We start from the raw sequence: 57,017 nt of genomic DNA on the forward strand, positions 1-57,017 counted from the left end.
GTGGTCATGCGTCCTCTTCGTCTGGCTCATCATGTTGGTAGTGGGTCACCTGCGGGTCGAGGCAGGTGAACATCGTGTACCGGGCATAGTGGTGCTTCCTGCCCGCGCCCTGAACGCCGGCATGGTCCGGGTGGCAGCGCCACGCCTTGGCCGCCTCGCGCGTCGCCCATTCGGAGATCGTCACCGTCTCGCCATCATCGGCGGCATAGGTCTTCACGGCGAGGAAGCCGCGCTGCTCGCGTGCGAGCGCCTCCATCGCATCGGCGTGTTCGGCATAGGCCGCCGCGTCGTAGCCGGCGCGTTTGCGGCTGCGGAAGACGACCAGATACATCAGTCGATTCGCCCGCCAGCCGCCGCGCGGCTGACACACCTGACACACTGTCCAGAGACACAAAACGCCCCGCCGGGCAGGTGCCGTGGCGGAGCGTCTGGCAAGCGGTGGGCGTGGCTCGACATGAGCGCGGACTTAGCGCGCCACGCATGATTAGGACAGCGCCATGCACCGCGCCGCCCGATGATTTCCCCTAGCCGAAGCGGAAATCGAGAATCCGGCCCGAGGAGCTGAAGGCGCAGGTGAACTGGTCGCGCGACCGGTCGCGCACGTCGATCCGGCCCTGCACGGTAAAGACGCCGCGCTCGCGTTCCTCGGCATAGGTGATCTGGACCCGGCCATAGCGGCTTGCCTCGCGCCCGCAGGCGTTCACCGCCGCGCGCTCGAACTCGCTGTTCTGGCGGTAGGAATAGCCGTAGCCGTCACCATACCCGTCGCCATAGCCGCCACCAAAACCATCATTATAGCCGCCGCCCGGACCGTAGCCGTCATCGTAGCCATAGCCGGTGCCATAGGCGCAACCGCCCAGCAGCAGCGTGCCGGCGAGCAGAGCGGGAATCATCAGTTTACGCATGGAATCTCTCCCCATTGAATCGCGAGGCCACCAATCCCGCACCTGGAATGGAGTCTCTACGATCGGAGAAATCCTGTGTTCCCGCCGTGGCTTAGCAGCGCGAGGCTGAGCGGCGGGGTATGGGGCCTAGGGCGCGTGGGCATCGGCGATCGCGACCGCCAGCGCATCCGCCGCGTCCGCCCCGGCGATGGTCACCCCCGGCAGCAGCACCTTGAGCATCGCCTGCACCTGCCTCTTCTCCGCCGCGCCGGTGCCGACGACCGATTTCTTGACGTAGCGCGCGGCATGTTCGCGCACGTCGAGCCCGTGCGCGCCGCACGCGGCCAGCACGCTGCCGCGCGCCTGCGCCAGCTTGAGCGTGGATTTGGGATTCTTGTTGAGGAAGATTTCCTCGCACGCCCCTCGCACGGGCCGATACTGCTCAATCACCACCGCCAGCTCGCGCTGCAGCTGCGCCAGCCGCTCGGTCATCGGCGCTTTCGCATCGGTCGCGATCTGCCCGTTAGCGATGTGGGAGAGGCGCGATCCCTCGCTGCGGATCACGCCCCAGCCGGTGCAGGTGAGCGAGGGATCGAGGCCGAGGATGATGGTCATAATCTAAACCCTCCCGCTCGCGGGAGGGTCGCGAGACTTGGCGAGCCCACGGCGAGACCTAGTCGCAGCGGGGTGGGCTCTCGCGAGCCCATGCCCACCCCCGGCCCCTCCCGCAAGCGGGAGGGGAGCGGTCTGGCCTAGTCCAGCTTCTCCATCACCTCGTCGGAGATGTCGTAGTTGCCCCAGACGGTCTGCACGTCGTCGTCATCGTCGAGCGCGTCGATCAGCTTCAGGAGCGTGCCCGCGTTCTTCTCGTCCATGTCGACGGTCAGGTTGGGCTTCCACGCCAGCTTCACGGTCTCGGCCGAACCGAGCGATTTTTCGAGCGCTTCGGCGACCGCGTGCAGGTCGTCGGGCGCGGTCCAGATTTCGTGGCCGTCATCGGTGCTGGCGATATCTTCCGCGCCCGCTTCCAGCGCGGCTTCCAGCACCTTTTCCTCGTCGCCCGCATCGGCGGGATAGACGATCAGGCCGAGCCGTTCGAACCCGTGCGCAACCGAACCTTCGGTGCCCAGGTTGCCGCCGTTCTTGGAGAACGCGGTGCGGATATTGGTCGCGGTGCGGTTGCGGTTGTCGGTCAGCGCCTCGACGATGATCGCGCTGCCGCCCGGGCCGTAGCCTTCGTAACGCACTTCCTCGTAGTTATCGCCGTCATTGGCGGAGGCCTTGTCGATCGCGCGCTGGATATTGTCCTTGGGCATCGACTGCGCCTTGGCCGCGTTGACCGCGAGCCGCAGGCGCGGGTTCATGTCCGGATCGGGCATGCCCATCTTCGCCGCGACGGTGATCTCGCGGGAAAGCTTGGAAAACAGGTTGGACCGTTTCTTGTCCTGCGCACCCTTGCGGTGCATGATGTTCTTGAATTTGGAATGGCCTGCCATGGGAACCTGCAAAAAGTGATGCTTTTCAGGGACCCCGGACTGGAGCCCCGTCAGACAGTCGGCACTAGCGAAGGTCGGCGCGAACGACAACGCCGTGTCGCCTGCGCGTTTCGATTGGACAGTGCGAACTAGATCCGCACCGCGGTACCGCTGGCGCTCACCATCAGCATCGAACCGGTATCGCCGATCACCTCGTAATCGAGATCGACCCCGACCACCGCATTGGCGCCCAGCTTCTGCGCCTCGGCCTGCATTTCCTGAATCGCGTCGTGGCGCGCTTCTTTCAGCACCTTTTCATAGGAGCCTGCGCGCCCGCCCACGATGTCGCGGATGCCCGCGAACAGGTCGCGGAACATGTTCGCGCCGATGATCGCCTCGCCGGTCACGATGCCGAGGTAATCCTGCACCGGGCGCCCTTCGACGGTGGGCGTGGTGGTGACGATGATGCCGCTCTCGGCGGTCTTCCACGGGCTAGCCATTGACGATGATTCCTCCGTTGGGGTGCAGTACCTGGCCCGACATATAGGACGAATCCTCGCAGGCAAGGAAGAGGAAGGCGGGCGCGACCTCGTTGGGCTGGCCGGGGCGGCCCATCGGCGTATCCTCGCCGAAATCGTCCATGTTCTCCGGCGGCTGACCGCCCATGGGGTTGAGCGGGGTCCAGATCGGGCCCGGCGCGACGGCGTTCACGCGGATGCCATCCTCGATCAGGTTCTCGGACAGCGAGCGGGTGAAGGCTGTGATCGCGCCTTTGGTGGCGCTGTAATCGAGCAGGATCGGCGCCCCCTTGTACATCGTCACGCTGGTGCAGTTGACGATCGCCGCGCCCTTCTTCAGGTGCGGGCGCGCGGCCTGCACGAGGTAGAACTGGCTGAAGATGTTGGTCTGGAAGGTGCGCTGGAGCTGCTGCGCGGTGATGTCGGTCACATCCTCGTCGGGATGTTGTTCACCCGCATTGTTGACCAGCACATCCAGCGCGCCGAAGCGGTCGATCACAGCGTCGATCAGCCCCTGGCAGTGGTCCGGATCGCCCAGGTCGCCGGCGGAGAGCATGACCTCAGCCCCCTCGGCCTCGCACGCCTCGCGGGTGATGTTCGCATCGTCATGCTCTTCGAGATAGGCGATCGCGACATTCGCGCCCTCGCGCGCGAACAGCACCGCGACCGCGCGGCCGATGCCGCTGTCGGCACCCGTCACCAGCGCGGTCTTGCCTTTCAGCCGCCCCGATCCGGGATAGCGCGGCTGCCACTGCGGCTTCTTGTCGAGGTCGGTCTCGTGCCCCGGCATCCGCGGTTCTTCGGATGTCTCGGGGACGAAGGCGGTGTCGGTTTCGGTCGGCTGGGTCATCGGCGGGCATCCTTGAAAAGAGGGGCTTTTCCTCTCTCAAGCAGCGCCCCGCCCGATGGGTTCCGGCACCCGCTTTTGTTAAGCGGGCAAGCCGGCTCAACCCATGCCGAGCGCGGCCTTGTAGGTGTCGAGGATCATTTCCTGTTCGCTGCGGTCGTCGGGCTTCATCTTCCGCAGGCGCACGATCTGGCGCATGATCTTGGGGTCGTAACCGACCGCCTTGGCCTCGGCATAGACGTCGCGGATATCGTCGGCGATGCCCTTCTTCTCTTCTTCGAGGCGTTCGATGCGCTCGATCAGCAGGCGCAGGCGGTCGTCGGTGGTCTCGGCCATTTGGGGGTAATCTCCGGTAAGGGGTAGAATCGGTCGGCCGCTGGGTAGCCAGCAGGCACCGGATCGTGAACCCGGCGCGTGCCTAATCCACGCGATTCTTCTTGAGGCTCGCTTCCATCCGGTCGAGCTGTTCCTGCGTGGCCGGTGTCTGCCGGGTCGCCTTCCACTCGTCCTGCGGCATTCCGTGGATCAGTTCGCGCGCCTGCGCCTTGTCGCCGTCATAGCCTGCATCGCGGATCCAGTCCGCCAGGCAATTGCGGCAGAAGCCGGAAAGCCCCATCAGATCGATGTTCTGTGCATCGTGGCGATGGCGCAGGTGGCGCACCAGCCGCCGGAACGCGGCGGCGGCGACCGCATCGTCCAGCTGGTCGAGGGGATCGGGTGATTGCGCCATGGCGGGGCTCCTTTGGCTCTTGTCTTGCAACATTCCCCTGCCATAGCCTCCGGTCATGCCCAAGCCCGATCCCCAGCTCAGCCCCAGAAGCCGCAAGGTCAAGATCCTCGCCACCGTCGGCCCCGCCAGCAGCGACCCGGAGATGCTGCGCCGCCTGTTCCGTGCCGGGGTCGATGCGTTCCGCGTCAACATGAGCCATGGCGAGCAGGCGACCCACGCGAAGACCATCGCCGCGATCCGCGCGCTGGAGAAGGAATTCGACCGCCCGATCGCGATCCTCGCCGATCTACAGGGGCCCAAACTGCGCGTCGGCACTTTCAGGGACGGGAAGGCAGTGATCCGCCATTCGGGGCACTTCACGCTCGATCGCGACCCGACGCCGGGCGACGAAACCCGCGTCCACCTGCCCCACCCCGAGCTGTTCGGCATTCTCGAAAAGGGCCAGCGGCTGCTGATCAACGATGGCAAGATCCGCCTCAAGGTGATCCGCGCGGACGAGGACGCGATTTTGTGTTCGGCCGAAGTCGGCGGGGTCATCTCCGACCGCAAGGGCGTCAACGTGCCAGATGCCGAAATCCCGATCCCCGCACTGACCGACAAGGACCGCAAGGATCTGGCCTTCGCGTGCGAACAGGGCGCGGACTGGATCGCATTGAGCTTCGTCCAGCGGCCCGAGGATGTGGCCGAAGCGCGCAAGCTGATGACCGCGACCGACGGGATGATGCCCGCGCTGTGCGCCAAGATCGAAAAGCCCAGCGCGGTGCGCCGTCTGAAAGAGATCGTCGAACTGTCCGACGGGATCATGGTCGCGCGCGGCGATCTGGGCGTGGAGCTCGATCCCGAAGACGTGCCCCCGCTGCAGAAGCGGATCGTCGACATGACCCGGCAGGCGGGCAAGCCGGTGATCGTGGCGACGCAGATGCTCGAATCGATGATCGAGAGCCCTGCGCCGACGCGCGCCGAAGTCTCCGATGTCGCCAACGCGGTGTACGACGGCGCAGATGCGGTGATGCTCAGCGCCGAGACTGCGGCGGGCGAATGGCCCGAGGAAACCGTCGCCATCATGGACCGGATCGTGACCAAGGTGGAGCAGGACGAGGGCTATCGCGCGCGGATGAAGTTCCTCGAGACGAAGGCCGATCCGACCACCGCCGACGCGCTCAGCCATGCCTGTTCGACCATTGCCGAGACGGTCAGCGTGGCGGCGATCACCGTGTTCACCTTCTCCGGATCGACCGCGCGGCGCGTCGCGCGCGAGCGGCCTTCGGTGCCGATGCTGGTGCTGACCCCGCAGAAACGGGTCGCCCGGCGGGTTGCGCTGCTGTGGGGCGCGCACGCGGTGGTGACGCGCGACATTCACAGCTTCGAAGAGATGATCGGCAAGGGCAAGCGGATGGCGCTGCGCCACGGCTTCGGCAAGGCGGGCAACAAGCTGATCGTGCTCGCGGGGGTGCCCTTCGGCACCCCGGGCAGCACCAACCTGCTGCATGTCGTCTCGCTCAGCGGCGACGAGCTGGAAAAACACCAAGGTTGATGTCAATGCTATGCCATGTCGATCGAAGATAGTGAATTCGATGAGCTAGAGAAGAAGCTCAGGCCAAACCGAAAGAGCGCACTGGTTAAGGTCGATGAACGCATAAGACAGCTCGAACGGTTCCGGTTTTGGTTTGTCGTGATCGCGATTGGCGGGACGATCCTTCTCGCCGTTTCACGCAGCTTCCAAGTTGAAGGCTTGCTTTGGCTCGGGGTCGGCATGTCAGCTGTAGGTTTGGTTTTGACTGCCGCTATCGATTATCGAAAAATCGATTTGACCAAATATTTTACGTTGGCTGAAGATACCGCATTAACGGCGATCGAAGCCGGTAGAAAGCTTGAAGCGGTAATTGCTGAACGGTCTGTATTGGATCGTAAGAGGCTAGCTTATCGCGAAGCAGCCAATGCAATGCGCGAAGGCTTGGAGCAGTCCTTATTATCCCCAACTTCCACCCTCGTGACAGCTCTTGAGTTCATGCTGCAGAGCGCCGAACCAAAATTGATTGAAGCAATTGGATTAGAAGGTAGCGAAGGCTGGGCGATTTCGATTTTCATGCGAACAGGGAATGGCGGATCGGCGAGAATGTCGCCGGTTTGCGGTATCCGCTCAAAACTCCTTCCGCCTCCGACACGACCACGCGCATGGCCAAAGAACAAGGGATTGGTCGGCGTCGTTTGGCATACCGGCCGAGATGCGATCATCGCGGATTACACCGACCCCCAAGTCCTTCAAGATTACCCGGTGCCAACCGACCTGAAGCGTACCACTGACGCGGAAAGGTATGCTTCGATGGCCGGCATCCCTGTCATCGTCGGACCTGACCAGAAAATCAGGGGCGTGGTCGCTGCATCGACCGATGCCAAGGGTCGGTTCAAACGCGACCCTCAGAACAATCTGGCACAGTCCGTTGATACGGTAAGGATGGTGGCGAAATTTGTTGCATTGGCAATCGCAAGCTTCGACGCGCGGGATAATTAGATTGAAGATTCCGGAGCAATTGTTATAAATTCAGCATGCGCAGCGATAGCAAGATCATCGGAATTGACACCGATCCCTTCGAGGACATCGATCGCAAGCTCCAAGTTGCGATCGCCGAGGCAGCACAAGCGAAGTTCGAGCACCGCGGCAATACCGGGGAAGCTCTGGCAAAGGTCCATCGCTTAATGGACCAGCGTGCAAACCTCGGATCAAGGGGTATGCGGGCCCTAGGCTAGGGCCGAATTCCGGACTGAGAATCAAACCCTTCCAGAAACGCCGCGACGTTCGCGCCCAGCGCATCGACCGCGTAGCCGCCTTCCATCACCACCAGCGCCGGCAGGTCGAGCGTGGCGATCATCCCGCCCATCGTGGCGTAATCCTCTCGCTTTAGCTTGAAATGCGAGATCGGGTCTTCGGCGAAGGTATCCGCGCCGTAGGAGACGATCAGCAGGTCCGGCCCATGCGCGCGCACCGCGTCCAGCGCGGTATCGAGCGCGGGCGCATAGCCCGACCAGTCGGTCCCCTGCGGCAGTGGCAGATTGAGCGTCGCGCCCTCGCCCTGCCCGCTCCCGCGCTCGTCGGCATGGCCCCAGTAGAAGGGAAAATCGGTCTTCGGATCGGCGTGGATCGAAGCAAACAACACCTCGCCATCATCGTAGAAGATGTCCTGTGTGCCGTTGCCGTGGTGGTAATCGACATCGAGGATCGCGATCCGGCGCACCCCACGCGCCTGCGCTGCGCGCGCGGCGATGGCGGCGTTGTTGAGGTAGCAATAGCCGCCCATGTAATCCGCCCCGCAATGGTGCCCGGGCGGGCGACACAGCGCGAGGGCAGCGTTGTCTCCGCCCAGTACGGCATCGAGCGCGGTCAGCGCGCTTTGCGCTCCGCCATAGGCCGCTGCCCACGTTCCGGCGGCGATCGGGGTCGAGGCGTCCATCGAGAAGGCCCCGATCTTCGCGTCGATCCTGTCGAGCGCCAGCGCGCGGCGTGCGACCACCGGGAAGACATAGCCCATCGCATCGCCCTCACGTCCGGCGGCGAGCCACAGGTCGTGCGCCTCGCGCAGGAAGGCGGCATAGGCGGGGTCGTGGACCGCGAGGATCGGCTCGATCCCGAAGTCGCGCGCGGGTTCTCCCGGGCCGAGCGCGTCGAGCAGCGCGGCGAAGCGCGCGGGGCTTTCGGCAAAGTCCATCCACCCGCCATTATGCAGTTCGCGCTGCGGCGCGTGGCGCGCCTGTCCCGGATCGGAAAAGTGCCGCATGGTGAGCTTAGCCAGCCGCCCGCCCAAGCCGCGCGCGGGCTTCGTCTTCACCGATCAGCGGCAGCAGCTCGCCCATGTCGGGGCCGTGGTCCATGCCGGTCAGCGCCTGACGCAGCGGCAGGAACAGCGGCTTGCCCTTGCGCCCGGTGCGCTCTTTCAGCGTCGAGGTCAGCGCGCCCCACGGGTTGTCGCCCCATGTCAGCGCATCCGCCGCGTCGGCCAGAAACGCACGGTCTTCGTCGGAGAATGCGGGCTGCTTGATCGGCCCGGTGACCAGCCGCCAAAGCTCGGCCGCCTCGCCGACATGCGACAGGTTGGGCCGGATCGCGTGCCAGCCCGCCTCGTCGATTCCCCCGGGCAGGCGGTCCTCCACCTGCGCATAATCCATCTGGTGGACGATCGCCGCGTTGAGCCGCTCCAGCTCCGCCTCGTCGAACTTGGCCGGCGCGCGGCCGAAGCTCTCCAGATCGAAGCCTTCGATCAGCGTCGCACGGTCGGCGATCGGCTCGACCGGCTGACTGGTGCCCAGCCGCGCCAGCAGCGAAAGGATCGCCTCCGGCTCGATCCCCTGCTCGCGCAATGCCTCGCACGACAGCGAGCCGAGGCGCTTGGACAGCTTGCCCTCCTTGCCGACCAGCAGCGCGGTGTGGCCGAAGCGCGGGAAGCTGTCGATCACATCGCAGTGATCGGGCCCGACCCCGGCCGCATGCAGGGCGGTGAACATCTGCACCTGGACGGCGGTGTTGGACACATGGTCCTCCCCGCGCAGCACGTCGGTCACGCCCATGTCCATGTCGTCGATCACGCTTGGCAGCATGTAGAGCCAGCTGCCGTCGGCGCGGCGGATAACCGGATCGGAAAGCTGCGCGGGATCGAATTTCTGCGGGCCGCGCACGCCGTCTTCCCACGCAATCAGTTCGTCATGGTCGAGCTTGAAGCGCCAGTGCGGGGCGATGCCTTCGGCTTCCTTCGCGGCGCGCCCGTCCTCGCTCATCGAGAGCGCCGCGCGGTCGTAGATCGGGGGCAGGCCGCGCCCCAGCGCGATCTTGCGCTTCAGCTCCAGCTCCTGCGCGGTCTCGTAGGCGGGATAGACCCGGCCTGCGTCCTTCAGCTTGGCAAAGGCATCCTCGTACAGATCGAGCCGCTGCGACTGGCGAAACTCGGCATCGGGTTCCAGCCCCAGCCAGGCGAGGTCTTCGCGGATCGCGGTGACATATTCCTCGCGGCTGCGCTCTGCGTCGGTGTCGTCGATGCGCAGCAGGAACTTGCCCCGCCCTTCATCATCGCCCTTCCGGGCAAGCAGCCAGTTGTGAAGCGCGGTGCGCAGGTTGCCGACGTGGAGGCGGCCCGTGGGTGAAGGCGCGAAGCGGGTGACGATCATGGCAAGCAGCGCTACTCGCGCGCTCGCACGCCTTCAAGCGTGTGTCGCTGCTCGGGCTAGGCCACCTGGCAGCGGATCGGGTGGACGTTGGAGGCGATTTGCTCCGGCGCGGGCCGGTGATCGGGCTGAGCATCTTGCGGCGCAGCGGAGGGTCGGGCCGCCAGCTCGCTCTCCATCGGGCGCGAGATGTAATAGCCCTGCGCCTCCTGGCAGCCGTGCCGTTTCAGCCAGTCGTACTGCTCCTTCGTCTCGACGCCCTCGGCAGTGGTTTCCATGCCCAGCGCCCGGGCGAGCATGATGACATTGCGGACGATCGCCTGGCAATCGGCGCGCTCCAGCATTTCCGAGACGAAGCATCGGTCGATCTTGATCTTGTCGAAGGGGAAGGCGCGCAGGTAGTTGAGCGAGGAATAGCCCGTCCCGAAATCGTCGAGCGCGATCCGCACGCCCAGATCGCGCAGGCGATGGAGCAATTCCACATTGCTCTCGCTGTCGTGCATCAGCGCGCTCTCGGTGATCTCGATCTCGACCCTCTGCGGGTCGATCTGCGCTTCGACGATGGCGTTGGTCAGCACGGTGACGAGGTTCGGATTGCACATCTGCACTGGCGAGAGGTTGATCGCGATCCGGTGCGGCTCGTCCCAGCTGGCCGCTTCCTCGATCGCCTGGCGGATGATCCATTCGCCCAGCGGGATGATCAGCCCGGTCTCTTCCGCGATATCGATGAACTCGCCCGGCAGGATCCGCCCGCGCACGGGATGTTCCCACCGAACAAGCGTTTCCTTGCCGGTCCACTTGCCGGTCTTGAGGCACACCTGCGGCTGGTAGACGAGCGTGAACTGCCCTTCCGTGATCGCGGTGCGCAGGTCCAGCTCCAGATTGCGGCGGGCGTGTTCGTTGTGATTGAGCGAGGGGTCGTAATCGGCGAAGGTCGACCGGCCGGCGCGCTTGGCGGCATACAGCGCAAGGTCGGCCTGGCGCATCAGCTCTTCGCCGTCGATGCTGTCATCCTCGCTGTAGCCGACCCCGACCGAGGCGGACACGCGCACCGTCTGCCCATCGATATTGAACGGCTGCGCCATCGCTTCCACGATCCGCTCCGCACACTGGTGGACCGCTTCGAGATTGCGCACCCGGGTCAGCAGGACCGCGAATTCGTCGCCTCCCAGCCGCGCGGCGAGATCATGTTCGCGGATCACGCCGAGAATCCGGCGCGCAGCCGCGCGGACCAGCCCGTCGCCGACATGATGGCCGAGCGTGTCGTTGACCGACTTGAAGTGGTCGAGGTCGATATAGAGCAGCGCGATCCGCCGCCGCCTGCCGGTTCCGGCAAGCATTTCGTTCAGGCTTTCGTTGAACAGATGGCGGTTGGCGAGCTCGGTCAGCTGGTCGTAACGGGCCATCCGCGCGACCCGCTGTTCGGTCTGGCGGCTCTCGGTCACATCGCGCAGCACACCGCGCACGGAGCCGTCGCTGGCCGGATTGCCGGAGATGGTCCACCAGCGCTTTTCGCTGCCCACGGTGATTTCCAGTGCAAGATCGCGGAACCGCACCCGGTCGAGCAGCAACGTCGCCAGCCTCTCTCGCGCCGGGCCGGCATCGAACAGGCCGACCAGCTCGCGCCCTTCAAGAAAGTCGCGGTCGACCCCGGCGGCATGGCCGAAGCGTTCGCATACGTTCATCAGGCAATTGCCCTCGTCGACCTCCCACAGCCAGTCGGACGAGGACTCCTCGTATTCGTGGAGCAGCAGCTTGACCGTTTCGGCGGTCCGTCGCTGGTCGAACTGTTCGCGGCAGGACTGTTCGAACTGGCGCCCCTGCCGCCGGGTCGAACGGATCAGCGCGTAGCCGAACGCGAGCGCGAGCATGAGCGAGGGCCAGGAAAATTCGTCTCTCATGGTGAAGGACAGCACTGCTGCCGCCAGCATCGCCCCGCCCAGATAACTGGTCAGCGGCGCAGGCATCGAGCGGTAGGCGATCACCGAAGATGCCAGCAGTCCCGCGGTCAGGACCGCGAAGAACACCGGATGCGCATTGAACAGGGTGGGGAAGAACACCACCGCGCCCAGCACCCAGAACGCGGTTTCGGTGTTTGCGGCAATCTGCAGTTCACGGTGGAACTTGCGAAGGTGCGTGACATCGATCGTGTCGGGATAGAAATCCAGCGAGAGACGCCATTGGCGGAAATTGCAAAAGGCAATCGTTGCCGCCCACGGCAAGCCGTAGGTGGCGGCAGGATGGCCCCACAGCGCGACCACGCAGGCCAGCGCCGCGAAAGAATGAAGCGCGCATAGCGATGGCAGATGGGACGTCAGTTCACGCAGTCGCCAGGCGAGCAGAAGATTGCGCTCCCCCAGAATCGCCATCTGTTTGTCTATCACACAGCGTCCCTCCTCGCGGCAAGCGATTAGCCAGCAAGTCTTAAGGGACCATCAAGCAAACAGCCACGTTTTTGAAACAAAAGTGCTGGTTGACGACATTTTTTCTGCAGTGAATTGAACCATGGGTCGAATGACCGCTCACAGGTTCAGCGCGCAACGGGTCGGCGCCTCATTCGGCGAGCGTCAGCCCGCTCGCCGTCGCCGAACCTTTACTGACCGAACAGCGTCAGGCTGCGCCCATGGCCGGACAGGCGCACCCCGTTGTGCGGCGTACGCTCGATCCGGTCGGCGGCGCGGATCGCGTCCATCACCTCGGCCAGACGCGGCGGAGGCGCAATTTTGCAGACAGGCGCAGCCGGGTCGGGGCGGGTGTCGCCCGCGATCACTTCGAAACGCGCGCCGGAGATGCGGTAGGCCACGTGCGCCCCGGCGCAGCGCGGGGTCCACCAGATTTCATGCTCGTCGGCGCTCAGCGCGATGCCGTAGGGTTCATCGAAGTCCTCGCCATCGATCCCGGCCACCCGCCACTCCCCTGCGAGCGTCGTGGGCGCGGCAGGGATTGCGGGGTGGAGCGCGATGCTCGCCCCAGCCCGTGACAGCATAACCGAACCGTCTGCAGCTTGCACCGCGCTCCACCGGCCTTCGAGCGCGTCGAGCACGCGCGGCAGATCCTGCGGGTAGCCGATCTCGCAGACGACCTGCTCGCCATCTCGCTCGGGCCGGGCGAATTCGATCCCGCTGCCCGCTGCGCGGTATGAGATCGACTGGCCCGCGCAGTCCGGTTCCCACACCAGCGAATCGCCCCGACCGGTCAGCGCGATCGGATGGGGCAAAGCCTCGCCAGCGATCCTTGCAATCACCCACTTGCCGGCAAGGTCGGGCATGGGCGCCGCGTCTGGCGCGCTGTTCGCCGACCCCGCAGCGCGCGCTCCGTCCTCCCCAGCCTGCCCGGCGGGGCCGACGCAGGCGCTCACGACCAGCATCGCGGCCAGAAGGGCAGACGAACCGGCAAGGCGGACGGGAGTGATGCGCATGGTCTGTATCCTGTGTGCCGGGGGAACGCATTCCGGCGTGAAAAAGGCCCCGGAAGATCGCTCTTCCGGGGCCCCTTTCTCTTCGCCGTGGCGTGAACCTGCGCTTACTCTTCGGCAGCGCCCGCTTCATCTTCGCCGGTCTGCAGGTATTCGCCCGCATCGGCGTCGGTGCCGTGGGTCGCGCCTTCCATCTTGGCGAGCGGATCGTCTCCGGTCGCCGCTTCCGGACCCTGCGCCAGTTCGGCCTTGCGCTCTTCTTCCGCCGTTTCGGCAGCGATGATCGCTTCCTGAGCCTTCTTCCAAGAAGCCTTGAGCGCGGCGTCGCGGCTCGACGCGGTGACCCGCATCCGGTTCATGGTCGCGCCCGTGCCCGCCGGGATGAGGCGGCCCACAATGACGTTTTCCTTGAGCCCGATCAGCGAGTCGCGCTTGCCTTCGACCGAAGCCTGGGTGAGCACGCGGGTCGTCTCCTGGAACGACGCGGCCGAGATGAACGAACGCGTCTGGAGCGAGGCCTTGGTGATCCCGAGCAGAACCGGCTTGCCCTGTGCGGGCGTCTTGTTCCGGCCAAGCTTCGAGTTGACCTCGTTCATTTCCTCCAGATCGACCTGTTCGCCCGGCAGCAGCACGGTGTCGCCGCCATCGGTGATCTCGACCTTCTGCAGCATCTGACGAACGATCGTCTCGATGTGCTTGTCGTTGATCTTCACGCCCTGCAGTCGATAGACTTCCTGGATCTCGTTCACGAGATACTCGGCCAGCGCTTCCACGCCCAGCACGTCGAGGATGTCGTGCGGGTTGGGCGAGCCCGAGATCAGGGTGTCGCCCTTCTTCACGAAGTCGCCTTCCTGAACGTCGATCACCTTGGTCTTGGGGACCAGGTACTCGACGGCTTCACCCTCCTCCGGAACGATCGCGATCTTGCGCTTCGCCTTGTATTCGCGGACGAATTCGATCCGTCCGGAGATCTTGGCGATGATCGCGTTGTCCTTCGGAATACGCGCTTCGAACAGCTCGGCAACACGCGGCAGACCGCCGGTGATGTCGCGCGTCTTGGCGGCTTCGCGGCTGGCACGGGCAAGGATGTCGCCCGCTTCGACCTCTTGGCCATCCTCGACCGAAAGCGTGGTGCCCGGCGCCAGCATGTAGCGCGCAGCCTCGTTTTCCTCGTCGGTGCTGCCTTCGTTGAAGAGGGTGAGACGCGGACGCAGCTCTTCCTTCTTCTTGCGGCCGGTCGCCCGGTTCTCGGTCACGACGCGCTGGGCAATGCCGGTGGCATCGTCGACGCGCTCTTCCAGGGTCGAGCCTTCGACCAGATCGAGGAACTTCACCACACCCGACTGCTCGGTGATGATCGGCAGCGAGAACGGATCCCACTCTGCCAGACGATCGCCTTCGGAGACCTTCTCGCCATCCTTGTGCATCAGCACAGTACCATAGGGCACCTTGTGGATCTCGCGCTCGCGGCCTTCCTTGTCGATCACTGCCAGTTCGCCATTGCGGGCGAGCGACAGGATACGGCCCTTCTTGTCGGTGATCGTCGGCATGTCGCGATAGACGACCTTACCGTCGGACACCGATTCGAGGTGGCTGGTTTCGTTGAGCTGCGCCGCACCGCCAATGTGGAAGGTACGCATGGTCAGCTGCGTGCCCGGCTCGCCGATCGACTGCGCCGCAATGACGCCGACCGCTTCGCCGATGTTCACCGGCGTACCGCGGGCGAGGTCACGCCCGTAGCAGGTGGCGCACACGCCCTGGTCGGCTTCGCAGACCAGCGGCGAGCGGATCTTGGCGACCTGCACTTCGGCCTCTTCGATCGCCTTCACCATCGGCTCGTCGAGCAGAGTGCCCGCCTTCGCGATGACTTCGCCGGTGGCAGCGTTCACCGCGTCCTCGGCCAGGGTCCGGCCCAGGATACGTTCTGCCAGCGATGCGATCACCGAACCGCCCTGGACGATGGCGCGCATGTCCAGGCTGTTGTTGGTCTTACAATCCTCGACCACGATCGTGCAGTCCTGCGACACGTCGACCAGACGACGGGTGAGGTAGCCCGAGTTGGCGGTCTTCAACGCGGTATCCGCAAGGCCCTTACGAGCCCCGTGGGTCGAGTTGAAGTATTCGAGGACGGTCAGGCCTTCCTTGAAGTTCGAGATGATCGGCGTTTCAATGATCTCGCCCGAAGGCTTGGCCATCAGGCCGCGCATACCCGCGAGCTGCTTCATCTGCGCGGGCGAACCACGCGCACCGGAGTGGCTCATCATGTAGATCGAGTTGATCTGCGCTTCCTTGCCGTTCTCGTCGATCGGGCGCGACTTGATCTTGTCCATCATGGCGTCGGCCACCTGGTCGCCGCAACGGCTCCAGGCGTCGATCACCTTGTTGTACTTTTCCTGCTGCGTGATCAGGCCGTCCTGATACTGCTGCTCGTAATCCGCGACGAGGGACTTGGTCTGTTCGACCATGCCTTCCTTCGATTCAGGGATTTCCATGTCGTCCTTGCCGAAGGAGATGCCGGCCTTGAACGCGTAGCGGAAGCCGAGCGTCATGATCGCGTCGGCGAACAGCACCGTGTCCTTCTGGCCGGTGTGGCGGTACACCTCGTCGATCACGTCGCCGATGTCCTTCTTGGTAAGAAGGCGGTTGACGATGTCGTAGGGCACCTTGTGGTTCTTCGGCAGGCACTCGCCGATCAGCATGCGGCCCGGGGTCGTGACGAAGCGCTTCATCTCGGCCTTGCCGTTCTCGTCCGTTTGCGGGACGCGGGTGATGATCTTGGAGTGCAGCGTCACCGCATTGGTTTCGAGCGCGTAGTGAATTTCGCTCATGTCGGCGAAGCGCGGCAGCTTCTCGATCTTGTCGTCGCCGTCCTCGATGAACTCGGGCGTCTTCTCCTGCCGTTCCATCGACAGGTAGTAGATCCCCAGCACCATGTCCTGCGAAGGCACGATGATCGGCTTGCCGTTGGCGGGGCTGAGGATGTTGTTGGTCGACATCATCAGCACGCGCGCTTCGAGCTGGGCTTCGAGGCTCAGCGGCACGTGGACGGCCATCTGGTCACCGTCGAAGTCGGCGTTGAAGGCCGAACAGACGAGCGGGTGCAGCTGGATCGCCTTGCCTTCGATCAGCACGGGCTCGAACGCCTGGATGCCCAGACGGTGCAGCGTGGGCGCGCGGTTCAGGAGAACCGGGTGCTCGCGGATCACCTCGTCGAGGATGTCCCACACTTCCTTGCGCTCGCGCTCGACCCACTTCTTGGCCTGCTTGAGCGTCATCGAGAGACCCTTGGCGTCCAGACGCGCGTAGATGAACGGCTTGAACAGCTCGAGCGCCATCTTCTTGGGCAGACCACACTGGTGCAGCTTCAATTCCGGCCCGGTCACGATGACCGAACGGCCCGAATAGTCGACGCGCTTACCCAGAAGGTTCTGGCGGAAGCGGCCCTGCTTGCCCTTGAGCATGTCGGACAGCGACTTGAGTGGACGCTTGTTGGCGCCCGTGATCACGCGGCCACGACGGCCATTGTCGAACAGCGCGTCGACCGATTCCTGCAGCATGCGCTTTTCGTTGCGCACGATGATGTCGGGCGCGCGCAGCTCGATCAGGCGCTTGAGGCGGTTGTTACGGTTGATGACGCGGCGATAGAGGTCGTTGAGGTCGGACGTCGCGAAACGGCCGCCATCCAGCGGCACCAGCGGGCGCAGCTCGGGCGGGATCACGGGGACGACTTCGAGGATCATCCATTCGGGGCGGTTGCCCGATTCGATGAAGCTTTCGACGACCTTGAGGCGCTTGATGATCTTGGCGGGCTTGAGCTTGGACTTGGTGGTCTCCAGCTCTTCCAGCAGATCGGCCTTTTCCTGTTCGAGGTCGAGGTCCATCAGCAGGTGCTTGACCGCTTCCGCGCCGATCCCGGCGGTGAAGGCGTCTTCGCCGTATTCATCCTGCGCTTCGAGCAGCTCGTCTTCGGTCATCAGCTGGTAGCGTTCCAGCGGGGTGATGCCCGGCTCGGTGACGATGTAGTTTTCGAAGTAGAGAACCCGCTCGAGAACCTTGAGCTGCATGTCGAGCAGCAGGCCGATGCGCGAGGGTAGCGACTTGAGGAACCAGATGTGCGCGACCGGCGCGGCCAGTTCGATGTGGCCCATGCGCTCGCGGCGGACTTTCGTGACGGTCACTTCGACGCCGCACTTTTCGCAGACGACGCCCTTGTACTTCATGCGCTTGTACTTGCCGCACAGGCACTCGTAGTCCTTCACCGGGCCGAAGATACGCGCGCAGAACAGACCGTCACGCTCGGGCTTGAACGTGCGGTAGTTGATCGTCTCGGGCTTCTTGATCTCGCCGAAAGACCACGAACGGATACGCTCGGGGCTGGCGATACCGATCTGGATCTCGTCGAAGGTTTCCGGCTTCGCGAGCTGGTTGGTGAATTTGGTCAGTTCGTTCATTTCTCAATCCCTCTTGGGGGTGAAATCCGTATCTCGATCAGTTGCCGGTGGCTGGGAGTCGAACCCGCACCCCGTTGCCGGGGACCACTGGAGTGGTGCGTCTACCGTTCCGCCACACCGGCCTGATCTTTACTCCGCCGCGATCTGCATGCCGTCTTCGTCGTCCTCGTCCGCGATGGACTTGAGTTCGACGTTGAGGCCCAGCGAGCGCATTTCCTTGACGAGCACGTTGAAGCTCTCCGGAATGCCCGCTTCGAAGGTGTCGTCGCCCTTGACGATCGCTTCGTAGACCTTCTGGCGGCCGACCACGTCGTCCGACTTGACGGTGAGCATTTCCTGCAGGGTGTAGGCCGCGCCGTATGCCTGCAGCGCCCAGACCTCCATCTCGCCGAAACGCTGTCCGCCGAACTGCGCCTTGCCGCCCAGCGGCTGCTGGGTGACGAGCGAGTACGGGCCGATCGAGCGTGCGTGGATCTTGTCGTCGACGAGGTGGTGCAGCTTGAGCATGTAGATGATGCCCACGGTCACCTTGCGGTGGAAGGCATCGCCCGTGCGCCCGTCAAACAGGATCGACTGGCCGTCCGCATCCAGACCCGACTTGGTCAGCTGGGTGGTCACGTCGCTTTCACGGGCACCGTCGAACACCGGGGTGCCCATCGGCACGCCGCGGGTCAGGTTGCCCGCCAGCTCCGCGATTTCCTCGCCCGAGCGGCTATCGATCGAATCGTGATAGTCCTCGCCGTAGATTTCCTTCAGCTTGTCCTTGATCACCGCAGGCGGTTCACCGGGTTCAGCATCGGGGTTCTTGGCGCGCCAGTCTTCCAGCGCATCCTTGATCTGGTGCCCGAAGCTGCGGGCCGCCATGCCGAGATGCGTTTCGAAGATCTGCCCGACGTTCATGCGCGAGGGCACGCCGAGCGGGTTGAGCACGATGTCGACCGGCGTCCCGTCGGCGAGGAACGGCATGTCCTCTTCCGGCAGGATGCGGCTGATGACACCCTTGTTCCCGTGACGGCCGGCCATCTTGTCGCCCGGCTGCAGCTTGCGCTTCACCGCGACGAAGACCTTGACCATCTTGAGCACGCCCGGGGCGAGTTCGTCGCCGCGTTCGAGCTTTTCCTTACGGTCCTCGAACTTGGCGTCGATCACCTTCACGGCGTCGTCGTACTGGCCCTTGATCGCTTCGAGCTGCGCCTGGCGATCATCGTCTTCCACCGCGAACTTGAACCATTCGTGGCGGTCGACGCTCTCGATCACCTCGTCGGTCAGCTCGGTGCCCTTCTTGATGCCCTTGGGCGCGGCCGAAGCGGTCTGGCCGACCAGCATGTCCTTCAGACGGTTGTAGGTCGCCCGGTTGAGGATGGCGCGTTCGTCGGCGCTATCCTTGCGCAGACGCTCGATTTCCTCGTTCTGGATCGCGCGGGTACGGTCGTCGATCTCGATCCCGTGGCGGTTGAACACGCGGACTTCCACGACCGTGCCGGCAACGCCCGGCGGCAGGCGAAGCGAGGTGTCGCGCACGTCGCTGGCCTTTTCGCCGAAGATGGCGCGCAGAAGCTTTTCTTCCGGCGTCATCGGGCTTTCACCCTTCGGCGTGATCTTGCCGCACAGGATATCGCCCGGGTGTACTTCGGCCCCGATGTAGACGATGCCCGCCTCGTCGAGGTTGCGCAACGCTTCCTCGCCCACGTTCGGGATGTCGCGGGTGATGTCTTCCGGCCCGAGCTTGGTATCGCGCGCCATCACCTCGAATTCCTCGATGTGGATCGAGGTGAACACGTCGTCCTTCACGATGCGTTCGGAGATGAGGATACTATCCTCGTAGTTGTAGCCGTTCCACGGCATGAACGCGACGAGGCTGTTCTTGCCCAGCGCCAGTTCGCCCAGATCGGTCGAGGGGCCGTCGGCAATGACGTCGCCCTGCTCGACCGTTTCACCCACCTTCACCAGCGGGCGCTGGTTGATGCAGGTGTCCTGGTTGGAGCGCTGGAACTTCTGCAGCGTGTAGATGTCGACGCCCGACTGGCCGGGTTCGACATCGCCGATCGCGCGGATCACGATACGCGTGGCGTCGACCTGGTCGACGATGCCGCCACGGCGGGCGGTGATCGCCGCGCCGCTGTCACGCGCCACGGTCTCTTCCATGCCCGTGCCGACCCACGGCGCCTCGGCCTTCACCAGCGGCACCGCCTGGCGCTGCATGTTGGCGCCCATCAGTGCGCGGTTGGCGTCATCGTTTTCCAGGAACGGGATGAGCGATGCACCGACCGAGACGAGCTGCTTGGGGCTGACGTCCATCAGCGTGATGGTTTCACGAGGAGCCATCAGGTTGTCGCCGCTCTGACGGGCGGAGACCAGCTCTTCCACGAAGCTGCCGTTCTCGTCGAGTTCCGCCGAAGCCTGCGCGACGGTGTGCTTCTGCTCTTCCATCGCCGACAGGTAGACGACGTCGCTGGTCACCTTGCCGTCCACAACCTTGCGGTAGGGGGTTTCGATGAAGCCGTACTTGTTGACGCGGCTGAACGAGGCGAGCGAGTTGATCAGACCGATGTTCGGGCCTTCCGGCGTCTCGATCGGGCAGATACGGCCATAGTGCGTCGGGTGAACGTCGCGGACTTCGAAGCCCGCACGCTCACGGGTAAGACCGCCCGGCCCGAGCGCCGAAACGCGGCGCTTGTGGGTGACTTCCGAGAGCGGGTTGGTCTGGTCCATGAACTGCGAGAGCTGGCTGGAACCGAAGAACTCGCGCACCGCGGCCACGGCGGGCTTCGCGTTGATCAGGTCGTTCGGCATCACGGTCGACACGTCGACCGAGCTCATGCGCTCCTTCACCGCGCGTTCCATGCGCAGCAGGCCGACGCGGTACTGGTTTTCGAGCAGTTCACCGACCGAACGCACACGGCGGTTGCCGAGGTTGTCGATGTCGTCGACTTCGCCCTTGCCGTCCTTCAGGCCGACCAGTTCCTTGACCACGGCAAGAATGTCTTCCTTGCGCAGCGTGGTCACGGTGTCTTCGGCGTCGAGTTCCAGACGCATGTTCAGCTTCACGCGGCCGACGGCGGACAGGTCGTAGCGCTCGCTATCGAAGAACAGGCCTTCGAACAGCGCTTCGGCGGTTTCCTTGGTCGGCGGCTCACCCGGACGCATGACCTTGTAGATCGCTTCCAGGCCCTCGTCGCGGTTCTCGGCCTTGTCGGCCTTCAGCGTGTTGCGGATCCACGGGCCGGTGTTGACCTCGTCGATGTCGAGCAGTTCGACCTGGTCGACGCCCGCAGCGTCGAGCACTTCGAGGTGCTCGGGCGTCACTTCGTCGCCCGCCTCGATATAGATGCGACCGGTCGATTCATCGATCATGTCGCGCGCGGCGTAGCGGCTGAAGATTTCCTCGCTCGGCAGGAGCAGAGTTTCGAGGCCGTCCTTTTCCGCCTTGTTGGCGGCACGCGGGCTGATCTTCTGGTTGGCGGGGAACACTTCTTCGCCGGTCTTTGCGTCGACCAGCGGGAAGGTCGGCTTGGCGCCGCGCCACTGTTCCGCAACGAACGGAATGGTCCAGCCGTCCTTGGCGCGCTGCCACACGACGGTGTCGTAGAAGTGGTGCAGAATCTCTTCGCGGTCGAGGCCGAGGCCGTAGAGCAGCGAGGTGACCGGCAGCTTGCGCTTGCGGTCGATCCGGACGTTGACGATGTCCTTCGCGTCGAACTCGAAGTCGAGCCACGAGCCGCGGTAGGGAATGACGCGCGCGGCGAACAGCAGCTTGCCCGAGGAGTGGGTCTTGCCGCGGTCATGGTCGAACAGGACGCCCGGCGAACGGTGCATCTGCGAGACGATCACACGCTCGGTACCATTGACGATGAAGGTGCCGTTCTCGGTCATGAGCGGCATGTCGCCCATGTAGACTTCCTGCTCCTTGATATCGAGCACGGAACGGGCTTCGGTGTCCTGGTCCACTTCGAACACGATCAGGCGCAGCGTGACGCGCATCGGCGCGGCATAGGTAATGCCACGCTGGCGGCATTCGGTGGTGTCGTACTTGGGCGGTTCGAGTTCGTAATCGACGAAGTCGAGTTCGGCCGTGCCGGCGAAGTCGCGGATCGGGAACACGCTGCGGAGCGTCTTTTCAAGGCCCGAGACGTAGTCGATCTGCTTGTCGGAGCGCAGGAACTGCTCGTAGCTTTCGCGCTGAACCTCGATCAGGTTCGGCATCTGCACGACTTCGTGAATATCGCCGAAGATCTTGCGGATGCGGCGCTTGGCAGTGCCGGTCTTGGCCGTGCCGCGCTTCATCGGAAGCTTGGCGTCGTCGTTCGCGCTCTTGGTCGCCATAAGTCGAGAGAACCTCTTCTGCCGTTCGCACGCGAGACCGAAGGCAAAAGGCCCTCGCCACGCGCGAGTCATGAAAATATCGCTGCACGAGGGGAACCGGCCATGACGCGGGCGGCATATCGGCATGCGCACCATGCGCCTGCCGTTGGGGTCATACCGCCGCGAGGGTCTGGCCGCGCCGCTTCCTTCCCGGGATCCGAATCTCGCGCGTGATTCGGCCTTGCTCGAAGCTGGCGTGTCCGCGCCATATAGGAATCTGCAGGCCAAGTGTCAAAGGCAGGCGAAATTTTTCGTTTATCGATCAGGGGTTTATCGTTTTTCGATATTTATCGATTGACGATAAGGCGACGCCAGATTATTGAATATCGATATCGGACAACAAGGAGATCGATAAATGACCGACACCGCCAAACACATCACCGCCGCTCTTGCCGCGATCATCATCGCCGCCACCAGCATGACCGCCGTGGTTACCGTACCCCCTGCCGAAGACGGCATGGTCGCCACCGTCCACACGATCGAAGTCGCCTGAGCAGGCGCCCCGACACCTTCAGAACAAAGAGCCCCATCATGCCCAAGCTTGCCCAGAACCTCCTCGCCCTCGCCGTCGCCGTGCTGGTCGCCGGCACCAGCGTGACCGCGATCACCACCGTGCCGCCTGCGCAGGATGGCACCACCACCTACGCCAGCCTCACGCACGGCCCGCGCGAACTGGCCTGACCCGACACCCGACGCCCGCCCCCACCATGGGGCCCGACAACAGGGGAGAACCATCATGACCAATGCCCTCAACGACCCGCTGCTGCTCATCGGCAAGATCTTCTGCATCTTTCTCCAGGCAGTCATGGCGCTCGCCGCGATCGCCCTCGCCATCGCAATTCCCGTGGTCCTGTTCGCGCAAGGGCCGATCCAGGCCGAAATCGTCAAGGAACTGCCCGGAGTGACCGAGCAATTCCCCGGCATGCTGATCGCCGCGATCATGGCCATCGGCTTCGCGATCGTCGCCATGCTGTTCGTCTTCTTCGGCAAGCTGCGCCGGATCATCGGCACGGTCGGCGAAGGCGATCCCTTCCAGCCGCAGAACGCCACGCGGCTGAGCCAGATGGGCTGGCTCATGCTGGGCACGCAGTTGGTCATCATTCCCGCCGGATTCATCGTGGTACAGCTGGCGAAATATGCCGACGCGATCGAGAAGGCCGGCGCCGAGGATTTCAGCCTGACCTTCGACGATGGTGGCTTCGATATGACCGCGCTGCTGCTGACCGTGATCCTGTTCATCCTCGCCCGCGTGTTCCGCCACGGCGCCGCGATGCGCGAAGACCTGGAAGGAACCGTGTGATGCCCCCCTCCCCCGACACCCCAGACGGAGCTGCCATCATGGTGAAACTGGACGACCTGCTGCACGAACGCCGCATGACCCTGACCGAACTGGCCGAGCGGGTCGGCATGACGCTGGCCAACCTCTCGATCCTCAAGACAGGCAAGGCCAAGGCGATCCGCTTCTCCACGCTCGAGGCGATCTGCCGCGAACTGGAATGCCAGCCGGGCGACCTGCTCGCCTACGACACCCGCAGCGAAACCGCCTGAACCCCCGCGCGAAGCTCCCTGCCCCCCCCATCCGCACGGGGGCTTCGCCTTTCCCTCCAAGGCAGCGATCCAGAGAAACACGCTAAGTCCCTGAACAATATTGCTTGGCGCGGGAACCGCGATGGAGCATGGGCGGTTGCCACCAAATCCGAATGCCGGGGGAATGGTCCCCCGGATCGAGAAAACAGGGGGAATTACCTTGAAGAAGATCATCGCAACCGCCGCCATCGCCACCTTCGCGCTCTCGCTCGCCGCATGTAACGGCGCCAACGAAGAAGCCGGCGAACAGGCCGACGACGTGACCGAAGCGCAGGGCGAAGTCCTCGACGCGCAGTCGGGCGTGACCGAAGCCCAGGCCGATCTGGCCGAAGAAAAGGGCGACGAAGCCACTGCCGAGCAGCTTGAAGAAAAGGCTGACCAGCAGGAAGACACCGCCGACGAGATGTAATCTCGCCGGGTTTTCGGACCTGACAGAAGCGGCCGTGCCATCCTTCGGGATTGCGCGGCCGTTTTGCGTCGGGCCGCGATCAGCTCTCGCGGCAGCGAATCCAGTGATGCCTGCCCTGGTAGAGCACCGATCCGTCATAGGCATCGCCCCTGCGCACGGCCTTGACCACCGCCAGCCGCTCGTTCGCCTGCGGGTCGGTCAGCACCAGCCGCAGCTCGCTATCGTCCAGCCACCATTGCGGCACTTCGACTGGCACGTCCCTGCCATCGACCTGCAACCTCGTCGCGAACAGCGCCGAACCTGCCGTGTGGCCGAACCCGAGCGCGATCGCGATCGCCGGCTCGGACGCAGTGCGGCACACAAACCCACCGGTCGCATGGGCCGGGCTTGCAAGCATCGCGAATACGGGCAGAGCGATCAGGAGAATGCGCATGGCACGCTGTTGCCCAAGCCCACGTGAACCGACGGTGGACGCCGCGCGCCACCCGCTTTTGCTTGACTCCGCGTACGTTCTCGCTAAGTGCCCGGCCCGACCGCTTCGGCCATGCGCCCGGCGGTCATCCGTCCGAGACAGTTGGTGACCGGAATATGCCGGTCTTAATTTCCAGCCTAGACGGGGAAACGAGATTTACAGCGGCCTGCATGTCCCCATGCGCCGCCTTTCGCATCCGATAGCCGGATGCACCTCCTTCCCTTGTCAAACGGACCCATGGCCTCGCAGCTTTTGCGGCGGGGTCGAACGTGAGCCGGTCGTCTCCGCTTGTGCGGGGTCGGCCATAGTGAAGGAGTAAGCATGGATCGTTCGCAAAAAACCGATGCGGTCGCTCAGCTGAACAACGTCTTCAACGAGGCGGGCGTGGTGGTTGTCACCCGCAACCTCGGCCTGACGGTGGCAGAGTCCACCGATCTGCGCGCGAAGATGCGGGAAGCCGGCGCGACTTACCAGGTTGCGAAGAACCGTCTTGCCAAGATCGCCCTCAAGGACACCGACTACGCAGGTATCGAAGAATACCTGAACGGTCCGACCGCCCTCGCATACAGCGAAGATCCGGTCGCCGCGGCCAAGGCCGTGGTGGAGTTCGCGAAGACCAACGACCGCATCGAAGTGGTCGGTGGCTCGATGGGCTCGCAGGTGCTCGACGAAGCAGGTGTCAGGGCTCTCGCCTCGATGCCGAGCCTCGACGAACTGCGTGGCAAGCTCGTTGGTCTGGTCAACGCCCCCGCGACGAAAATCGCGCAGGTCGTCAATGCCCCGGCGAACAAGCTCGCTCGTGTCTTCGGCGCATATGCCGCCAAGGACGCTGCGTAAGACGTTTTTCCGCACGACATATCCGGCCGCGGCATGAGCCCGGCCACGCTATTTTTTGGAGTGAATTATCATGGCTGACATCGCCAAGCTCGTTGAAGAACTTTCGAAGCTGACCGTCCTCGAAGCAGCTGACCTCGCCAAGGCTCTTGAAGAAGAGTGGGGCGTGAGCGCCGCTGCCGCTGTTGCGGTTGCTGGCCCAGCTGCTGGTGGCGACGCCCCGGCTGCTGAAGAAAAGGACGAATTCGACGTCATTCTCACCGGCGACGGTGGCAAGAAGATCCAGGTCATCAAGGAAGTCCGCGCCATCACCGGCCTGGGCCTCACCGAAGCCAAGGCTCTCGTCGAAGGCGCGCCCAAGCCGCTCAAGGAAGGCGTCAACAAGGCCGAAGCAGAAGAAGTCAAGAGCAAGATCGAAGCCGCTGGCGGCACGGTCGAGCTCAAGTAAGCTCTTCTCGCTTCCGAGCGAAATCGAAGGGGCGGTGCCAGCGATGGCGCCGCCCTTTTTCGTGGTGGCCGGAAGATCAATTGCGCCCTTTCGCCGAAGCAGCGATAAGAACGAATGACGGCGAATAATCTTGAGTGGCTCATGAACTGGTATGTTCGCGAGTGCGACGATTATTGGGAGCACTCTTATGGGGTCAAAATCGACACCCTGGACAACCCCGGATGGACGATCGCAATCGACCTACGTGAGACCTCGCTAGAAGGGCGCACCTTCGCGGCCGAGCATGGCGAACCTGCGTCTGACATTCATGAATGGCGCGAGAAGGGAAGCTGGTGGATCGCAAAGGCCAACGGAACCAGTTTCTCTGCCGCATGTGGCCCGACCGACCTCTCTTCGGTAATCGGCCTCTTCCGCGACTGGTCGGAAAGTTCGAGCGATTAGTGCCGACTGTACCGTCTAGGATTCGTGCCCCCGCACTCAATCCTATGAGATTGATGTCGAGCTGCCGCCGAATACATCGCCCGCAAGGAACGTAATTGGCCGAGGCTCAGGTCGTGCGCTTTCGCCCGCGCAGCACGTTGCGTTCCTTGCCCGCGTGCAGATCGTCCGCATCGATCTGGGCCTGCAACCGCGCCATGTCGTTCTCGCGATAATCCTGCTCAAGCTGCTCGATCGCGCGCGCGTCGGTGTCGAGATGCTCCAGCACTGCGCGGCCCATCGCAATCGCGCTTTCGCGCAGCTCACGCACCTGAAACGTGATCTCCGCCGGCGCCAGCTTCATCACGTGCCGCCGGTCGAAGGTGCGCACAAACAGCGCGGCGTCGGGGAAGGCCTCGCGGACCGAGGCGAGGAATTCGGCGTCGATCTGGTCGCCATCGATGCAGAAACAGATCAGCTTCGCCTCGCGCGCACCGGCCTGGCGCAGCATGTCCATCCGCAACCCGTCGCCGAAGAACACCTTGATCCCGAACTCCTCGGCAGTGTCGATCTGCGGCACGTTCCTGTCGATCATCGTGACATCGAGCCCGGCGGTGGCGAGCATCTGCGCGACCGTTTGCCCGAAGCGGCCGAAGCCGATCACCAGCGCCTGCGGCGTTTCGCCCTCCGGCCCCTCGCGCTCCTCCCGCGATCCGGCGGCAGGCGTGCGCAAACGCGCGGTCGCCATCATCAGGAACGGGGTGGTTGCCATGGAAAGCGTGACGATCGCGGTGAACAGGCTGGCGGTCTGCGCATCGATCACCCCGCCGCTTTGCGCGGCATTGAACAGCACGAAACCGAACTCGCCCCCCTGGCTCAGCAGCAGGCCGAGCGCGAGGGCGGAGCGCCACGGCAGTTTCACCGCCATGCCCAGCCCCGTGATGATCGCGGCCTTGGTCGCCACCAGCGCCGCCGCCATGCCGATCACGAACAGCGGCTGCGCGGCGATTGCCTGCAGGTCCAGCATCATCCCGACGGACACGAAGAACAGGCCCAGCAGGATCGAGCGGAACGGCTCGATATCTGCCTCAAGCTCGTGCCGATAGGGCGTATCGGCCAGCATCACACCGGCGATGAACGCGCCCAGCGCGGTCGACAGGCCGATCGCCTCCATCACCGCGGCCGAGGCGACCACCGCGAACAGCGCGGCGACGACGAACATCTCGCGCTCGCCCAGTCGCCCGATCAGGCGCAGCAGCGGGCGCAGCAAGAACCGCCCGGCAAGCACCAGCGCGACACAGGCACCCAGCGCGATCGGCAGCTGGACCCATCCGCCGGGGCCGCCATCCTCGCCCCCCTGCACGCCGAGCGCGGTGACGATGGCGAGCAGCGGGATGATCGAGAGGTCCTGAAACAGCAGGATGGAGAACGCCCGCTCCCCCACCGGGGTGCGCAGGTTGCCGCCCGATTGCAGCATCGGCAGCACCTGCGCGGTGGACGACAGGCCGAGCGAGAGGCCCACCGCCAGCGCCGCCGCGATCGGATAGCTGGTCGCGAGCCAGATCACCCCCGATACCGCGAGGCCGCACAGCGCAACCTGCGTCAGGCCGAGGCCGAAGATCGCCCCGCGCAGCCGCCACAGCCTGCTGGGTGCCAGTTCCAGCCCGACCACGAACAGCAACATGACGATGCCCAGCTCGCCGAAACTGAGCGTTTCCTCGCCGCTGCCAGCCAGCCCCAGTACTTGCGGGCCGACCACCGCGCCTGCGACAAGGTAGCCCAGCGTCGCGCCCAGCCCCAGCTTGCGGAAGAGGATCACGAACAGCAGCGCGGCGGCCAGCAGCACGACACCGCTTTCGAGCGCTACGTGCGCGGAGGCTTCGCCATGTTCCATGCCAGTGTGTTCCCCGGGTATCAGGTCGATCCGCAAAACCCATGGAGCGCACGCTGCCCCTAGGCAAGCGGCACGCGCACCAATATCCGGGCCGGCTTTTTATGGCTTACGAACCCAACCCTTCGCGGGATCCGTCCCCCTGGCGTACCGAGATATTCGCCACGCTCCGGCTCAGCTGGCCGCTGGCGCTCGCCAACCTGCTGCAAATGCTGACCTATGCGATCGACGTGATCTTCATCGCGCGGCTGGGGGAAGAGCCGCTGGCCGCCTCCGCGCTGGCGGTGTCGGTGTTCGGCCTGATCGTGTGGGCGCTATGCTCGATGACGGGGATGGTCGCAGCGGTGATTTCGGCGGAGCTGGGCGCGCGGGCACCGGCCTTGCGGCCCGTTCGCCGTGCGACCCGCATGGCGCTGTGGCTCGCGGTGCTGAGCGGCGCGGCGGGGATGATCGCGTGCCTGGGGTTCGAGCAGTTTGCCCTGCTGACCGGGCAGGAGCCCGCGCTCGCCGCGCTGGGCCAGAGCTACATGCTGATCCTCGTGTGGTCCGTGATTCCGTTCATCGTCAACAATGTACTGCGCAGCTTCGTCTCGGCGCTCGACCGGCCGATTTTCGCGACCGCGATCACCGCGCTAGGCATCGGCGTCAACGCGATGGGCAATTATGCCTTCATCTTCGGCAACTGGGGCGCGCCTGCCCTGGGTCTGCCCGGCGCGGCGGTCGCGACGCTGTTCACCTCGGTGTTCACGATGCTGGCCTACGTGGTCGCCATCCGGCTCGACCCCAAGCTGCACCGCTATCATATCTTCGGGCGTTGGTGGGTGCCCGACTGGCCGGTGTTCTGGCAGATCGTGCGCAAGGGCACGCCGATTGCACTGATGGTGAGCGCGGAGGCCGGGGTGTTCAGCGCGGCGGCCTTCCTGATGGGCAATATCGGCGCGGCACAGCTCGCCGCGCACACGCTCGCGCTGCAGATCGCCGCGCTCGCGTTCCAGGTGCCCTTCGGCGTGGGGCAGGCGAGCACGATCCGGGTCGGCTATTTCTACGGCGCGCGCGACAGCGACGGAATGGCCCGCGCGGGCTGGGCCGGAATCGGCATCGCGTTCCTGTTCATGAGCGTGACCGCCAGCGCCATGGTGCTGGTGCCCGACTATCTGCTGTCGATCTATATCGACCCGTGGGCGGCGGCGAACGTCGCGATGGTCGCCTTCGCCACCCGCTACCTGCTGGTCGCCGCCGCGTTCCAGCTGGTCGACGGGGTGCAGGCGGTCGCGGGTGGAGCGCTGCGGGGCCTGCAGGACACGCGCGTGCCGATGTGGATCGCGGTCTTTTCCTACTGGGTGCCGGGCTTCGGCACCGCGATGGTGCTGGGCTTCGCGACCCCGCTGGCAGGCGTCGGCGTATGGCTCGGGCTGGCCACGGGTCTTGCCTTTGCCGCCGTGCTGCTGACCTGGCGCTGGGCGCGGCGCGAGGCGCTGGGCCTCACGCGCGTCCAGCCGGATGCGAAAAGGGTCAGGCCGCCTTCTGCGTGATCTCGCGCTGCGGGAAGGGAATGGTGATCCCCTTGTCGTCGAAGGTCGCCTTGGCTGCCTCGGTCAGGTCCCAGGTCAGCTGCATGTAATCGCCGGTCGCGCACCATACGCGCAGGCCGATCCCGACCGAGCTGTCGTCCAGCGAGGCGACGAAGGCCTGCGGCTCGGGATCCTTCAGCACCCGCTCGTCCGCTGCGGCCAGACCGAGCAGCGTCTCGCGCGCCTGCTGCATGCTGTCGTCGTAGCCGATCCCCACGACCAGCTCGATCCGGCGGGTGGGATGGCGGTGCAGGTTCACGATCGGCTGGTTCCAGAGTTCGGAATTGGGGACCATCACGAACAGTCCGTCGAACTGCTTGAGCTCGGTGGTGAACAGCCCGATCCGCTGGACGGTCGCGGTGAACCTGTCGACGCTGATCGCCTCGCCCACCACGAAGGGCCGCTGCACCAGGATCATCACGCCCGAGGCGACATTGCTGAGCGTGCCTTGGAGCGCCAGCCCGATCGCCAGCGCCATACCGCCCAGCGCGGCGATGATGCTGGTCGTCTCGACCCCGAACTGGCTCAGCACGGTTACCAGCACCACCGCCCACAGCGCGTACTTGACCATGTTGGACAGGAAGTTGGCGATGGTCGGTTCGAACTTGGAGGATTTGGACAGCGCGCGCTCCGCCCAGCGCGACAGCACGCTGGCGATCAGCAGCCCGATCACCAGCACCGCGAAAGCGCCGATGATCTGCATGATATTCGCCTGCAGCCACTCGATGATGCTGGTCACGAAGCTGAGGTCCACGCCGGGCGTATCGGCGCGCGGGGTCGGTGTTTGAGAAGCCATGCCTGTCCTGTTAACTTGGGTTTCGATCCGGATGCGCGAAACGCGCCTGAAGGGTACGCACGAAAGAGGCAAGTCGGTCCCGCAAGCCCGCCTCGCACGTGACGCCCGGACAGGCTTTTTTTATCCTCGGCACTGCTTGACGCGCGATGGGCGGCTGCACATATGCCCCTTGCTGGCACTCTCCATGTGGGAGTGCCAACACCCATTTTTCACCCTAGCAAGAGGTATCAAGCATGGCATTTCGTCCGCTGCACGACCGTGTTCTGGTCCGTCGCATCGAAGCCGAGGAAAAGACATCCGGCGGCATCATCATTCCCGACAGCGCACAGGAAAAGCCGAGCGAAGGCGTGGTTGTCGCCGTCGGTTCGGGCGCCAAGGCCGATGACGGCACGGTCACTCCGCTCGACGTCAAGGAAGGCGATCGCGTCCTCTTCGGCAAGTGGGGCGGCACCGAGGTCAAGATCGACGGTGAAGACCTGCTGATCATGAAGGAAAGCGACATCATGGGGATCGTTTCCTGATCCGCTGATCGCACCGCTTCCTACCAATACCCCAATTTCAGGAGACAATTATCATGGCAGCCAAGGACGTTAAGTTCGGTCGCGACGCGCGCGAAGGCATTCTGCGCGGCGTCGACACCCTCGCCAATGCAGTCAAGGTCACGCTCGGCCCCAAGGGCCGCAACGTCGTGATCGACAAGAGCTTCGGCGCACCCCGCATCACCAAGGACGGCGTCACCGTCGCCAAGGAAATCGAACTTAAGGACAAGTTCGAGAACATGGGCGCGCAGATGATCAAGGAAGTCGCATCGAAGGCGAACGACGCCGCCGGTGACGGCACCACCACCGCCACCGTGCTGGCCCAGGCCATCGTCAACGAAGGCATGAAGTCGGTCGCGGCGGGCATGAACCCGATGGATCTGAAGCGCGGCATCGACATCGCCGTGACCAAGGTCGTCGAAGACCTGAAGGGCCGTTCGAAGGACGTCTCCGGTTCCAGCGAAATCGCCCAGGTCGGCGTGATCTCCGCCAATGGCGACCGCGAAGTCGGCGAAAAGATCGCTGAAGCGATGGAAAAGGTCGGCAAGGAAGGCGTCATCACCGTCGACGAATCGAAGGGTCTCGAGTTCGAACTCGAAACCGTCGAGGGCATGCAGTTCGACCGTGGCTACCTCTCGCCCTACTTCATCACCAACCCCGACAAGATGACCGTCGAGTTGGATGATCCGTACATCCTGATCTTCGAAAAGAAGCTGTCGAACCTGCAGGCGATGCTCCCGATTCTGGAAGCAGCCGTTCAGTCGGGCCGTCCGCTCCTCATCATCGCGGAAGACATCGAAGGCGAAGCGCTGGCCACCCTCGTGGTCAACAAGTTGCGCGGCGGCCTGAAGGTTGCTGCGGTCAAGGCTCCGGGCTTCGGCGATCGTCGCAAGGCGATGCTGCAGGACATCGCGATCCTGACCAAGGGCGAAATGGTCAGCGAAGATCTCGGCATCAAGCTCGAGAACGTTACGCTGAACATGCTCGGCCAGGCCAAGCGCGTCACCATCGACAAGGACAACACGACGATCGTCGACGGTGCAGGCGAACAGGCCGACATCGAAGCGCGCGTCAACGAAATCCGCACCCAGATCGACAACACCAGCAGCGATTACGACAAGGAAAAGCTGCAGGAACGTCTCGCCAAGCTGGCGGGCGGTGTTGCCGTGATCAAGGTCGGCGGTGCCACCGAAGTCGAGGTGAAGGAGCGTAAGGACCGCGTCGACGACGCGCTGCATGCCACCCGCGCCGCGGTTGAAGAAGGCATCGTCCCGGGCGGCGGTACCGCGCTGCTCTACGCGTCCAAGGCTCTCGAAGGCCTCAAGGGCGACAACGAAGACCAGACCCGCGGCATCGCGATCGTGCGCAAGGCGATCCTCGCCCCGATCCGCCAGATCGCGACCAATGCCGGTCACGATGGTGCAGTGGTTTCGGGCAACCTGCTGCGTGAAGGCGACGAAACGCAGGGCTTCAACGCCGGGACCGACACCTACGAAAACCTGGTCAAGGCTGGCGTGATCGACCCGACCAAGGTCGTGCGCACCGCGCTGCAGGGCGCAGCCTCGGTTGCCGGTCTGCTGATCACCACCGAAGCGGCGATTTCGGAAGTTCCGGAAGACAAGAACGCCGGCGGCGGCATGCCCGACATGGGCGGCATGGGCGGCGGCATGGGCGGCATGGGCTTCTAAGCATGTCCTGAGCCCTGTCGAAGGGCCCAACCACGCCTGCCGTTACGGCAAAGAAAAGGCCCCGTCGGAGCGATCCGGCGGGGCTTTTTCGTGGCGGCTTGCGCGCGGTGGAAACGCCCGGCAGCTACCCGCCCTTGCGGCTCGCCTCCGCCGCCGCAAGCACGTCGGCGGGCCATGTCACCTGCGTCTGCGTCTGCGGGTTGAACACGTCGCCCGGATACTGCGCGGCCTCGGCGGCGGCGATTTCCTCTGCGGTGAGGAATTCGCTCGGCTCCAGAGCGAATACGTCGAGCCCACGGGCGATCTCGGTTCCGTAGATGCGGCCCTTGTACCAGTAGGCGCTCCAGTAGCCGCCGGTGATCAGCTGCTCCGCATCCACCGGGCCGCGATCGAAATAGGCGATCTCGACCGGGTTCTGCGCATCGGTGAAGTCGATCACGCTGATCCCGCCCTGATACCAGGCCTGCACGAAGATATCGCGCCCCGGCACCGGGATGATCGAGCCGTTGTGCGCGACGCAGTTTTCCTTGTCGCTCTGCGGGGCGGGCAGCTTGTAGAGGCTGTCGAAGCTCAGCTTGCCGTCCTTGAGCGAATAGATCGCGTCGGCGCCCCAGTTGCGCGGATCGCCCGCCTGGCAGCGCGGTCGCCCGCCGCCGCCCCATTCATCGGTGAACAGCACCTTGGTGCCGTCGTTGTTGAAGGTGGCCGAGTGCCAGTAGGCAAAGCCCTTGTCCGTCACATCGTCGATCCGCACCGGCTTGAGCGGGTCGGAGATGTCGAGGATGATGCCATTGCCCGAGCATGCGCCCGCCGCGATGTTCTTCGCCGGAAACACGGTGATGTCGTGGCACTGGTTGGTGACATAGGTGTCCTGCGTCGGCTCGCCCGCCTCGGTCGTCCCGTGGTCGCCGCCGCGCCACAGGCCGGCGATCTGGCCGTCCTTGGCAAAGACGCGCGGCGAATCGACGATCCGCGACTTCGCCGGATCGGCCAGCGGGATCTCGATCACGTCGATGCTGAACAGCGCGGTCTCGTCACCCGCCGTGTCGAAGCAGCCCGCCAGCTCCGCGTCGTCGCGGACATAGCTGGTACCCGAGTTGTAGACCACGATCCGGCGATCGTCCGCCGCCACGACGGAGTGCGTGTGGCTGCCCCGGCAGGTCTGCACCAGCCCCACCTGACGCGGATTGGTGATGTCGGAAATGTCGAAGATGCGCAGGCCGCGGAAGCGATCCTCGCTCACCCGGCCCTCGACCCCCTGCAACCCGCAATCCTTGCGCGCGCGGCTGTCCTGCACGCTCATGATAAGAATGTCGCCGACGATGCTGACGTCGCCCTGCCCGCCGGGGCACACCACCGAGGTGACAAGGTTCGGCACCCCGTCCTCGCCCAGCCGGTAGGCATTCCACCCGTGATAGCTGCCCGCGACCAGCAGATCGCCCGAGAACGCCATGTCGGTATTGGCGAAGCTGAGCAGCGATCCGCGCTGGCCGAAGCGGTCTTCGCTCTCCTCGTCCTCATCGCGCGGATCGGCCTTGGTCGCATCGACCAGCTCTGCCTCTTCCTCGTCGTCCTCGATCCGCGGTTGCAGCTGCGCGGGGTTGGCGGGATCGAAGAAGCCGGTCGGCTTGGGCATCGCGGTGACGATGCGCAGGTTGGAAATCGCCTCTCCCGCATCGCGGAACCCCGGGGCGAGGCCCGCGCGCGGATCGGTGGAGAGCTTGGCGCCGACCGCATTCATCCGGTCGATCTCGCCCTGCTGTTCGACTTTGATGTCGTTGACGAATTCGAACATTACCGGGTCGTAGGCGGTGCCCGGCTGGTCGAGCAGATCGTCGACCATGCGGATCGCGCCCTGATGGTGGCGGATCATCAGTTCGAGGAACAGCGCGTCGAACGCGGTGCCTTGCAGCGAGGCGAGGCGCTTCATCTGCTCCGGGGTCGCCATGCCCATCGCAGCCATGTGCTCAGCATGCGTCATCCCGCCCATATTGGCGGCGGTGTGCTGCATCGTCGCAGGCAGCCCGCGCGAGGACAGCCAGTCACGCATGAAGGCGATCTCGTCGCCCTGCCCGGCATCGATCCGGCCCGCGATCTTGACGATGTCCGGGTTGCTGGTGCGCCCATCGACCAGCTGGGTCATTTCGGTCGCCTGCTGGTGGTGCGGGATCATCATCTGCATGAAGCGCGCATCGGCGGGGGCGAAGTTCGTCCCGGCAAGCTTGCTCGCGTCCTCTGCCTTGAGCGACCTGTTCTCCTGCCCCGGCGCGCCCGGCTGGATAATCGGCGCATCCTGCGCCGCGAGCGGAACCGCCATCGTCGTGGCCAGAGCAATAAGGCTGGCGGCGGTCGCCATGGTGCGGATGGTCATGCTGGTATCTCCCCTAGTCGAGCGCGAACTTACCGCTTTTGCCCTTCATGAAAAGGCGGATCTCATGCCATTTACCCGCAACGATCCGCGCGCTGGCGTGTTGGTGGATGGAAAGGAGAGAATTGCCACTATGAAACTACCCCACAACGCCCATGTCGCCGTCGTCGACGGCAACCGCTTCATGCTCCTCCGGAATACCGGCAAGCCGTTCGAGCCGACACTGGAGAAGGTCGACCAGCCCGAACTCGATCCGAGCAATTTCAGCGCGGGCGTGCGCCACCAGGACGATGCCAGCCAGCGCAGCGGCGCGACCGATCTGAACGAGCTGGCCCATGGCGCGGCGGTCAGCGAATGGCTCAACGCAAAGGCCGTCTCGGGCGACCTGAAAGAGCTGATGGTGATGGCCGATCCCAAGACTCTCGGCGAGATGCGCCGCCACTATCATTCGGAACTGGAACGCATTCTGGTCGGCGAGATCGACAAGACCGTAACCGGCGAACCGCTTGAAAAGATCGCGAAAGTGATCGCCGAAAGCTGATCGAACGCGATTGGTTTCACGCTTTACCGCAGGATTGGCATGATCGACCGTGCCAATCCTGCGCAAGTGGCACTTTGGGCTTGAGCGCCTGTTAAGTGCGCGCATTAATGCTCTGCACACGAGTCACGGGCTATGGGGCAGAGCATGCTTAGGAAACTTGGGTCGACATTTGCACTGGCACTGGCAGCGGGCGCACTGGCGCAGGCACCAGCTGCCGCGCAGGACGCACAAAGTGCCTCGCTCGACGCGCAGGTTTCGCTCGAATCGCAATTCGACAGCATGCTGGGCACCGAACTTCGGGCCCCCAAGACTTTCGAAGCAACCTATGATTCCTCGTTCGAACGCCAGGTTGCCGCCCTTGCCGACGGCTCTCAGGGCCGGATCGGCGTCTACGCAGTCGATCTGACCACCGGCGAAGAGATCGGAGTGCTTGCCGATCAGCGCTTCCCGATGGCCAGCACCAGCAAGGTTGCGATCGCGGCGACCTTCCTCGCTGGGGTCGACCAGGGCCGCTGGAGCCTGTCGAGCGAGTTCGAGCTGCCCGGTCGCGGAACCTATATTTCCGCACGCGAACACCTCAATCTGATGATTACCCGCAGCTGCAATGATTGCACCGACGCGCTGCTGAACGCCGTGGGCGGCCCGCAGGCGGTCAATGCGTGGATGCGCAGCGCGGGGATTCTCGATTTCCAGCTGACCCGCAACATCGCCGCGCTGGTGCGCGAGGACGGGCGGACCGACCCCGCGACCGAAATCGATCTGCGCGACAGCGCGACCCCGCGTGCGATGGGCCAGCTGCTCGCCGGGATCTATCAGGGCCGGTGGCTCAGCCCCTCGTCCCGGCAGGTGCTGATGAACGCAATGGGCGACACGGTAACCGGCAAGCGGCGGATGACCTCGGCCCTGCCGATGAGCGCCAATCTGGCGCATAAGACCGGCACGCTGAGCAGGACCGCCAGCGATATCGGCATTTTCTACACGCCCGACGGCCGCCCGATCGCAGCCGCGATCTACGTCACCGGGCAGAGCGCGTCGATGGCGGTCGAAAACGGTAGCCGCGCGGAAAAGCTTAACGCGCGCCGCCTGCGTGACGAGCGGATCGCGTCGATCACCAGCGCACTCTACAATGGCTTCGGCCAGCAGCGCGAGCCGACCGACGGCCGGGTCTGGGCCACCGCCAATTACGGTGCCGGCGGCCAGTAGTTTCATTTTCTTCGGACAAAAAAAGGGCGGCACCGCAAGGCGCCGCCCTTCTTTTTTCGCTGAAGCGCTGGCCTTAGTCGGCAGCGGCTTCGGTTTCGGTTTCGCCCTGGATGTCGGCTTCCGCTTCGGTCGCTTCTTCTTCAGCAGCGTCGGTCGCGTTGTCGACGGCTTCGCCGGTGTCGTTGGCGGCGTCTTCGATGCCTTCGCCCATGGCGTCGACATTGGCTTCGGTGTCGGCAGCGGCGTTTTCGACGGTGTCGCCAGCGGCGTCTTCAGTGCTTTCCGAGCAAGCGGCGAGGCCGAGAGCGGAAACGGCGATGGCCGAAGCGAGAACGATCTTGCGCATAATCTGTAATCCTTTTCCAGATGGATCCTGCCGCGGTCTGAGCGCGGAGAGGATGAAACCTCCGGGTTCCGGCGGCTTCTGATTCATAGATAGTGGCAAGAATGTGGCGGGGCAAGCCCAATTTCGCCACAAACTGTGACAAGCGCCTTTTTCCGGCCATTTTTCTGGGAATAATTTGCCGCGCGTAAGCTGCTGACGCCCTCTCGCCACACTGCTAGCAGGGGGCATGGCCGACAAGCAGCACCTCTATCTCGTCGACGGTTCGGCGTATATCTTCCGCGCGTATCATCGCCTGCCCCCGCTGACCAATCCGGAGGGCACGCCGGTGGGCGCGGTCTATGGCTACACCACCATGCTGTGGAAGCTGGCCGAGGATCTCGACAAGGCGGAGGGGCCGACGCACCTCGCGGTGGTGCTCGACAAGTCGAGCCAGAGCTTCCGCAACGAGATTTACGACCAGTACAAGGCCAACCGGCCCGATCCGCCCGAAGATCTGGTTCCGCAATTTCCGCTGATCCGCGACGCGACCCGCGCGTTCAGCCTGCCGATGATCGAGGAACCCGGCGTCGAGGCGGACGACATGATCGCCTCCTACGCGCGCGCCGCGGCAGCGCAGGGCTGGGACGTCACCATCGTCTCGTCCGACAAGGACCTGATGCAGCTGGTCGGCACCAGCGAGCAGGGCGGCACGATCGACATGCTCGACACGATGAAGAGCGCGCGGATCGGCCCTGCCGAGGTCGAAGAGAAGTTCGGCGTCGCGCCCGAGCTGGTGGGCGACGTGCTCGCGCTGATGGGCGATTCGGTCGACAACATCCCCGGCATTTTCGGGGTTGGCCCGAAGACCGCGACCAAGCTAATTCAGGATCACGGATCGCTCACCGCCGCGCTGGATGCGGCGCCGGAGATGAAAAAGAGCAAGCTGAAGGAACGCCTGCTCGAACATCGCGCCGATGCCGAACTCAGCCGCATTCTGGTCACGCTGAAGGAAGATTGCGAGCTGCCGATCGCGATCGACGACATGAAGCTGGGCAAGATTCCGCCCGAACCGCTTGCCGCATTTCTCACCGAACATGGCTTCGGCAGCCTGCTGAGGCGGCTCGAGGGCGGCAATGGCGGCCCCGGCCCGAAGACCCAATTGCACCCCGCCAAGCCGCAGAACCCGGGCGAGGCCCATGCGCCGCAGGGCAACAGCCAGCCGTTGCCCGAGATGCCCGCGATCGACCGCAGCACCTACGAGTGCGTGCAGAGTGTAGAGCAGCTCGACGAATGGATCGAGAAGGCCTTCGCCGCGCGGCTGGTGGCGGTCGATACCGAAACCAGCGCGCTCGACGCGATGCAGGCGGATCTGGTCGGCGTCAGCCTCGCCATCGGGCCCAACCAGGCCTGCTACATCCCGCTGGGCCATTTCAACGAAGGCGGCGGCGGGGAGGACATGTTCGCTGAGAAGCCGCAGCAGATCGCGCGTGAGACCGCGCTCGCGATGCTCAAGCCGCTGCTGGAAAGCGATGCGGTCCTCAAGGTCGGGCAGAACATCAAGTACGATCTCAACGTGCTCGCACGCCACGGCATCGCGGTTGCCCCGATCGAGGACACGATGATTATCAGCTTCGCGCTGGATGCAGGCCGCTCGCAGGACGGGATTGGCGGCGGCCACGGGATGGACGAGCTGGCGCAGCGCCATCTTGGCCATACCTGCCTGACCTTCAAGGATATCTGCGGCACCGGCAAGAAGGCGATTCCCTTCGGCGAGGTGCCGATCGACCGGGCGACCGAATACGCGGCGGAAGACGCGGACGTCACCTGGCGGCTCTACACGCACCTCAAACTGCGGCTGGCGGTCGAGGGCGGCACACGCATCTACGAGCGGGTCGATCGCCCGCTGATCCCGGTGGTCGCCGGGATGGAGCGGCACGGGATCAAGGTCGACCGCCAGCAGCTTGCCGCCCTGTCCGAGCGTTTCGCGCGCGAGACCGCTCGCCTCGAGGGCGAAATCCATGAGATGGCGGGGCAGGAATTCACCGTCGGCAGCCCCAAGCAGCTGGGCGACATCCTGTTCGACAAGATGGGGTACAAGGGCGGCAAGAAGGGCAAGAGCGGGCAATACTCGACCGACCAGTCCGTTCTGGAGAAGCTGGACGCGACCGGCGCGCCGATCGCCACGAAAGTTCTCGAATGGCGGCAGCTCGCCAAGCTCAAGTCGACATATACCGACGCGCTGCAGCAGGCGATCAACCCGAAAACCAACCGCGTGCACACCAGCTACAGCCTGGTCGGCGCGCAGACCGGGCGCCTGTCGAGCACCGACCCCAACCTGCAGAACATCCCGATCCGCACCGAGATCGGCCGCGAGATCCGGCAGGCCTTCGTCGCCGACGAGGGCAACGTGCTGCTCGCCGCCGACTATTCGCAGATCGAACTGCGGCTGGCCGCGCACATGGCCGATGTCGCCCCCTTGCGCGAAGCCTTTGCTGCGGGCGAGGACATCCACGCGCGCACCGCGCAGGAAATGTTCGGCAGCGTCGACCGCGATACCCGCGCGCGCGCCAAGACGATCAACTTCGCGATCCTCTACGGCATTTCGCGCTGGGGCCTCGCCGGGCGGCTGGGGATCGAGGCGGACGAGGCGCAGGACCTGATCGACATCTACTTCGCCCGCTTCCCCGGCATCCAGCGCTATATCGTCAATACGATGGAGACCGTGCGCGAGTGCGGCTATTCGCAAACCCTGTTCGGGCGCAAAACCTGGTTTCCACGGATCAATTCCAAGAACCAGGCCGAACGGCAGGGGAGCGAGCGTGCCGCGGTCAACGCGCCGATCCAGGGCACCAGTGCCGACATCATCAAGCGCGCCATGGCCCGCATGGGTCCCGCACTCGCCGAAGCGGGTCTTAACCCCGATGCGCCCGACGGGGTGCGGATGCTGCTGCAGGTGCACGACGAACTGGTGTTCGAAATGCCCGAAGGCCTGGTCGAGCAGGCCAAACCGGTCATCCGGTCGGTGATGGCCGACGCCGCCGGCCCGGCGGTCGAGCTCAGCGTGCCGCTGGGGGTCGAGATCGGCACCGGGCGGAACTGGGACGACGCGCATTGACCGGGTCGCCCCCCTCATCATCCCGGGTCGCGCTGTTTCGCGTGTTCATCCGCCGCTGGTTCAACTGGCTCGTGCTGGGCGCGATGGCGGGCGCGATCCTGGGCGCGGTGCTGCTGCTCCTTTCCACCGGCGCGGCCGAGCGTGCCGAACGCAATCAGGTCGAGCGGCTGGGCGACGTGCTGCTGATGCTCGACCGGATCGAACGCGCCGCCCTGTCCGCCGAAAGCGCGCAGCGCGGTTACTACATCACGCTCGATACGCGCTATCTCAAGCCTTACCGGACCTCGCGGCGCGATGCCGAGACGGCGATGGAGAGGCTCGCACGGTCGATCGACACCCGGATGACCGACGAACAGCGTGCCGAGTTCGTCGCGATCGAGGATGCCCTGAACGACAAGTTCGCCGAGCTCGACCAGACCATCGGGCAGGTCGAACGCGGCCAGCTGCGAGACGCGCGACGACAGATCCTGGAGGGTGAGGGCTATGATGCGATGCAGCGCCTGACCGCCGCGATCGACCGGCTGGCGCAGATCGAGAACCGCCTGCTCGACGAACAGAGCGCCCGTGCGCAGGCCGCCGAAGCGCGCATCCTGCCGCTGCTCGGCCTGCTGCTGCTGCTGGTGAGCGCGATCGTGCTCGGCGCAGTGCTGGTCGCACGGACCGCGCAGGCGGAGACCGAGGCGGCGCAGGCGCGTGAGCTGGAGGTTGCGCGCGACCGCGCGAACCTGCTGGCGCAGGAGCTCAACCACCGGGTCAAGAACCTGTTCGCGATGGTCCTCGCGATCATCCAGATGAGCGCGCGCGAAGCGACCGATGTCACTGCCTACAAGGACCGCATCAGCGCGCGTATCCACGCGCTGCTGACCGCGCACGAGGTCACGCAGGGCCACGGCACCGCCGCCGATCGGCTCAACCGGCAGGGCGGCGCATCACTGCGCGCGCTGGTGGAGGCGACGGTCGAGCCGCACGTGTCGCAGGACAAGCGGCTGGTGCTGGAAGGCGATGATGTCGCGATCGACCGGGTGCAGGTCACCCCGCTGGGGCTGGTCCTGCATGAACTAGCGACCAATGCGGTGAAATATGGCTGCTGGCGGGATGCCGGCGAGTTGGCTGTACGCTGGACCCGGAAGGGCGACATGCTCCATCTCGATTGGCAGGAGGACTGGGACACCGCACACCAAGAGTCAGGCGAGCAGCCCGCGCAGAGCCAGGGCGGCTTCGGCAGCACGCTGATGATCGGGGCCGCACGCCAGATGGGCGGCGAGATCGAGCGGACCTTCGGCCCGCGCGGCGTTACGGTCAGCATCGCGTTTCCCGCCCAGCCCGGCAAAGCGGCGGCCTGACCGATGTCGATCCTTGTCTCCATCGCGATGCCCGACCTGCGCAGCTGGGCGGTGCCGGTCGAAGACCTCGCGATCGCCGCCGCCATCCTCGGCGTGTGCGTGATCGTCGCGGTCGCAGCCCATCGGCTTGCCTTCGGCATCATCCGCAAGGCGACCGCGCATGGCCCGGCGCGCCACGGTCAGCCGGTGGTCGAGGCGATCCGCGCACCGGCGCTATGGCTGGCGGTGACCATCGCGATTTCGGCGGCGGCGGAGCGGGCCGACGTGATCCGGTCGGCTTGGGATGCGCTGTCGGACTTCGTCGCGCCGATCATCCTGGGCTGGCTGGTGCTGGCCTTCGTGACCGGCTGGGCCACCGCGCACGAGCGGCGGATGGAACGCCGGCTCGACCCGATCCACATGCGCAGTCGCAAGACGCGGATCGAGATCTTCCGGCGAACCGCATCGAGCCTGATCATCGTCATCACCATCGCGCTGGTGCTGGTGAACATCCCCGGCGTGCGGCAGGTCGGCGTCACGCTGATGGCCTCCGCAGGCCTCGCCGCGCTGGCGATCGGTGCCGCTGCGCAGCCCGCGCTCAAATCGCTGATCGCAGGCATCCAGATGGCGCTGACCGAACCGATCCGGATCGGCGACATGGTGGTGGTCGACGGGGTGACCGGTCGGGTCGAGGAAATCCGCATGACCTTCGTCATGATCCGCGCGTGGGACGAGCGCGTGCTGGTGGTGCCCACAGGCAAGTTCTTCGAGGAAAGCTTCGAGAACTGGTCACGCTCCGCCGACCGGCTGACCGGCGTCGTAATGCTGCACCTCGATCCGATCGCGGATGTCGCGCCGATCCGGCAGGCGTTTCTCGATTTCCTGAAGGATCATCCGCAGTGGGACGAGCGTGACGCGGCCGCGCTGGTGACCGACGCCTACCCCGAAAGCATCGCGCTGCGCCTGTCGATGACCGGGGCGACGATCGGCGATGTGTGGGATCTGCGCTGCGCGGTCCGCGAATACATGCTGCAATGGCTGCGCGAAAACCAGCCGGTGGCGCTGATCCGCCACCGGCTGGAGGTCGAGGCCGCGAACGAACGGGGCGGCTAGGCGCGCGTTCACTGTCCCGTCACATCTTCGGCCTAAATTTACGAACCAGCCAGTTGGGATCGACCATGATCGCACGTCGCAGCTTCCTTGCCACCACCGCTGCGATGGGGGCGGTTGCGCTCTCCCCAGCCCGGCTGCTGGCCCAATCGAACACCATCACCATTCCGATCCGGCTGACAGACGATCGCGTGCTGATCGACTGCCTGCTCAACGGGCAGGGGCCGTGGCCGCTGGTCGTCGATACCGGAGGGTCGGTCGGCCTGATCGAGCAGGCGATGGTGGATCGGCTGGAGCTCAAGACCGTCGGCAAGAGCCCGCTCGGCCTGATTGGCGCGCACCGGGTGTACGATATGGTACTGGTGGACGAGCTTTCGCTGGGCGGCGTGGTGCGCCAGGCCGGCGCGCTGTTCGCCGCGACCGATCACGTCAATTTCATTGAGGATGCAGTCGGATCGCTCGCCGCCGGGGTGGTCACCACCATGGACAGCGAGCTGGATTTCGGTGCGTCGCAATTGCGGCTCTATCCCTCCGGAGCGCCCGACCGCAGCGGCTGGACCCGGGTCGAAGATGCCTTCGTGCTGGAAGGCAACCGCTACGGCTCCAGCTGGATGTTCGCGCCGGTCACCATCGGGGGCCAAGCCTTCCCCATCGGCCTCGACACCGGCTCGCCGACCGAATTGCGGCTGAGCGGCGAGGCTCTGGAGAAAAGCGGATTGTGGGATTCGCCCCGCTGGACGCCGGGTTCGCCCGACGGGAAAGGCCGCATTGTGCGGTTACCCGAGGTCGGATTTGGCGGCACGGTCCTGACCGGGCTGATCGCAACGCTCACACCCAGAAGCCCGTGGACGTATTTCGAACACGGACTGGTCGGCCTGCCGATCCTGCGCCGGTTCGATATCGCCACCCGGCCGTCGACGAAGGAGCTGTTCCTGCGCCGCAACGCCCTGCCCGCACCCGCACCGGAGTATAACCGTGCGGGCATGTGGATCGATCGCGCAGGCAAGGACGTAAAGGTCGCGGTGGTCGGCCCCGGCAGCCCCGCAGCGGCTGCGGGGATCGTGCCGGGAGACCGGCTGGTCGGCGCCGATTTTCAGGGGCTGATCACAGCCATGCAGGGGCCCGCCGGAACGGTCCTGCCGCTAGAGGTCAGGTCGAAGGCGGGCGGCGCCCGCCGTATCGACCTGACCCTCGCCGACTTTCTCTAGCCGCCGGGCGTATTATCCCGGCGATCAGTCGCCGTGCTTCGATTGGCGAGTCGATTCGACCATGCCTTCGGTGATGAAGCCGATCGGCATGGGCTCTGCCGCGCGCTTCTTCAGCTCGCCGCGCATCTTCCTGTATTCGTCCTCCATCTTGGCGGTGACCGACGCGCGGCTGTCCTTCAGCGCCTCGGTGAAGTCGGCCATGGTGACCTCCTGCACGTCCGCGCCCGCACGATGCAGCGCGACCAGCCCCGCGCGGCGGACCACGTCCTCCAGATCGGCCCCGGTGAAACGCTCGGTGTCCTCGGCGATCTTGGACAGGCTGACATCGTCGGCCAGCGGCATGTTGCCGGTATGGATGCCGAGGATCTGCTCGCGCCCCTTCACGTCGGGCGTGCCGACATAGACCAGCTCGTCGAACCGGCCCGGCCGCAGCAATGCGGGGTCGACCAACGTGGGGCGGTTGGTTGCCCCGATCACCACGACAGACTGAAGCTCTTCCAGCCCGTCCATCTCGGCAAGGATGGTGTTGACCACGCGGCCCGTCACCTGCGGCTCCATGCTTCCGGAGCCGCGCGCAGGGACCAGTGAGTCGATCTCGTCGATGAAGATCACGCATGGCGAGACCGCACGCGCACGGCGGAACATCTTGGCGATCTGCTGCTCGCTCTCGCCGTACCATTTGGACAGCAGGTCGCTCGACTTCATCGAGATGAAGTTGGCATCGGCCTCCTTCGCGACCGCCTTGGCCAGCTGGGTCTTGCCGGTGCCCGGCGGGCCATAGAGCAGGAAGCCCTTGGCCGCACGGATGCCCAGACGGTGGAAGGCATCGCGGTTCTTGATCGGCAGCTCGATGCCTTCCTTCAGTTTCTCGATCGCGTCGTCGATCCCGCCCAGATCGCTCCAGCTGACATCGGGCACCTGGACCATCACCTCACGCATCGCGGAAGGCTGGACGCGCTTGAGCGCGGACAGGAAATCGTCGCGCCCGACATGCAGGCCTTCGAGCACTTCGGGCGGAATCGTCTGCGCATCGAGGTCGATCTGCGGCATGATCCGGCGGACCGCATCGATCGCCGCCTCGCGCGCAAGCGCGGCGATATCCGCACCGACGAAGCCGTGGGTGACGCGCGCCAGCTCCTTCAGATCGACGCCTTCGCCCAGCGGCATGCCGCGGGTGTGGATCGCGAGGATTTCGCGCCGCCCGGTCTCGTCCGGCACGCCGATCACGATCTCGCGGTCGAACCGGCCGGGGCGGCGCAGCGCCTCGTCGATCGCGTCGGGACGGTTGGTGGCCGCGATGACGACTATATTGGCCCGCGACTCGAGCCCGTCCATCAGCGTGAGCAGCTGCGCGACGAGGCGCTTTTCCGCCTCGCCCGGCACGCTGTCGCGCTTGGGAGCGATCGAGTCGATCTCATCGATGAAGATGATCGCGGGGGCCGCCTGATTGGCGTTCTCGAACACCTCGCGCAGCCGCTTTTCCGATTCGCCGTAGCCCGAACCCATGATCTCGGGCCCGTTGATGGCGAAGAACTCCGCGTCGCTTTCATTGGCGACGGCCTGCGCCAGCCGGGTCTTGCCGGTTCCGGGCGGGCCATGCAGCAGCACGCCCTTGGGCGGATCGACACCCAGCCGGGTGAACAGCTCCGGATAGCGCAGCGGCAGCTCCACCATTTCGCGCAGCTGCTGGATGGTTTCGGAAATGCCGCCGACATCGTCGTAGTTGACCACGGAGCGGCCGGCCTTGGGCTCCTCGAAATCGGGCCGCAGCTCGATCTCGGTATTCTCGTCGATATGGACGATGCCCTTGGGCGCGGTGCTGATCACGCGCAGGCGGATCTGCGTTAGCGCATAGGCGGGCGCGTTGAACATGCGCTGCACTTCGGGCGGCATGTTCTGGACCGGCTGCTGCCCGGTGGTGGCGACCAGATCGCCGCTGACGATCGGCTTGCGGAAGAAGTTGCGCTTGAGCGCCTGGGTCGGCCCCTGCAGCCGCATTTCGCGGCTGGCGGGGGCGAACACCACGCGGGTCGCGGGTCTCGATTGTGCAGCCTCGATCTTCACGTGCTCGCCCGATCCGACCTCGGCATTGGCGCGCTGAAGGCCGTCGAGGCGGACCACCGCAAGCGCCTGATCCTCGTCATGCGCGGCGATCACGATCGCGGCGGTCGAGCGCTTGCCCGACAGCTGGACCACGTCGCCCTCGGTCACGCCGAGCGTCTGCATCGCGCTGCGCGGCAGGCGCGCAACGCCGCGGCCGCTCTCTTCCTGGCGGGCCGCAGCCACCTGAAGGCGGACGATTCTTTCTTCGGTGGCGGTTTCGCTGTCGGCCATATGTGCGGTTTCTCCCGGTTGTCGCCCATATCGGGGGGGGTATGGCGACCCTACATAAGTTGCGCTGCGGCTTATGGAATGGGCGAGCACGCGCTTGGGTCCGCACGACGCTGCGATTCGGCAGGCCGCGGCGGATTGCAGGCAAGAAAAAACCCGGCTGGCGAACCAGCCGGGTATGAAGTTTGGGAGAGGATGCCTGAAAGGCCCCATTGTTCTGCCGCAACGCAGTATATTTCGCAAGTGCGAAAAAGACATCGGGCGTTGCAAAAGTTGCAATTCTTTTATGTCGCTGATTTTAGGCTATTTTCATCTTATCGCGCCCGTTTCCATCCTGCTGCGCCGCACCATTTTGCGTTTTGCGCACGGGATGACAAGGCACGCGCGAGGCCTTAAACCCTCCCCAAGCCTCACCCCAGACCTGCCGGAGTCCCATGCAGAAACTCTACCCCGATGCCGCCGCCGCACTCGACGGCGTGCTCAAGGACGACATGCTGATCGCCAGCGGAGGTTTCGGCCTTTGCGGCATCCCCGAAAGACTGCTCGACGCGATTCGCGACAGCGGGGTTAAGAACCTCACCTTCGCCAGCAACAATGCCGGGATCGATAATGAAGGGATCGGCAAGCTGCTGCGCACCAAGCAGGTGAAGAAGATGATCAGCAGCTATGTGGGCGAAAACAAGGAGTTCGAACGCCAGTTCCTCTCCGGCGAGCTCGAGGTCGAGTTCTGCCCCCAGGGCACGCTGGCGGAGCGGATGCGCGCAGGCGGCGCAGGCATTCCGGGCTTCTACACCAAGACCGGCGTCGGCACCCAGGTGGCCGAAGGCAAGGAAGTGAAGCAGTTCGACCGTGGCGAAGGGCCGGAGGATTACATCCTCGAACACGGGATCTTCGCCGACCTCGCCATCGTGAAGGCATGGAAGGCGGACGAGACGGGCAATGTCGTGTTCCGCAAGACCGCGCGCAATTTCAACGTGCCCGCCGCCACCTGCGGCAAGGTGTGCGTGGTCGAGGTTGAGGAAATCGTGCCGACCGGCTCGCTCGATCCCGATTGCATCCACCTGCCCGGCGTGTTCGTGCAGCGGATGATCGTGGGCGCGCCCTACGACAAGAAGATCGAATTCCGCACCGTGCGCGAGGCGGCCTGACCGCCGACCAGCGATGAAACGCCTGCTCGCCCCGCTCCTGCTGCTTGCCATCGCACCCGGCCTGTCGGGCTGCGTTGCCGCCGCTGCGCCGATCGCGGCGGGGCTGCTGCTGGGCAAGCGCATGACCGACGACAAGCCCAGCGGCTATGATCGCCCCGGTGTGCAGAGCGCTAGCGCAAAAAGCGAGATGGAGGACGAGAATGTGGCGATGGCGGCACTGCCCGCTCCGTCCAGCGCCGCTCGCCCCGGCACAGGCTCGCCGACGGAAGGGGCAGGCCCCGCCCAAACCGAGACAAGCAGCGCGACCCTGACCAACCTTACCGCGCTGCCTCCACCCAGCGGCGCGCCGGACGAATCGGCGACGGGCGGCTTCGAAGGCCTGTTCGCCGCCGCCACGGCAGTCGCCCAGCGCGATCCTTACGCGACCGAGCCGCGCCTGTCCGCGCTGCTCGCCGAGCCGGGCCAACTGAAGCCCGAACGTGCGCCCTGCGCCTTCGCACAGACCGCGGTTCTGGTCGATCTGGACCCCGGTGACGGCGAGGCCCCGCTGACCGACGATATCGCCGCCCCCAACGGGCTGGTCCGCGTGCTCGCCGCGCTGCGTGCGCAGGAAGTCGCGGTCCTGTGGCTCTCGCGCCATACCGCCGATCGCGCGGGCGCGGTTCGCAAGGCGCTGCTGCGCACCGGGCTCGACCCGCGGGGCGAGGACGAACTCTACCTCGTGCGCTACGAGAACGAGAGCAAGGATTCGCGCCGCCAGGATGCGAGCGGCGATTACTGCATCGTCGCCATCCTGGGCGACCAGAAGCGCGATTTCGATTCGCTGTTCGGATACCTCAAGAACCCGGACGATGCCTTCGCACTCGATCCGCTGATCGGCGAGGCGTGGTTCCTCGGCCCGGCTCCGATCACCGCTGCGATCACCGCACCCATCACCGCCCAGACACCTCCTTCACAAGGCTAGAGACATGACCGAGCAGACCCCCGGCTGGACCCGCGACGAAATGGCTGCGCGCGCCGCGCGCGAGCTTCATGATGGCTATTACGTCAATCTGGGCATCGGCATCCCCACGCTGGTCGCCAACCACATCCCGGAAGGCATGCACGTGACGCTCCAGAGCGAGAACGGCATGCTCGGCATCGGTCCCTTCCCGCTGGAAGGCGAGGAAGACGCAGACCTGATCAACGCGGGCAAGCAGACCATCAGCGAGCTGGATCACTCCGCCTATTTCGACAGCGCGACCAGCTTCGCGATGATCCGCGGCGGGCATATCGACCTGACCGTGCTGGGCGCGATGGAAGTGGCCGAGAACGGCGACATCGCCAACTGGATGATTCCCGGCAAGATGATCAAGGGCATGGGCGGCGCGATGGATCTGGTCGCGGGCGTCAAGAAGATCATCGTGGTGATGGACCACACCAGCAAGCACGGCGACCCCAAGTTCATCCCCGAATGCAGCCTGCCGCTGACCGGTACCAATGTGGTCGACATGATCATCACCAACCTCGGCGTGTTCCAGCGGCCCGACCACGACAGCGCGTTCCGCCTGATCGAGCTGGCACCGGGCGTGACCGAAGACGATATCGCGAAGAGCACGACGGCGAACTACGAGGTCGCGCTAGAAACCGCGTGATGAAGTGGTGGATCGTGGGGCTGGCGCTGTCGGCCGTGCTGGCGCTGGGCGTGGCCATCGCGCTTACCTCGCCCCCGAAGCTGCTTTCGATCATCGATCGGATTTCCGGCGGAGGCTCCGGCACGCATCGCGCGGGCACGGCGATCCCCTTCGGCAATCATGACCAGACGCTCGACGTGTGGGTGCCCGACGCTGCGAGCGAGACACCGCGCCCGGTGATCGTGTTCTTCTACGGCGGCGGCTGGGTGAAGGGCGATCGCGATGCCTATGCCTTTGCCGGGCGCGCGCTCGCCAGCCGCGGCTTCGTGGTGGTCATCCCCGATTATCGCAAGGTGCCGCAGGTGCGCTTCCCGGCCTTCGTCGAGGACGGGGCCGAGGCGGTGCGCTGGACCCGCGACAATATCGCCCGCTTCGGTGGCGATCCCGACAGGATCGCGCTCGCGGGCCACTCGGCGGGTGCGCACACCGCCGTCACGCTGGCGCTGGACCCGCGCTGGCTGAAAGCTGCCGGTGTGGCACCCGATACGGTGAAGGCCGCGATCGGCCTGTCCGGCCCTTACGACTTCTACCCCTTCGACAAGAAGCGCTCGATCGACGCGATGTCGCACTGGCCGAGCCCGCGCGACACGCAGCCCATCGAATGGGCGCGCGCCGATGCACCGCCGCTGCTGCTGATCACGTCAAGCAAGGACACCGTGGTTCGCCCCTACAACACGGAGAACCTCGCGGCGAAGCTGCGCGACCTCGGCGCGCCGGTGCGCACGGAGAACTACGAGGGCCTGAGCCACGAGGATGTGGTCGTGGCGCTATCCAAGCCATTTCGCGGCAAAGCCCCCGTGCTCGACCGCAGCGTGACCTTCCTCGACCAGGCGATGTGATCCGCCCGGCTTGACCTCGCCACCGCGCTGGCCCAGCGAAGCGGCCATGTGGCTCGATAAACCCCGCAATCCGAATGCGCCGCTCGCCGGCCTCAAGGTGCTCGAACTCGCGCGCATCCTCGCAGGCCCCTTCGCCGGGCAGACCCTGGCTGATCTTGGCGCGGACGTGATCAAGGTTGAAGCGCCCGAGGGCGACGGGACGCGGCTGTGGGGCCCGCCTTTCGTGGAGCGCGAGGACGGCGCGCGCGAGGCGGCCTATTACCACGGCTGCAACCGGGGGAAGCGTGGCATCACCGCCGACTTTCGCGACACGGATGATCTTGCGAAGGTACGCGATCTGGCGGCGCAGGCAGACGTGGTGTTGGAGAATTTTCTGCCCGGCAAGCTGACCAAGTTCGGCCTCGACTACGCGAGCCTGTCCGCCTCCAATCCCGCTCTTGTATACTGCTCGATCTCCGGCTTCGGGCAGGACGGGCCGCGCCGCAACGAGCCGGGCTACGACTTCGTGATCCAGGCGATGAGCGGCTTCATGGCCCTCACCGGTGAGCCCGAGGGCGAGCCGATGAAGCACGGCATGTCGATTTCGGACCTGTTCTGCGGCCTCTATTCGACCATCGCGATCCAGGCCGCGCTGGCGATGCGCGCGCGGACGGGGCCGATGGAGGGGAGGGGCCAGCATATCGACATGGCGCTCTACGATTGCTCGGTCGCGCTGCTCGCCCATCAGGCGCAGAGCTTCTTCGCCACCGGTGAGAACCCGCCGCGTATGGGCAATATGCACGCACAGGTGAGCGCCTATGGCGTGTTCCCAACCAAGGACGGGCCGGTCGTCCTCGCACCTGCAAACGACCGCCTGTTCCGCAAGCTGCTGGAGGTGTTCGAGCGGCACGATCTGCTGGGTGACGAACGCTTCGCCACCAACGAGGCGCGGATCGCCAACCGGGCCGAGATCGACGGGATCATCGCCGCCGAGACCGCTGCGTGGGATCGCGAAGCGCTGCTCGCGGCGTGCCGCGAGGCCAGCGTGCCCGCAGGGCCGATCTACGAGGTTTCCGAAGTGTTCGAAGAGCCGCAGGTGCAGGCGCGCGGGATGACCTTCCCCATGGCCGAGCGGCTGACCGGCCTGCGCAGCCCGTTCAAATTCTCCGACGCCGAGCTGGCGCTGGGCGAGCCTTCGCCCAGGCTAGGGCAGGACGACTAGCGCCTGATCTGGCCGAAGCGCCCGCGCGCGATGCCGCGCCACAGCCACTCGAACGGGCCTTGTCGGAAACGCGCCAGCCAGAGCGGCGACCAGATCAGCATCAGCACGATCGGCACGAAAGCGAGCGCAAAGGCTCCGCCGCGCGACACTGTCCCGTAGAGGCCCAGCCCCCAGGAATTGAACAGCAGCGCGAACACCACGCTGGTAAGAAGGTAGTTGGTGAGCGACAGGCGCCCGGTCGCGGCGAGAACGCGGCGCAGCGCGCTCTCCCGACCGGCGAACAGAGCCATCACCAGCGCGGCATAGGCGATCGCCAGCAGCAGATCGAAGGGCAGCGACCAGAAGAGCGAGACCGGACCGACCACCGCGCCGGTAAAGCCCGTCCACATATCCACCAGCATCAGCAGCACCAGCGGCGGCAGGGCGATCAGCGCGAGTTTTCGCGCCAGAGCAAGGCAGCGTGCGCGCGGCCAGCTACCCTGCAGGAGGCCGCTGCGCCACAGGCCTGCCCCCACCAACATTGTGCCCAGCGCGGAAGGGATGCCGGGCACCTGGGTCTCCAGCGCCGGGCCGAACCCGGCGATGCGGCGTGCAAACCTCTCGGCAAAACTCTCGGTACCGATCATTTGCCCGTAGCGGAGCGCATCCGGGTTTGCGCCGAAGGCCCAGTCGGGCAGCAGCGCCTGCTGGGTGCCCGGCTCTGCAGTTAGCCACTGGTACGCAATCAGCGTGCCGCCGATCACGTGCAGCACCATCAGGATGCCGCCCGCGACCAGCAACCTGCGCGCATCCAGCCGCAAGAACAGCGGCACGAACAGGCCCGCCATCGCGTAGAGCCGCAGCACGTCGTTATTCGCAAGCAGGATGGCGTGAGCACCGCCGATCGCGAACAGCACCAGCATGCGCAGCGCATGGTCGCGCAGCGGGTGACCGCGTCGGTCCTTTCCCGCACGTTCGATCAGGATCGCGACTCCTGCGCCGAACAGCATGGCGAACAGGCTGCGAAACTTGTCTTCCACCAGCAGGAAGCTGAGCGCCCAGTCAATCGCATCGAGCGCGCTCTCGCTGCCCGCCGCCGCCGGATTGAAATAGGCAGCCGGGGGCAACGCGTAGATATAGACGTTCATCAGTGCGATGCCCGCCACGGCAATGCCGCGCAGCGCATCGAGCGCGACGACCCGCTCTTCCGAGGGACCGGGCGCGGTCAGAGTGGTGCCGCGCCGGTCCACCGGATTACTTGCCGACAGCAGCCTTCAGGTCGTCGACCAGGTCGGTGCGCTCCCACGGGAAGGCGTCGCCCGCTGCCGTACGGCCGAAATGGCCATAGGCCGCGCTCTGCTTGTAGATCGGCTTGTTCAGGCCAAGGTGCGTGCGGATGCCGCGCGGGGTCAGGCCGCCGAGCTTGGTCATGCCGCGAATCGCGTCTTCCAGCGCCTCTTCCGAGACGGTGCCGGTGCCGTGCAGGTCGACATAGACCGACAGCGGCTCGGAAACGCCGATCGCGTAGGACAGCTGGATGGTGCAATGCGTGGCGAGGCCTGCGGCCACCACGTTCTTCGCCAGATAGCGGGTGATGTAGGCCGCCGAACGGTCGACCTTGGTCGGGTCCTTGCCGCTGAACGCGCCGCCTCCGTGCGGGGCTGCGCCGCCATAGGTGTCGACGATGATCTTGCGGCCCGTGAGCCCGGCGTCACCGTCCGGCCCGCCGATCTCGAACGCGCCGGTCGGGTTGATGTGCCACACCGTATCGCCGTCGATCAGGCCGTCGGGCAGCACTTCGCCCACAGCCTTCTTCACATAGGCCTTCAGCTCGGCTTCCTTGTCGCCCTGGTCGTAACCCTTGGCGTGCTGGGTCGAGACGACGATCGCCATGGCTTTCACCGGCTTGCCGTTTTCGTAGCGCAGCGTGACCTGGCTCTTGGCGTCGGGTTCGAGGAACGGTGCCGTGCCCGACTTGCGGTCGTCGGCCAGCCGCTGGAGAATCTTGTGGCTGTAATCGAGCGTCGCAGGCATCAGGTCGGGCGTCTCGTTGCAGGCATAGCCGAACATGATGCCCTGGTCGCCCGCGCCTTCGTCCTTGTTGGACCCGTCGGTGCCGGCGTCCACGCCCTGCGCGATTTCGCTCGACTGGCCGTGCAGGTGGTTTTCGAAGGTGAACGTCTGCCAGTGGAAACCGGTCTGTTCGTAGCCGATTTCCTTCACCGTATCGCGCACGACCTGCTCGATCTCTTCGGCGGCACCCGGCTTCCACTCGCCATTATCGTACATCGGCGTGCAGCGAATCTCCCCCGCGAGCACGACACGCTGCGTGGTGGTGAGCGTTTCGCAAGCGACTCGCGACTCGGGATCCTTGCTGAGCATCAGATCGACGATCGCGTCCGAAATCTGGTCGGAAACCTTGTCCGGATGGCCTTCGGAAACGCTTTCGGAGGTGAAGATATAGCTGCTGCGCATTGGTCTGCGTTACCTCGATATAAAGAGTTCTTTAAGTCTCGATGTGCGCCCTAAACCCGCCTGCGCCGGTTGACAACTAGGGAGCCGCCGAGGAGTGCGAGCGCCCAGATCAGCGCCAGCCAGTTGCCCAGCCGCGCGAACAGCGTCGGCGCCCCGGCGGGCGGCACCTTGCCTTCGATCCGCGCCTGCTCGCCCATTCCCATATGCTGGCGGACGACGCCCCGCGCGTCGATCACGCCGCTGATCCCGGTGGTGGTGGAGCGGAGCACCGGCAGGCCTTCCTCGATCGCGCGCATGCGCGCTTGTGCCAGATGCTGCGGCGGCCCGGTCGGCCCGAACCAGCCGTCGATCGAAGGGTTCACGATGTAGTCCGGGCGGTTGGCGCGATCGACCACCTGGCCGGAGAAGATGATTTCGTAGCAGATCTGCACGCCCGCACGGCCGTAAGCGCCCAGATCGAGCGTCTGCGGGCCCGGGCCGGGATGGAAATCGATCGAGCCCGCCACCAGCCGCGACAGGCCGAGCGGTTCCAGCACATCGCGAAACGGCAGATATTCGCCATAGGGCACCAGATGCGCCTTGCGGTAGCTGCCGGTGATCTCGCCCTGGTCGTTCAGCACGGTGACGACGTTGTAGGCCCCCGTCACGGTGTCGCCGTCCACCTCGAGATCGGTCGTCCCGGTCAGCAGCAGCCCGCCCTCGCCGATCACACGGGCGAGCCGGGCTCGCGCGAAAGCGGGGTCGCGCCCCGCGGTGGTCGCGGCGTAGAAACGCTCGGGATAGCCCTCGCGCAGATAGTCAGGCAGCACGCCCTCGGGCCATAGCACCAGCCGCCGCTCGGGCTCGCTCGCGGGCGGGCGGGCGGACAGCGCGGCGAGGGTGAGGAAGCTCGGCTCGTACTGGCGCGGATCGTTCAGCTCGTCCTGATCGAGATCGGGCTGGACCAGAGTGTAGTCGAGCTCACCCTCGCGCCCAGCCCCCACGGGCCAGTACATCGCAACCGCGAGCAGGACCGCGGCGATCCCGAAGCGCAGCCATTCACGGCGCAGCACCTGATCGACCAGCATCGCGGCCAGCACCACCGCGATGCCGGACAGCGCGTAGGTGCCGGTCAGCGGAAGCAGTCCGGCCAGCCCCGGCCGGTCGAACGGGCCGAGCATGGCGAGGCTGAAGGGACCCCAGGCATAGCCGGTGAACAGGGTCGCACGCAGCCACTCGGTCAGCACCCAGGCCCCGCCCAGCGCCAGCGCATAGGCCAGCGTACTGCGACCACGCGCCAGCCGGTAGGCGGCGGCAAAGGCGATTGCGGGGTAAAGGGCGAGGAAGGTCGACAGCAGCGGCACCGCGAGCCAGCCGAGAATGGCGGGCATCCGGTCCTGATGGGTGAAGGCGGTCGCGATCCACGTGTTGGTGACGGTGAAATGGGCGAGCGCGAACAGCCATCCGCGCAGGAATGCGCCCCGCACCGTCGGGCTGAAGCGGATCAGCACCGCTGCCACGCCCAGCGCCAGCAGCGCGAGAGGCCACAGGTGGAAGGGCGGGAAGCCGAGCGCGGAAATGCCGCCCAGCACCAGCACGGTCAGGCGTGGATGCGCCAGCGCGAAAGGCAGCGCCCGGTTCAGCACGGGAGCTGCCCGCGCCGTGCCGGGCGGGTCACCGGCTCAGTGCCGACCGCGCCACGCGACCACATTGGTCGGGCCACACGCATGGCGCTGTCAGCCTACCGCGCTCAGCGCCTCGTCATCACCATCGTCGGTCGCTTTGCGGGTCCGCCGGCGCGGCTTAGCCGCTGCCTTGGCCGGCTTGGCATCTTCGTCACCGTCGCCAGCCGTCGCCGCCGCGATGGCTGGCGGCAGGACGTTGGCGTCGATTTCGCCGTCATCGCCCTTGTTGTCGTCGCTATCCTTGTCCGCCTTGCGCGAGGTCTTGCGTGCCTTCGGCGCGGCGCGGCGCGGTTCGCTGCTGCGCTTGCGCACGAAGGGGTTGTCGTCGCTTTCGAACTCGTCGTCGCCATCATTGGCGTCGGAATCGGCATCGAACGACGTGTCGTCATCGTCGGAGCGATCGCGGCCGCGCTGGCGTTCGCTGCGGTTGCCCTTCTTGGGCTTGCGCCGTTCGTCGTTGCGATTGTCGTCGCCACGATTGCCGCTGCTGCGGTTGTCGTTGCCACGATCGTCATCGTCGTCTTCGTCGGTATCGTCGTTCGCACGGTCGCGCCCGGTGTCGCGCTTGGCGCGCTGTTCATCCTGGCGGGCCTTGTTGTCGGCGATGACGCGGAAATAGTGGTCCGCAAACTGCAGATAGTACTCGGTCTGCACGCGGTCGCCATTGTGCTGGGCGTCCTGCGCGAGCTTCTTGTACTTGTCCAGCAGCTGGGGTGCATTGCCCCGCGCGCGGCTGTCGATCCGGTTGGAGCTGTTGCCGCCCCCGCCCTGATTGCGATTGCCGCGACCGCGCCGCCGGTTGTTGTTGTTGCGATTACTGTTGTTGTTCAAGGAATTAGTCTTCCCTCGTGGTCGGGCCAATTAGATGCGGCGTCGCAGCTGTGCTGGGTCCGCGGCCCACCTGTCCCTAAGCATGATCTTCGAACTCTTGCCGATCGCAAGCCCTTGAAGGAGCCTGGTCCCACCGCAAATGTCGGATCGCGACCCGGGCGAGAAACCGTCCATTTCTTGCCAGGTCGAGACCGGACTTACCGGTTGGCTTTCCCTTTGCCAACCCCTTGCGACATAATCATTGCGCGCGGGTGACCGCTGAGGTCCCGGCGCAGCGCGCTTTCAAGCCCTTGATTTTGCGCGAGCACGGCCACGGCGTCGTGCTGCGTACTGCCGATTTCGAAGATGGCGATGCCATCGGGAGTCAACAAGGGCGCGATTTGCGGGAGCAGGATTCGGTAATCGTCGAGGCCTTCGGGCCCCGCAAACAGCGCCGATCCCGGCTCGTGATCGCGCACGCACGGGTCGAGCGACGCGTCATCCTCGACATAGGGCGGATTGCACAGGACCAGATCGAACCTGCCCAGATCGCGCTGCCAGCCATCCCGGCGCCAGCTGCGCCGCAGGAACCCGGCGCGATCCGCCAGCCCCAGCTTGCGTGCATTGCATTGCGCCACGCGCAGCGCGGGCATCGAGGCATCGAGAGCAACGCCTTCCGCCTCGGACCACTGCGACAGTGCCGCCAGCAGCAGCGCGCCCGACCCGGTGCCGAGGTCGAGAATGCGCTGTGGCGGTGCGCGGGTCGCGAAGTGCTCCTGCGCGGCGTCGATCAGCGTCTCGCTATCCCCGCGCGGGATCAGCACGGCGGGCGTGACCTTCAGCTCCAGGCCGTAGAACTCGGCGCTGCCGGTGATGTAGGCGACCGGCTCGTGCGCCAGCCGCCGCTTGAACAGCGGGGCGAAGGCATCGGGCACGGGATCGCGCATATGCTGCAGCAGCATGGTCGATCGCGAGACGCCCAGCGCGTGCGCCATCAGCAGCTCGGCATCGATCCGCGCCCATGCGACGTCGAGCAGGCTCGCCGCTTCGCGAATGACCTCGCCGACACTGCCCTTCAGGTTGACCGCATCACTCATTCATCGCCGCGAGCCGCTTGGCCTCGTCCTCGGCGATCAGCGCGTCGACCAGTTCGCCCAGCCCCGGCCCGGCGATGATCTGGGGCAGCTTCTGGAGCGTCAGGCCGATGCGGTGGTCGGTCA

Annotated in this window: 52 protein-coding genes and 1 tRNA gene (2 of these 53 running past the window's edge); 25 read left to right on the plus strand and 28 right to left on the minus strand. The window is 65.2% G+C overall.

Annotated features, from left to right (window positions below; genetic code table 11):
- The 9 genes from K7H93_RS05900 to K7H93_RS05940 all read right to left on the minus strand — a co-directional run.
- On the minus strand, positions 1-8 hold the 5' end (the start) of the coding sequence (locus K7H93_RS05900; RefSeq protein ID WP_230782883.1) for an arsenate reductase. It extends 340 nt beyond the left edge of the window; the window shows 8 of its 348 coding nt (coding positions 1-8); the start codon lies at positions 6-8; its stop codon lies beyond the left edge, outside the window.
- Positions 5-331: an antibiotic biosynthesis monooxygenase family protein gene (locus tag K7H93_RS05905; protein ID WP_230782884.1), complete on the minus strand. Its 327-nt coding sequence runs from the start codon at positions 329-331 to the stop codon at positions 5-7. The genes K7H93_RS05900 and K7H93_RS05905 overlap by 4 nt, the downstream gene beginning before the upstream one ends.
- 193 nt (positions 332-524) lie before the next feature.
- Complete coding sequence (locus tag K7H93_RS05910) at positions 525-905, minus strand: hypothetical protein (RefSeq protein ID WP_230782885.1); 381 nt, start codon at positions 903-905, stop codon at positions 525-527.
- 126 nt (positions 906-1,031) lie between these two features.
- Positions 1,032-1,499, minus strand: coding sequence for a crossover junction endodeoxyribonuclease RuvC (gene ruvC, locus K7H93_RS05915; protein ID WP_230782886.1), 468 nt, complete (start codon positions 1,497-1,499; stop codon positions 1,032-1,034).
- A 137-nt stretch (positions 1,500-1,636) separates the two neighbouring features.
- Positions 1,637-2,380: a YebC/PmpR family DNA-binding transcriptional regulator gene (locus K7H93_RS05920; protein WP_054523387.1), complete on the minus strand. Its 744-nt coding sequence runs from the start codon at positions 2,378-2,380 to the stop codon at positions 1,637-1,639.
- 128 nt (positions 2,381-2,508) lie between these two features.
- Positions 2,509-2,859 (minus strand): heavy metal-binding domain-containing protein, encoded by a 351-nt coding sequence (locus K7H93_RS05925; RefSeq protein ID WP_230782887.1) that lies wholly within the window; start codon positions 2,857-2,859, stop codon positions 2,509-2,511.
- Complete coding sequence (locus K7H93_RS05930; protein ID WP_230782888.1) at positions 2,852-3,727, minus strand: SDR family oxidoreductase; 876 nt, start codon at positions 3,725-3,727, stop codon at positions 2,852-2,854. Before K7H93_RS05930 ends, K7H93_RS05925 begins: the two co-directional genes overlap by 8 nt.
- Before the next feature lie 96 nt (positions 3,728-3,823).
- On the minus strand, positions 3,824-4,060 hold the full coding sequence (locus K7H93_RS05935) for a DUF2312 domain-containing protein (protein ID WP_010233163.1): 237 nt from the start codon (positions 4,058-4,060) through the stop codon (positions 3,824-3,826).
- An 82-nt stretch (positions 4,061-4,142) separates the two neighbouring features.
- The gene (locus K7H93_RS05940) at positions 4,143-4,454 is read right to left on the minus strand and encodes a DUF1244 domain-containing protein (RefSeq protein ID WP_010233160.1); all 312 of its coding nucleotides are present in this window, start codon (positions 4,452-4,454) and stop codon (positions 4,143-4,145) included.
- Positions 4,455-4,509: 55 nt separating this feature from the next.
- On the opposite strand from K7H93_RS05940, the gene pyk reads away from it, so the two are divergent.
- Genes pyk through K7H93_RS05955 form a run of 3 tightly spaced genes read left to right on the plus strand, consistent with a single transcriptional unit; the run spans position 4,510 to position 7,202 of the window.
- A complete protein-coding gene (gene pyk, locus K7H93_RS05945) occupies positions 4,510-5,988 on the plus strand; it encodes a pyruvate kinase (protein WP_230782889.1) in 1,479 nt (492 codons plus the stop codon).
- Between the two features lie 15 nt (positions 5,989-6,003).
- On the plus strand, positions 6,004-6,966 hold the full coding sequence (locus tag K7H93_RS05950; RefSeq protein ID WP_230782890.1) for a GAF domain-containing protein: 963 nt from the start codon (positions 6,004-6,006) through the stop codon (positions 6,964-6,966).
- 35 nt (positions 6,967-7,001) lie between these two features.
- Complete coding sequence (locus K7H93_RS05955; protein WP_230782891.1) at positions 7,002-7,202, plus strand: hypothetical protein; 201 nt, start codon at positions 7,002-7,004, stop codon at positions 7,200-7,202.
- Here the strand turns inward: K7H93_RS05955 and K7H93_RS05960 are convergent.
- The 7 genes from K7H93_RS05960 to rpoB all read right to left on the minus strand — a co-directional run bounded on the left by K7H93_RS05960 (position 7,199) and on the right by rpoB (position 21,755).
- Positions 7,199-8,227 (minus strand): histone deacetylase family protein, encoded by a 1,029-nt coding sequence (locus tag K7H93_RS05960; RefSeq protein ID WP_230782892.1) that lies wholly within the window; start codon positions 8,225-8,227, stop codon positions 7,199-7,201. The two genes, K7H93_RS05955 and K7H93_RS05960, sit on opposite strands and share 4 nt — an antisense overlap.
- Before the next feature lie 7 nt (positions 8,228-8,234).
- Positions 8,235-9,608, minus strand: a complete 1,374-nt coding sequence (gene gltX, locus K7H93_RS05965) for a glutamate--tRNA ligase (RefSeq protein ID WP_230782893.1) — start codon at positions 9,606-9,608, stop codon at positions 8,235-8,237.
- Positions 9,609-9,664: 56 nt separating this feature from the next.
- A complete protein-coding gene (locus K7H93_RS05970) occupies positions 9,665-11,974 on the minus strand; it encodes a putative bifunctional diguanylate cyclase/phosphodiesterase (RefSeq protein ID WP_230782894.1) in 2,310 nt (769 codons plus the stop codon).
- Positions 11,975-12,198: 224 nt separating this feature from the next.
- Positions 12,199-13,023, minus strand: coding sequence for a hypothetical protein (locus K7H93_RS05975; RefSeq protein ID WP_230782895.1), 825 nt, complete (start codon positions 13,021-13,023; stop codon positions 12,199-12,201).
- A 104-nt stretch (positions 13,024-13,127) separates the two neighbouring features.
- Positions 13,128-17,471 (minus strand): DNA-directed RNA polymerase subunit beta', encoded by a 4,344-nt coding sequence (rpoC, locus tag K7H93_RS05980; RefSeq protein ID WP_230782896.1) that lies wholly within the window; start codon positions 17,469-17,471, stop codon positions 13,128-13,130.
- Between the two features lie 42 nt (positions 17,472-17,513).
- Positions 17,514-17,593 (minus strand) — tRNA-OTHER (locus K7H93_RS05985).
- 7 nt (positions 17,594-17,600) lie between these two features.
- A complete protein-coding gene (rpoB, locus tag K7H93_RS05990) occupies positions 17,601-21,755 on the minus strand; it encodes a DNA-directed RNA polymerase subunit beta (protein ID WP_230783164.1) in 4,155 nt (1,384 codons plus the stop codon).
- Between the two features lie 433 nt (positions 21,756-22,188).
- On the opposite strand from rpoB, the gene K7H93_RS05995 reads away from it, so the two are divergent.
- From K7H93_RS05995 to K7H93_RS06015, 5 genes are all read left to right on the plus strand, one after another.
- Positions 22,189-22,326, plus strand: coding sequence for a hypothetical protein (locus K7H93_RS05995; RefSeq protein ID WP_010233135.1), 138 nt, complete (start codon positions 22,189-22,191; stop codon positions 22,324-22,326).
- Positions 22,327-22,364: 38 nt separating this feature from the next.
- Positions 22,365-22,514 (plus strand): hypothetical protein, encoded by a 150-nt coding sequence (locus K7H93_RS06000; RefSeq protein WP_230782897.1) that lies wholly within the window; start codon positions 22,365-22,367, stop codon positions 22,512-22,514.
- A 55-nt stretch (positions 22,515-22,569) separates the two neighbouring features.
- Positions 22,570-23,133, plus strand: coding sequence for a DUF2975 domain-containing protein (locus K7H93_RS06005; RefSeq protein WP_230782898.1), 564 nt, complete (start codon positions 22,570-22,572; stop codon positions 23,131-23,133).
- A 38-nt stretch (positions 23,134-23,171) separates the two neighbouring features.
- Entirely contained in the window at positions 23,172-23,381 is a 210-nt protein-coding gene (locus K7H93_RS06010) for a helix-turn-helix domain-containing protein (RefSeq protein ID WP_010233128.1), read from the plus strand.
- 199 nt (positions 23,382-23,580) lie between these two features.
- The gene (locus tag K7H93_RS06015) at positions 23,581-23,829 is read left to right on the plus strand and encodes a hypothetical protein (protein WP_230782899.1); all 249 of its coding nucleotides are present in this window, start codon (positions 23,581-23,583) and stop codon (positions 23,827-23,829) included.
- A gap of 79 nt (positions 23,830-23,908) precedes the next feature.
- Here the strand turns inward: K7H93_RS06015 and K7H93_RS06020 are convergent, their stop codons facing one another.
- Positions 23,909-24,262 carry a hypothetical protein gene (locus K7H93_RS06020; protein ID WP_230782900.1) on the minus strand — a complete coding sequence of 118 codons (354 nt, stop codon included), beginning with the start codon at positions 24,260-24,262 and terminating at the stop codon, positions 23,909-23,911.
- A 360-nt stretch (positions 24,263-24,622) separates the two neighbouring features.
- Here K7H93_RS06020 and rplJ point away from each other — a divergent pair, with 360 nt between their 5' ends.
- The 3 genes from rplJ (at position 24,623) to K7H93_RS06035 (ending at position 26,024) form a co-directional block, all read left to right on the plus strand.
- Complete coding sequence (gene rplJ / locus K7H93_RS06025; RefSeq protein ID WP_197634814.1) at positions 24,623-25,138, plus strand: 50S ribosomal protein L10; 516 nt, start codon at positions 24,623-24,625, stop codon at positions 25,136-25,138.
- A gap of 70 nt (positions 25,139-25,208) precedes the next feature.
- Positions 25,209-25,583, plus strand: a complete 375-nt coding sequence (gene rplL, locus K7H93_RS06030; RefSeq protein ID WP_010233118.1) for a 50S ribosomal protein L7/L12 — start codon at positions 25,209-25,211, stop codon at positions 25,581-25,583.
- Positions 25,584-25,724: 141 nt separating this feature from the next.
- Positions 25,725-26,024: an Imm53 family immunity protein gene (locus tag K7H93_RS06035; RefSeq protein WP_230782901.1), complete on the plus strand. Its 300-nt coding sequence runs from the start codon at positions 25,725-25,727 to the stop codon at positions 26,022-26,024.
- Positions 26,025-26,130: 106 nt separating this feature from the next.
- Here K7H93_RS06035 and K7H93_RS06040 read toward each other — a convergent pair whose 3' ends face one another.
- Entirely contained in the window at positions 26,131-27,894 is a 1,764-nt protein-coding gene (locus K7H93_RS06040) for a cation:proton antiporter domain-containing protein (RefSeq protein ID WP_230782902.1), read from the minus strand.
- Between the two features lie 101 nt (positions 27,895-27,995).
- Between K7H93_RS06040 and K7H93_RS06045 the strand changes: the two genes are divergently transcribed.
- On the plus strand, positions 27,996-29,423 hold the full coding sequence (locus tag K7H93_RS06045; RefSeq protein ID WP_230782903.1) for an MATE family efflux transporter: 1,428 nt from the start codon (positions 27,996-27,998) through the stop codon (positions 29,421-29,423).
- On the opposite strand, the gene K7H93_RS06050 is transcribed toward K7H93_RS06045, so the two are convergent.
- On the minus strand, positions 29,404-30,258 hold the full coding sequence (locus K7H93_RS06050; RefSeq protein ID WP_230782904.1) for a mechanosensitive ion channel family protein: 855 nt from the start codon (positions 30,256-30,258) through the stop codon (positions 29,404-29,406). The genes K7H93_RS06045 and K7H93_RS06050 overlap by 20 nt on opposite strands.
- Before the next feature lie 233 nt (positions 30,259-30,491).
- Between K7H93_RS06050 and groES the strand changes: the two genes are divergently transcribed.
- Positions 30,492-30,779 carry a co-chaperone GroES gene (gene groES / locus K7H93_RS06055; RefSeq protein WP_230782905.1) on the plus strand — a complete coding sequence of 96 codons (288 nt, stop codon included), beginning with the start codon at positions 30,492-30,494 and terminating at the stop codon, positions 30,777-30,779.
- A 53-nt stretch (positions 30,780-30,832) separates the two neighbouring features.
- A complete protein-coding gene (gene groL / locus K7H93_RS06060) occupies positions 30,833-32,485 on the plus strand; it encodes a chaperonin GroEL (RefSeq protein ID WP_230782906.1) in 1,653 nt (550 codons plus the stop codon).
- Between the two features lie 124 nt (positions 32,486-32,609).
- Here the strand turns inward: groL and K7H93_RS06065 are convergent, their stop codons facing one another.
- Positions 32,610-34,856: a DUF305 domain-containing protein gene (locus K7H93_RS06065; protein ID WP_230782907.1), complete on the minus strand. Its 2,247-nt coding sequence runs from the start codon at positions 34,854-34,856 to the stop codon at positions 32,610-32,612.
- Between K7H93_RS06065 and K7H93_RS06070 the strand changes: the two genes are divergently transcribed.
- The gene (locus K7H93_RS06070; RefSeq protein ID WP_226664515.1) at positions 34,849-35,394 is read left to right on the plus strand and encodes a baeRF12 domain-containing protein; all 546 of its coding nucleotides are present in this window, start codon (positions 34,849-34,851) and stop codon (positions 35,392-35,394) included. The genes K7H93_RS06065 and K7H93_RS06070 overlap by 8 nt on opposite strands.
- Before the next feature lie 132 nt (positions 35,395-35,526).
- Positions 35,527-36,597, plus strand: a complete 1,071-nt coding sequence (locus K7H93_RS06075) for a serine hydrolase (protein ID WP_230782908.1) — start codon at positions 35,527-35,529, stop codon at positions 36,595-36,597.
- Positions 36,598-36,670: 73 nt separating this feature from the next.
- On the opposite strand, the gene K7H93_RS06080 is transcribed toward K7H93_RS06075, so the two are convergent.
- Complete coding sequence (locus tag K7H93_RS06080; protein WP_230782909.1) at positions 36,671-37,030, minus strand: hypothetical protein; 360 nt, start codon at positions 37,028-37,030, stop codon at positions 36,671-36,673.
- 139 nt (positions 37,031-37,169) lie between these two features.
- Here K7H93_RS06080 and polA point away from each other — a divergent pair, with 139 nt between their 5' ends.
- The 4 genes from polA to K7H93_RS06100 all read left to right on the plus strand — a co-directional run bounded on the left by polA (position 37,170) and on the right by K7H93_RS06100 (position 43,677).
- Positions 37,170-40,037, plus strand: a complete 2,868-nt coding sequence (polA, locus tag K7H93_RS06085) for a DNA polymerase I (protein WP_230782910.1) — start codon at positions 37,170-37,172, stop codon at positions 40,035-40,037.
- Positions 40,034-41,380, plus strand: coding sequence for a sensor histidine kinase (locus K7H93_RS06090; RefSeq protein ID WP_230782911.1), 1,347 nt, complete (start codon positions 40,034-40,036; stop codon positions 41,378-41,380). Before polA ends, K7H93_RS06090 begins: the two co-directional genes overlap by 4 nt.
- Positions 41,381-41,383: 3 nt before the next feature.
- Complete coding sequence (locus K7H93_RS06095; RefSeq protein ID WP_230782912.1) at positions 41,384-42,472, plus strand: mechanosensitive ion channel family protein; 1,089 nt, start codon at positions 41,384-41,386, stop codon at positions 42,470-42,472.
- A gap of 65 nt (positions 42,473-42,537) precedes the next feature.
- Positions 42,538-43,677: an aspartyl protease family protein gene (locus K7H93_RS06100; protein WP_230782913.1), complete on the plus strand. Its 1,140-nt coding sequence runs from the start codon at positions 42,538-42,540 to the stop codon at positions 43,675-43,677.
- Positions 43,678-43,701: 24 nt separating this feature from the next.
- Here K7H93_RS06100 and K7H93_RS06105 read toward each other — a convergent pair whose 3' ends face one another.
- A complete protein-coding gene (locus K7H93_RS06105; protein WP_230782914.1) occupies positions 43,702-46,011 on the minus strand; it encodes a CDC48 family AAA ATPase in 2,310 nt (769 codons plus the stop codon).
- 431 nt (positions 46,012-46,442) lie between these two features.
- Here K7H93_RS06105 and K7H93_RS06110 point away from each other — a divergent pair, with 431 nt between their 5' ends.
- From K7H93_RS06110 to K7H93_RS06130, 5 genes are read left to right on the plus strand one after another with little or no spacing between them, the layout of a single operon-like run.
- The gene (locus K7H93_RS06110) at positions 46,443-47,156 is read left to right on the plus strand and encodes a CoA transferase subunit A (RefSeq protein ID WP_010233085.1); all 714 of its coding nucleotides are present in this window, start codon (positions 46,443-46,445) and stop codon (positions 47,154-47,156) included.
- 13 nt (positions 47,157-47,169) lie between these two features.
- Complete coding sequence (locus K7H93_RS06115) at positions 47,170-48,120, plus strand: HAD family hydrolase (RefSeq protein ID WP_230782915.1); 951 nt, start codon at positions 47,170-47,172, stop codon at positions 48,118-48,120.
- 4 nt (positions 48,121-48,124) lie between these two features.
- Positions 48,125-48,790: a CoA transferase subunit B gene (locus K7H93_RS06120; RefSeq protein WP_230782916.1), complete on the plus strand. Its 666-nt coding sequence runs from the start codon at positions 48,125-48,127 to the stop codon at positions 48,788-48,790.
- Positions 48,790-49,668 carry an alpha/beta hydrolase gene (locus K7H93_RS06125; RefSeq protein WP_230782917.1) on the plus strand — a complete coding sequence of 293 codons (879 nt, stop codon included), beginning with the start codon at positions 48,790-48,792 and terminating at the stop codon, positions 49,666-49,668. Before K7H93_RS06120 ends, K7H93_RS06125 begins: the two co-directional genes overlap by 1 nt.
- Before the next feature lie 46 nt (positions 49,669-49,714).
- On the plus strand, positions 49,715-50,869 hold the full coding sequence (locus tag K7H93_RS06130; RefSeq protein ID WP_230782918.1) for a CaiB/BaiF CoA transferase family protein: 1,155 nt from the start codon (positions 49,715-49,717) through the stop codon (positions 50,867-50,869).
- On the opposite strand, the gene K7H93_RS06135 is transcribed toward K7H93_RS06130, so the two are convergent.
- From K7H93_RS06135 to prfA, 6 genes are all read right to left on the minus strand, one after another.
- The gene (locus K7H93_RS06135) at positions 50,866-52,098 is read right to left on the minus strand and encodes a DUF418 domain-containing protein (protein WP_230782919.1); all 1,233 of its coding nucleotides are present in this window, start codon (positions 52,096-52,098) and stop codon (positions 50,866-50,868) included. The two genes, K7H93_RS06130 and K7H93_RS06135, sit on opposite strands and share 4 nt — an antisense overlap.
- A 4-nt stretch (positions 52,099-52,102) precedes the next feature.
- On the minus strand, positions 52,103-53,323 hold the full coding sequence (metK, locus tag K7H93_RS06140; protein WP_010233069.1) for a methionine adenosyltransferase: 1,221 nt from the start codon (positions 53,321-53,323) through the stop codon (positions 52,103-52,105).
- A gap of 50 nt (positions 53,324-53,373) precedes the next feature.
- Positions 53,374-54,948 (minus strand): apolipoprotein N-acyltransferase, encoded by a 1,575-nt coding sequence (lnt, locus tag K7H93_RS06145; RefSeq protein ID WP_230782920.1) that lies wholly within the window; start codon positions 54,946-54,948, stop codon positions 53,374-53,376.
- 90 nt (positions 54,949-55,038) lie between these two features.
- Positions 55,039-55,818 carry a DUF4167 domain-containing protein gene (locus K7H93_RS06150; RefSeq protein WP_230782921.1) on the minus strand — a complete coding sequence of 260 codons (780 nt, stop codon included), beginning with the start codon at positions 55,816-55,818 and terminating at the stop codon, positions 55,039-55,041.
- 197 nt (positions 55,819-56,015) lie between these two features.
- Complete coding sequence (gene prmC / locus K7H93_RS06155) at positions 56,016-56,894, minus strand: peptide chain release factor N(5)-glutamine methyltransferase (protein ID WP_230782922.1); 879 nt, start codon at positions 56,892-56,894, stop codon at positions 56,016-56,018.
- Positions 56,887-57,017, minus strand: partial view of a peptide chain release factor 1 gene (gene prfA / locus K7H93_RS06160; RefSeq protein ID WP_230782923.1) — the final stretch only. 937 nt of this gene lie beyond the right edge of the window; 131 of the gene's 1,068 nt are visible here — the last part of the coding sequence; its start codon lies off the right edge, out of view — the gene reads right to left on this strand; its stop codon occupies positions 56,887-56,889. Before prfA ends, prmC begins: the two co-directional genes overlap by 8 nt.

Origin of the sequence: Citromicrobium bathyomarinum, assembly GCF_021021475.1 — a bacterium.
GTDB classification, from domain to species: Bacteria; Pseudomonadota; Alphaproteobacteria; order Sphingomonadales; family Sphingomonadaceae; genus Alteriqipengyuania; species Alteriqipengyuania bathyomarina.

Bases quoted from the DNA above. Each gene is read 5' to 3' on its own strand.
- K7H93_RS05950 (WP_230782890.1), top strand. From the start codon at position 6,004: ATGTCGATCGAAGATAGTGAATTCGATGAGCTAGAGAAGAAGCTCAGG.
- K7H93_RS06130 (WP_230782918.1), top strand. From the start codon at position 49,715: ATGTGGCTCGATAAACCCCGCAATCCGAATGCGCCGCTCGCCGGCCTC.
- K7H93_RS05905 (WP_230782884.1), bottom strand. From the start codon at position 331: ATGTATCTGGTCGTCTTCCGCAGCCGCAAACGCGCCGGCTACGACGCG.
- K7H93_RS05925 (WP_230782887.1), bottom strand. From the start codon at position 2,859: ATGGCTAGCCCGTGGAAGACCGCCGAGAGCGGCATCATCGTCACCACC.
- K7H93_RS06040 (WP_230782902.1), bottom strand. From the start codon at position 27,894: ATGGAACATGGCGAAGCCTCCGCGCACGTAGCGCTCGAAAGCGGTGTC.
- K7H93_RS06020 (WP_230782900.1), bottom strand. From the start codon at position 24,262: ATGCGCATTCTCCTGATCGCTCTGCCCGTATTCGCGATGCTTGCAAGC.
- K7H93_RS06010 (WP_010233128.1), top strand. From the start codon at position 23,172: ATGGTGAAACTGGACGACCTGCTGCACGAACGCCGCATGACCCTGACC.
- rplL (WP_010233118.1), top strand. From the start codon at position 25,209: ATGGCTGACATCGCCAAGCTCGTTGAAGAACTTTCGAAGCTGACCGTC.
- K7H93_RS06000 (WP_230782897.1), top strand. From the start codon at position 22,365: ATGCCCAAGCTTGCCCAGAACCTCCTCGCCCTCGCCGTCGCCGTGCTG.
- groL (WP_230782906.1), top strand. From the start codon at position 30,833: ATGGCAGCCAAGGACGTTAAGTTCGGTCGCGACGCGCGCGAAGGCATT.
- K7H93_RS06070 (WP_226664515.1), top strand. From the start codon at position 34,849: ATGGTCATGCTGGTATCTCCCCTAGTCGAGCGCGAACTTACCGCTTTT.
- K7H93_RS05975 (WP_230782895.1), bottom strand. From the start codon at position 13,023: ATGCGCATCACTCCCGTCCGCCTTGCCGGTTCGTCTGCCCTTCTGGCC.
- metK (WP_010233069.1), bottom strand. From the start codon at position 53,323: ATGCGCAGCAGCTATATCTTCACCTCCGAAAGCGTTTCCGAAGGCCAT.
- K7H93_RS06080 (WP_230782909.1), bottom strand. From the start codon at position 37,030: ATGAATCAGAAGCCGCCGGAACCCGGAGGTTTCATCCTCTCCGCGCTC.
- K7H93_RS05930 (WP_230782888.1), bottom strand. From the start codon at position 3,727: ATGACCCAGCCGACCGAAACCGACACCGCCTTCGTCCCCGAGACATCC.
- K7H93_RS05920 (WP_054523387.1), bottom strand. From the start codon at position 2,380: ATGGCAGGCCATTCCAAATTCAAGAACATCATGCACCGCAAGGGTGCG.
- pyk (WP_230782889.1), top strand. From the start codon at position 4,510: ATGCCCAAGCCCGATCCCCAGCTCAGCCCCAGAAGCCGCAAGGTCAAG.
- K7H93_RS05955 (WP_230782891.1), top strand. From the start codon at position 7,002: ATGCGCAGCGATAGCAAGATCATCGGAATTGACACCGATCCCTTCGAG.
- K7H93_RS06005 (WP_230782898.1), top strand. From the start codon at position 22,570: ATGACCAATGCCCTCAACGACCCGCTGCTGCTCATCGGCAAGATCTTC.
- ruvC (WP_230782886.1), bottom strand. From the start codon at position 1,499: ATGACCATCATCCTCGGCCTCGATCCCTCGCTCACCTGCACCGGCTGG.
- gltX (WP_230782893.1), bottom strand. From the start codon at position 9,608: ATGATCGTCACCCGCTTCGCGCCTTCACCCACGGGCCGCCTCCACGTC.
- K7H93_RS06115 (WP_230782915.1), top strand. From the start codon at position 47,170: ATGAAACGCCTGCTCGCCCCGCTCCTGCTGCTTGCCATCGCACCCGGC.
- K7H93_RS06110 (WP_010233085.1), top strand. From the start codon at position 46,443: ATGCAGAAACTCTACCCCGATGCCGCCGCCGCACTCGACGGCGTGCTC.
- K7H93_RS06065 (WP_230782907.1), bottom strand. From the start codon at position 34,856: ATGACCATCCGCACCATGGCGACCGCCGCCAGCCTTATTGCTCTGGCC.
- K7H93_RS06075 (WP_230782908.1), top strand. From the start codon at position 35,527: ATGGGGCAGAGCATGCTTAGGAAACTTGGGTCGACATTTGCACTGGCA.
- K7H93_RS06120 (WP_230782916.1), top strand. From the start codon at position 48,125: ATGACCGAGCAGACCCCCGGCTGGACCCGCGACGAAATGGCTGCGCGC.
- K7H93_RS05910 (WP_230782885.1), bottom strand. From the start codon at position 905: ATGCGTAAACTGATGATTCCCGCTCTGCTCGCCGGCACGCTGCTGCTG.
- polA (WP_230782910.1), top strand. From the start codon at position 37,170: ATGGCCGACAAGCAGCACCTCTATCTCGTCGACGGTTCGGCGTATATC.
- groES (WP_230782905.1), top strand. From the start codon at position 30,492: ATGGCATTTCGTCCGCTGCACGACCGTGTTCTGGTCCGTCGCATCGAA.
- K7H93_RS05995 (WP_010233135.1), top strand. From the start codon at position 22,189: ATGACCGACACCGCCAAACACATCACCGCCGCTCTTGCCGCGATCATC.
- K7H93_RS06125 (WP_230782917.1), top strand. From the start codon at position 48,790: ATGAAGTGGTGGATCGTGGGGCTGGCGCTGTCGGCCGTGCTGGCGCTG.
- K7H93_RS06105 (WP_230782914.1), bottom strand. From the start codon at position 46,011: ATGGCCGACAGCGAAACCGCCACCGAAGAAAGAATCGTCCGCCTTCAG.
- K7H93_RS06100 (WP_230782913.1), top strand. From the start codon at position 42,538: ATGATCGCACGTCGCAGCTTCCTTGCCACCACCGCTGCGATGGGGGCG.
- rplJ (WP_197634814.1), top strand. From the start codon at position 24,623: ATGGATCGTTCGCAAAAAACCGATGCGGTCGCTCAGCTGAACAACGTC.
- rpoC (WP_230782896.1), bottom strand. From the start codon at position 17,471: ATGAACGAACTGACCAAATTCACCAACCAGCTCGCGAAGCCGGAAACC.
- K7H93_RS05935 (WP_010233163.1), bottom strand. From the start codon at position 4,060: ATGGCCGAGACCACCGACGACCGCCTGCGCCTGCTGATCGAGCGCATC.
- rpoB (WP_230783164.1), bottom strand. From the start codon at position 21,755: ATGAAGCGCGGCACGGCCAAGACCGGCACTGCCAAGCGCCGCATCCGC.
- K7H93_RS06035 (WP_230782901.1), top strand. From the start codon at position 25,725: ATGAACTGGTATGTTCGCGAGTGCGACGATTATTGGGAGCACTCTTAT.
- K7H93_RS06095 (WP_230782912.1), top strand. From the start codon at position 41,384: ATGTCGATCCTTGTCTCCATCGCGATGCCCGACCTGCGCAGCTGGGCG.
- prmC (WP_230782922.1), bottom strand. From the start codon at position 56,894: ATGAGTGATGCGGTCAACCTGAAGGGCAGTGTCGGCGAGGTCATTCGC.
- K7H93_RS05970 (WP_230782894.1), bottom strand. From the start codon at position 11,974: ATGGCGATTCTGGGGGAGCGCAATCTTCTGCTCGCCTGGCGACTGCGT.
- K7H93_RS06050 (WP_230782904.1), bottom strand. From the start codon at position 30,258: ATGGCTTCTCAAACACCGACCCCGCGCGCCGATACGCCCGGCGTGGAC.
- K7H93_RS05960 (WP_230782892.1), bottom strand. From the start codon at position 8,227: ATGCGGCACTTTTCCGATCCGGGACAGGCGCGCCACGCGCCGCAGCGC.
- K7H93_RS05940 (WP_010233160.1), bottom strand. From the start codon at position 4,454: ATGGCGCAATCACCCGATCCCCTCGACCAGCTGGACGATGCGGTCGCC.
- K7H93_RS06045 (WP_230782903.1), top strand. From the start codon at position 27,996: ATGGCTTACGAACCCAACCCTTCGCGGGATCCGTCCCCCTGGCGTACC.